53 protein-coding genes and 1 pseudogene (1 of these 54 running past the window's edge) are annotated in these 57,671 nt (G+C 63.7%); 31 read left to right on the forward strand and 23 right to left on the reverse strand.

The features are described 5' to 3' along the window. The 3 genes from QRN45_RS08115 to QRN45_RS08125 form a co-directional block, all read left to right on the forward strand. On the forward strand, positions 1-330 hold a 330-nt coding region (locus QRN45_RS08115; RefSeq protein WP_284762913.1), incomplete at its 5' end, for a transposase. A 100-nt stretch (positions 331-430) separates the two neighbouring features. After that, the gene (locus tag QRN45_RS08120) at positions 431-1,174 is read left to right on the forward strand and encodes a hypothetical protein (protein ID WP_241707717.1); all 744 of its coding nucleotides are present in this window, start codon (positions 431-433) and stop codon (positions 1,172-1,174) included. Continuing rightward, positions 1,171-2,034: a hypothetical protein gene (locus tag QRN45_RS08125; RefSeq protein ID WP_284762915.1), complete on the forward strand. Its 864-nt coding sequence runs from the start codon at positions 1,171-1,173 to the stop codon at positions 2,032-2,034. Before QRN45_RS08120 ends, QRN45_RS08125 begins: the two co-directional genes overlap by 4 nt. Positions 2,035-2,067: 33 nt before the next feature. On the opposite strand, the gene QRN45_RS08130 is transcribed toward QRN45_RS08125, so the two are convergent. After that, on the reverse strand, positions 2,068-2,727 hold the full coding sequence (locus QRN45_RS08130; protein WP_284762916.1) for a class F sortase: 660 nt from the start codon (positions 2,725-2,727) through the stop codon (positions 2,068-2,070). Positions 2,728-2,825: 98 nt separating this feature from the next. After that, positions 2,826-5,141, reverse strand: a complete 2,316-nt coding sequence (locus QRN45_RS08135; protein ID WP_284762917.1) for a hypothetical protein — start codon at positions 5,139-5,141, stop codon at positions 2,826-2,828. Positions 5,142-6,249: 1,108 nt separating this feature from the next. Between QRN45_RS08135 and QRN45_RS08140 the strand changes: the two genes are divergently transcribed. The 10 genes and pseudogenes from QRN45_RS08140 to QRN45_RS08185 all read left to right on the forward strand — a co-directional run bounded on the left by QRN45_RS08140 (position 6,250) and on the right by QRN45_RS08185 (position 17,138). Then, positions 6,250-7,179, forward strand: a complete 930-nt coding sequence (locus QRN45_RS08140; protein WP_284762919.1) for a tyrosine-type recombinase/integrase — start codon at positions 6,250-6,252, stop codon at positions 7,177-7,179. Between the two features lie 90 nt (positions 7,180-7,269). Beyond that, positions 7,270-8,739: a tyrosine-type recombinase/integrase gene (locus tag QRN45_RS08145; RefSeq protein WP_284762920.1), complete on the forward strand. Its 1,470-nt coding sequence runs from the start codon at positions 7,270-7,272 to the stop codon at positions 8,737-8,739. Beyond that, on the forward strand, positions 8,739-10,463 hold the full coding sequence (locus QRN45_RS08150) for a hypothetical protein (RefSeq protein ID WP_284762921.1): 1,725 nt from the start codon (positions 8,739-8,741) through the stop codon (positions 10,461-10,463). Before QRN45_RS08145 ends, QRN45_RS08150 begins: the two co-directional genes overlap by 1 nt. Beyond that, the gene (locus tag QRN45_RS08155) at positions 10,460-12,640 is read left to right on the forward strand and encodes a site-specific integrase (protein WP_284762923.1); all 2,181 of its coding nucleotides are present in this window, start codon (positions 10,460-10,462) and stop codon (positions 12,638-12,640) included. The genes QRN45_RS08150 and QRN45_RS08155 overlap by 4 nt, the downstream gene beginning before the upstream one ends. Before the next feature lies 1 nt (position 12,641). Then, a complete protein-coding gene (locus QRN45_RS08160) occupies positions 12,642-13,100 on the forward strand; it encodes a hypothetical protein (RefSeq protein WP_284762925.1) in 459 nt (152 codons plus the stop codon). Positions 13,101-13,252: 152 nt separating this feature from the next. Further along, a pseudogene (locus QRN45_RS21000) lies at positions 13,253-13,441 on the forward strand (tyrosine-type recombinase/integrase); the annotation flags it as partial. Positions 13,442-13,446: 5 nt separating this feature from the next. Continuing rightward, positions 13,447-13,779, forward strand: a complete 333-nt coding sequence (locus tag QRN45_RS08170; protein ID WP_284762929.1) for a helix-turn-helix domain-containing protein — start codon at positions 13,447-13,449, stop codon at positions 13,777-13,779. A gap of 73 nt (positions 13,780-13,852) precedes the next feature. Next, positions 13,853-15,274 carry a site-specific integrase gene (locus tag QRN45_RS08175; protein WP_284762932.1) on the forward strand — a complete coding sequence of 474 codons (1,422 nt, stop codon included), beginning with the start codon at positions 13,853-13,855 and terminating at the stop codon, positions 15,272-15,274. 121 nt (positions 15,275-15,395) lie between these two features. Beyond that, complete coding sequence (locus QRN45_RS08180; protein WP_284762933.1) at positions 15,396-16,379, forward strand: leucine-rich repeat domain-containing protein; 984 nt, start codon at positions 15,396-15,398, stop codon at positions 16,377-16,379. 306 nt (positions 16,380-16,685) lie between these two features. Then, positions 16,686-17,138 carry an META domain-containing protein gene (locus QRN45_RS08185; protein WP_284763131.1) on the forward strand — a complete coding sequence of 151 codons (453 nt, stop codon included), beginning with the start codon at positions 16,686-16,688 and terminating at the stop codon, positions 17,136-17,138. A gap of 66 nt (positions 17,139-17,204) precedes the next feature. Here QRN45_RS08185 and QRN45_RS08190 read toward each other — a convergent pair whose 3' ends face one another. Then, a complete protein-coding gene (locus QRN45_RS08190; protein WP_284762934.1) occupies positions 17,205-17,495 on the reverse strand; it encodes a dihydrofolate reductase family protein in 291 nt (96 codons plus the stop codon). A gap of 359 nt (positions 17,496-17,854) precedes the next feature. Between QRN45_RS08190 and QRN45_RS08195 the strand changes: the two genes are divergently transcribed. From QRN45_RS08195 to QRN45_RS08210, 4 genes are all read left to right on the forward strand, one after another. Continuing rightward, a complete protein-coding gene (locus QRN45_RS08195) occupies positions 17,855-18,721 on the forward strand; it encodes a PhzF family phenazine biosynthesis protein (protein ID WP_241710209.1) in 867 nt (288 codons plus the stop codon). A 74-nt stretch (positions 18,722-18,795) separates the two neighbouring features. Then, positions 18,796-19,245 carry a MarR family winged helix-turn-helix transcriptional regulator gene (locus tag QRN45_RS08200; RefSeq protein ID WP_241710210.1) on the forward strand — a complete coding sequence of 150 codons (450 nt, stop codon included), beginning with the start codon at positions 18,796-18,798 and terminating at the stop codon, positions 19,243-19,245. Positions 19,246-19,250: 5 nt separating this feature from the next. Next, positions 19,251-19,817 (forward strand): cysteine hydrolase family protein, encoded by a 567-nt coding sequence (locus tag QRN45_RS08205; protein WP_241710211.1) that lies wholly within the window; start codon positions 19,251-19,253, stop codon positions 19,815-19,817. Then, positions 19,814-21,292 (forward strand): MFS transporter, encoded by a 1,479-nt coding sequence (locus QRN45_RS08210; protein ID WP_241710212.1) that lies wholly within the window; start codon positions 19,814-19,816, stop codon positions 21,290-21,292. Before QRN45_RS08205 ends, QRN45_RS08210 begins: the two co-directional genes overlap by 4 nt. 170 nt (positions 21,293-21,462) lie before the next feature. Here the strand turns inward: QRN45_RS08210 and QRN45_RS08215 are convergent, their stop codons facing one another. Beyond that, entirely contained in the window at positions 21,463-22,095 is a 633-nt protein-coding gene (locus QRN45_RS08215) for a LysE family translocator (protein ID WP_241710213.1), read from the reverse strand. 119 nt (positions 22,096-22,214) lie between these two features. On the opposite strand from QRN45_RS08215, the gene QRN45_RS08220 reads away from it, so the two are divergent. Continuing rightward, positions 22,215-23,741: an LCP family protein gene (locus tag QRN45_RS08220; RefSeq protein ID WP_284762938.1), complete on the forward strand. Its 1,527-nt coding sequence runs from the start codon at positions 22,215-22,217 to the stop codon at positions 23,739-23,741. 61 nt (positions 23,742-23,802) lie between these two features. On the opposite strand, the gene QRN45_RS08225 is transcribed toward QRN45_RS08220, so the two are convergent. After that, positions 23,803-24,222, reverse strand: a complete 420-nt coding sequence (locus tag QRN45_RS08225) for a VOC family protein (protein ID WP_078108931.1) — start codon at positions 24,220-24,222, stop codon at positions 23,803-23,805. Between the two features lie 384 nt (positions 24,223-24,606). Here QRN45_RS08225 and QRN45_RS08230 point away from each other — a divergent pair, with 384 nt between their 5' ends. Both QRN45_RS08230 and QRN45_RS08235 read left to right on the forward strand, forming a co-directional pair. Continuing rightward, the gene (locus QRN45_RS08230) at positions 24,607-25,005 is read left to right on the forward strand and encodes a DUF3054 domain-containing protein (protein ID WP_241710215.1); all 399 of its coding nucleotides are present in this window, start codon (positions 24,607-24,609) and stop codon (positions 25,003-25,005) included. A 61-nt stretch (positions 25,006-25,066) separates the two neighbouring features. Next, positions 25,067-25,348 carry an Lrp/AsnC family transcriptional regulator gene (locus QRN45_RS08235; protein ID WP_078108932.1) on the forward strand — a complete coding sequence of 94 codons (282 nt, stop codon included), beginning with the start codon at positions 25,067-25,069 and terminating at the stop codon, positions 25,346-25,348. Positions 25,349-25,366: 18 nt separating this feature from the next. Here QRN45_RS08235 and trpD read toward each other — a convergent pair whose 3' ends face one another. After that, positions 25,367-26,425 (reverse strand): anthranilate phosphoribosyltransferase, encoded by a 1,059-nt coding sequence (gene trpD, locus QRN45_RS08240; RefSeq protein WP_241710216.1) that lies wholly within the window; start codon positions 26,423-26,425, stop codon positions 25,367-25,369. A gap of 148 nt (positions 26,426-26,573) precedes the next feature. On the opposite strand from trpD, the gene ctaE reads away from it, so the two are divergent. The 4 genes from ctaE to qcrB all read left to right on the forward strand — a co-directional run bounded on the left by ctaE (position 26,574) and on the right by qcrB (position 30,908). After that, the gene (gene ctaE, locus QRN45_RS08245; RefSeq protein WP_078108933.1) at positions 26,574-27,212 is read left to right on the forward strand and encodes an aa3-type cytochrome oxidase subunit III; all 639 of its coding nucleotides are present in this window, start codon (positions 26,574-26,576) and stop codon (positions 27,210-27,212) included. Positions 27,213-27,300: 88 nt separating this feature from the next. Further along, positions 27,301-28,089 (forward strand): cytochrome bc1 complex diheme cytochrome c subunit, encoded by a 789-nt coding sequence (qcrC, locus tag QRN45_RS08250; protein ID WP_078108934.1) that lies wholly within the window; start codon positions 27,301-27,303, stop codon positions 28,087-28,089. 97 nt (positions 28,090-28,186) lie between these two features. After that, the gene (gene qcrA, locus QRN45_RS08255) at positions 28,187-29,257 is read left to right on the forward strand and encodes a cytochrome bc1 complex Rieske iron-sulfur subunit (RefSeq protein ID WP_241710217.1); all 1,071 of its coding nucleotides are present in this window, start codon (positions 28,187-28,189) and stop codon (positions 29,255-29,257) included. Then, positions 29,235-30,908: a cytochrome bc1 complex cytochrome b subunit gene (qcrB, locus tag QRN45_RS08260; RefSeq protein WP_078108936.1), complete on the forward strand. Its 1,674-nt coding sequence runs from the start codon at positions 29,235-29,237 to the stop codon at positions 30,906-30,908. The genes qcrA and qcrB overlap by 23 nt, the downstream gene beginning before the upstream one ends. A gap of 93 nt (positions 30,909-31,001) precedes the next feature. Here qcrB and QRN45_RS08265 read toward each other — a convergent pair whose 3' ends face one another. Then, positions 31,002-31,793 (reverse strand): GntR family transcriptional regulator, encoded by a 792-nt coding sequence (locus tag QRN45_RS08265; protein WP_284762940.1) that lies wholly within the window; start codon positions 31,791-31,793, stop codon positions 31,002-31,004. A gap of 169 nt (positions 31,794-31,962) precedes the next feature. Between QRN45_RS08265 and QRN45_RS08270 the strand changes: the two genes are divergently transcribed. Further along, positions 31,963-32,256: an HPr family phosphocarrier protein gene (locus tag QRN45_RS08270; protein ID WP_241710218.1), complete on the forward strand. Its 294-nt coding sequence runs from the start codon at positions 31,963-31,965 to the stop codon at positions 32,254-32,256. Positions 32,257-32,362: 106 nt separating this feature from the next. On the opposite strand, the gene QRN45_RS08275 is transcribed toward QRN45_RS08270, so the two are convergent. The 5 genes from QRN45_RS08275 to QRN45_RS08295 all read right to left on the reverse strand — a co-directional run bounded on the left by QRN45_RS08275 (position 32,363) and on the right by QRN45_RS08295 (position 37,528). Beyond that, positions 32,363-32,764, reverse strand: coding sequence for a cytochrome c oxidase subunit 4 (locus tag QRN45_RS08275; RefSeq protein WP_078105136.1), 402 nt, complete (start codon positions 32,762-32,764; stop codon positions 32,363-32,365). Further along, positions 32,761-34,479 carry an aa3-type cytochrome oxidase subunit I gene (gene ctaD, locus QRN45_RS08280; protein WP_241710219.1) on the reverse strand — a complete coding sequence of 573 codons (1,719 nt, stop codon included), beginning with the start codon at positions 34,477-34,479 and terminating at the stop codon, positions 32,761-32,763. The genes QRN45_RS08275 and ctaD overlap by 4 nt, the downstream gene beginning before the upstream one ends. A 10-nt stretch (positions 34,480-34,489) precedes the next feature. Continuing rightward, complete coding sequence (gene ctaC, locus QRN45_RS08285; protein ID WP_078105134.1) at positions 34,490-35,362, reverse strand: aa3-type cytochrome oxidase subunit II; 873 nt, start codon at positions 35,360-35,362, stop codon at positions 34,490-34,492. A 181-nt stretch (positions 35,363-35,543) separates the two neighbouring features. Then, positions 35,544-35,930: a HesB/IscA family protein gene (locus QRN45_RS08290; protein WP_059390004.1), complete on the reverse strand. Its 387-nt coding sequence runs from the start codon at positions 35,928-35,930 to the stop codon at positions 35,544-35,546. A 170-nt stretch (positions 35,931-36,100) separates the two neighbouring features. Further along, positions 36,101-37,528, reverse strand: a complete 1,428-nt coding sequence (locus tag QRN45_RS08295; protein WP_241710220.1) for a dipeptidase — start codon at positions 37,526-37,528, stop codon at positions 36,101-36,103. A 121-nt stretch (positions 37,529-37,649) separates the two neighbouring features. Between QRN45_RS08295 and QRN45_RS08300 the strand changes: the two genes are divergently transcribed. Continuing rightward, positions 37,650-38,243 (forward strand): DUF3043 domain-containing protein, encoded by a 594-nt coding sequence (locus QRN45_RS08300; protein WP_078105139.1) that lies wholly within the window; start codon positions 37,650-37,652, stop codon positions 38,241-38,243. 97 nt (positions 38,244-38,340) lie between these two features. Here the strand turns inward: QRN45_RS08300 and QRN45_RS08305 are convergent, their stop codons facing one another. Beyond that, positions 38,341-39,408, reverse strand: coding sequence for a quinone-dependent dihydroorotate dehydrogenase (locus tag QRN45_RS08305; protein ID WP_241710221.1), 1,068 nt, complete (start codon positions 39,406-39,408; stop codon positions 38,341-38,343). 68 nt (positions 39,409-39,476) lie between these two features. On the opposite strand from QRN45_RS08305, the gene QRN45_RS08310 reads away from it, so the two are divergent. Genes QRN45_RS08310 through QRN45_RS08320 form a run of 3 tightly spaced genes read left to right on the forward strand, consistent with a single transcriptional unit; the run spans position 39,477 to position 43,285 of the window. Beyond that, positions 39,477-41,159 (forward strand): FAD-binding dehydrogenase, encoded by a 1,683-nt coding sequence (locus QRN45_RS08310; protein WP_241710222.1) that lies wholly within the window; start codon positions 39,477-39,479, stop codon positions 41,157-41,159. Between the two features lie 9 nt (positions 41,160-41,168). After that, positions 41,169-42,215: an alpha/beta hydrolase gene (locus QRN45_RS08315; protein WP_241710223.1), complete on the forward strand. Its 1,047-nt coding sequence runs from the start codon at positions 41,169-41,171 to the stop codon at positions 42,213-42,215. Beyond that, complete coding sequence (locus tag QRN45_RS08320; protein WP_241710224.1) at positions 42,212-43,285, forward strand: alpha/beta hydrolase; 1,074 nt, start codon at positions 42,212-42,214, stop codon at positions 43,283-43,285. Before QRN45_RS08315 ends, QRN45_RS08320 begins: the two co-directional genes overlap by 4 nt. Positions 43,286-43,320: 35 nt before the next feature. Here the strand turns inward: QRN45_RS08320 and QRN45_RS08325 are convergent, their stop codons facing one another. From QRN45_RS08325 to leuA, 3 genes are all read right to left on the reverse strand, one after another. Further along, entirely contained in the window at positions 43,321-44,139 is an 819-nt protein-coding gene (locus tag QRN45_RS08325; RefSeq protein ID WP_078105128.1) for an isoprenyl transferase, read from the reverse strand. 2 nt (positions 44,140-44,141) lie between these two features. Next, positions 44,142-44,897 (reverse strand): DNA repair protein RecO, encoded by a 756-nt coding sequence (gene recO, locus QRN45_RS08330; RefSeq protein ID WP_264636457.1) that lies wholly within the window; start codon positions 44,895-44,897, stop codon positions 44,142-44,144. Between the two features lie 83 nt (positions 44,898-44,980). Further along, on the reverse strand, positions 44,981-46,720 hold the full coding sequence (gene leuA / locus QRN45_RS08335; protein WP_078105126.1) for a 2-isopropylmalate synthase: 1,740 nt from the start codon (positions 46,718-46,720) through the stop codon (positions 44,981-44,983). Positions 46,721-46,971: 251 nt separating this feature from the next. Here leuA and QRN45_RS08340 point away from each other — a divergent pair, with 251 nt between their 5' ends. Continuing rightward, a complete protein-coding gene (locus QRN45_RS08340) occupies positions 46,972-48,924 on the forward strand; it encodes a M13 family metallopeptidase (RefSeq protein ID WP_241710225.1) in 1,953 nt (650 codons plus the stop codon). 97 nt (positions 48,925-49,021) lie between these two features. Here QRN45_RS08340 and QRN45_RS08345 read toward each other — a convergent pair whose 3' ends face one another. From QRN45_RS08345 to QRN45_RS08365, 5 genes are all read right to left on the reverse strand, one after another. Then, positions 49,022-50,599 carry an LCP family protein gene (locus QRN45_RS08345; RefSeq protein ID WP_241710226.1) on the reverse strand — a complete coding sequence of 526 codons (1,578 nt, stop codon included), beginning with the start codon at positions 50,597-50,599 and terminating at the stop codon, positions 49,022-49,024. A 74-nt stretch (positions 50,600-50,673) separates the two neighbouring features. Then, complete coding sequence (gene era, locus QRN45_RS08350; RefSeq protein ID WP_078105123.1) at positions 50,674-51,636, reverse strand: GTPase Era; 963 nt, start codon at positions 51,634-51,636, stop codon at positions 50,674-50,676. Continuing rightward, entirely contained in the window at positions 51,620-52,951 is a 1,332-nt protein-coding gene (locus QRN45_RS08355) for a hemolysin family protein (RefSeq protein ID WP_078105122.1), read from the reverse strand. Before QRN45_RS08355 ends, era begins: the two co-directional genes overlap by 17 nt. Then, positions 52,948-53,421: an rRNA maturation RNase YbeY gene (gene ybeY / locus QRN45_RS08360; protein WP_078105121.1), complete on the reverse strand. Its 474-nt coding sequence runs from the start codon at positions 53,419-53,421 to the stop codon at positions 52,948-52,950. Before ybeY ends, QRN45_RS08355 begins: the two co-directional genes overlap by 4 nt. After that, the gene (locus QRN45_RS08365; protein ID WP_241710227.1) at positions 53,418-54,506 is read right to left on the reverse strand and encodes a PhoH family protein; all 1,089 of its coding nucleotides are present in this window, start codon (positions 54,504-54,506) and stop codon (positions 53,418-53,420) included. Before QRN45_RS08365 ends, ybeY begins: the two co-directional genes overlap by 4 nt. A gap of 421 nt (positions 54,507-54,927) precedes the next feature. On the opposite strand from QRN45_RS08365, the gene QRN45_RS08370 reads away from it, so the two are divergent. Continuing rightward, positions 54,928-55,815: a GerMN domain-containing protein gene (locus QRN45_RS08370; RefSeq protein ID WP_241710228.1), complete on the forward strand. Its 888-nt coding sequence runs from the start codon at positions 54,928-54,930 to the stop codon at positions 55,813-55,815. A 13-nt stretch (positions 55,816-55,828) separates the two neighbouring features. Here the strand turns inward: QRN45_RS08370 and QRN45_RS08375 are convergent, their stop codons facing one another. Together QRN45_RS08375 and dnaJ are read right to left on the reverse strand one after the other, a co-directional pair. Beyond that, the gene (locus QRN45_RS08375; protein ID WP_078105118.1) at positions 55,829-56,605 is read right to left on the reverse strand and encodes a 16S rRNA (uracil(1498)-N(3))-methyltransferase; all 777 of its coding nucleotides are present in this window, start codon (positions 56,603-56,605) and stop codon (positions 55,829-55,831) included. Positions 56,606-56,607: 2 nt separating this feature from the next. Next, positions 56,608-57,671, reverse strand: partial view of a molecular chaperone DnaJ gene (gene dnaJ, locus QRN45_RS08380; RefSeq protein WP_284762944.1) — the 3' portion only. It continues 67 nt past the right edge of the window; 1,064 of the gene's 1,131 nt are visible here — the last part of the coding sequence; the start codon falls outside the window, past its right edge; its stop codon occupies positions 56,608-56,610.

Below are 57,671 nucleotides of genomic sequence, written 5' to 3' on the forward strand. Positions count from 1 at the left end.
GATGTCCATCTGATCCTGGACAACTACGCCACGCATAAACACCCGGACGTGAAAGTCTGGCTGGCGAAAAATCCCCGGTTCCAGCTGCATTTCACTCCGACCTCGTCCTCGTGGCTGAACCTCGTCGAGCGATGGTTCCGGGAATTGACGGACAAGGCCCTGCGCCGCGGAGCCTTCCATTCCGTCCCGGACCTGATCAACAAGATCGAAGAGTACCTCGCCGCTCACAACACCGAACCCAAACCACTGGTTTGGACCGCGACCGCAGACTCAATCCTCAAAAAAGTAGCCCGTGGCCGCGTCGCACTCGAAACCATCAAGCAAAACTGAGACAGACCACTAGTTCTAACAACAGCCCACTTTGTCCGCTCGCCTAGCGGCTGGACGGCAGGCAAAGTGGTCCTAAGTACTTTTGGGGAGGTGCGCAGGTATGCAACGGGAGCTGGATGTCGGGGTTGCGCGGGTCAAGGTGAACCGGCTGCGGCTCCGCTTGGCCGAGCTGGACCGCCAGGCGGGTGTTCTTGACCGACTGGTTGGCCAAGTGGTGAAGCTTGCTTTGGAGCTGTATGAGGCACAGGCGTGGAAGGCCTTTGGGCTGAGTACGTGGGCCGAGTTGGTGGAGGCTGAGCGGCTGGTCCTTCCACGTCTGGGAGGCAGCGCCCGGGTCAATGTCGCCATGGAGCTTGCGGCCGGAAATTTGTCGTTGCGTGCCATCGCCCCTGTCCTTGGCATATCCCACGGGACAGTAAAGACCCTGCTCGCGAAGGGAATCGCAGAAGGTGGAACGCTACCGCCTGTGACACTGTCGCTGGACGGCAAAAGACGCCCGAGTGCCCGCGTTGTACCAATCAATGTGATCGCAGGCGAACTGGTCCACGCTGATTCCAGCCCTGAATCCGACTCCGATTCCAACGCGGGAGTCTTCGATGTCGAGGGCTTCCTGGCGGATGTCGGCGCTTTGGGCGTGGATCACGGTCCTTCCGACGCGGCCGTGCTGGCTGAACTGCACCTGCGGGAGCTGATGGACTCCATCCGGAATATGGGGGCCTCGGAGCTTGTCGTGCAGCGGCTGCCCGAGGCGCATCCCGCACGACGACGCCGGCTGGCCGCCCAGTTCCACGCGGCCGCGGAACTAATGAGCGATGTTGCTAAGCAGTGGGGCGTTGCAGCGTGAGTCCCGGAGTCCGTAGCCGGTTTTCGACGCCAGCCGAACGGGACGCCCTTCTGAGGGACCTGGTAGAAAGATGGCAGCGAGAGGGCCGGGACGGCCCGTCGACCAGCGAGCTGTTCGGTTCGTTTCTTCCGGCGCTGTTGTCCGGTTTCCAGCACGAGTTCCCCTCGATTGCCCCCGAGGACGCCCTGTTCTACGCCACGGAAGTTCTTTGCGCCAGCGGGATCCCCGCGGACGTCCCGGCCTGTGCCTGGCTTCTTACGGTGGTCCGCAATGGGCTGCGAACCTGGACGGTCACCCAACGCCACTGGCTCTCGGAGCGGGATGTTCGGGACGGCGTGTGGGCGCATCTGAAGAAGAACCAGGATCTGGGGGAGGGGACGCCGCTGGTATCGGTGTTCGGACAGGAGCGCGAGTGGCCCCCGATTCCCCTGGCTATGACGCCCATGCCTGCCGGTTCGTCGCCTCTCTGGCAGGAACTGAGGGCGTTGCTTGTCCGTGCAGGCTGGGATCGCGACGTCGCCGAGCACGGTCTGCAGGTGATCGAACAACGGGCGTCCCAACACCTTCAGGAGATGTCCTTCGGCTCAGAGCCGGGGCCCGCGCTCTCCCGGTTGGAAACGAACAGGGTGTTGAGCTGCGTGCCCAGGGGCCACAAGAGGGCGCTCGTGGACTTCGTCTGCAGCGAACGCGGCTACCTCTGGGGCCGCCTCCACGGAATTTCCCCCGTCAACGCCCTTGCCCTGCCCGGGGTCCGCGAGGCATTGGAATCGCTTGTCTGGAACAAATCGAGGCCCAAGAACGCTCGGACGAGGAGCTACGCGTCCCGAAATGTGAATTCCTGTGAGGACATCCCTGCGTGACAGGGCCATCTCGTTCTTGGCTGGAGTGGTGGGTCATGGCCAGGGGACTGCGGTGACCACGGTGTTGTTGGCGAACTGGGCTTGCCCGTCCATTGGCACGAAGGGGCTGGCAAGATCACACGTGACGACCCTCAGTAGGTGTGGGCCCTCGGTGGCGAAGGCATCTGCGGGCAAGGACGTCTTGGCCAGCGATTCGAGCCCGACGATCTTGTACCGGCACGTTACGCCGGCCTTGTCGGATAGGTAGAGGGGCATGCCCTTGGTCACCTGTGCGAGGGAAGCCATCGGCGCCAACGACCCATCCCGGAAGTTGACGTGCCCGGCCAGCAGGGTCGAGCCCTTCGTGGCACACCCAGCGGCGGACCCTATGTAGCGGGCGGCTTTGGGAGCATCCGGGACCACGAGGTAGCCGGAATCGTCACGGCCTTCGTCTACGAGCCCTACTTCGAGGTCCACGCCCGGGATGGAGAGCGTGCCAGGACGAAGGCTGGGGATCGCAGCCGGGCCAATGTAGGTGTCCGGTTCGGCGGAAGTAAACGCGGACAGGACAGGTATCGGTTGAGCCGGCGGGGGAGCGGGCGGTGCTGTGAAAGCCAGGACGCCTGCGGTGGCTCCGGCCACGCCAAACGAAGCCACGGCGGTCAGTGCAACCCGGTTCCGGCGGGCGCGGGAATGGTTGCGGGTTTGAATCATCGGATTTTCCTTGTTTGTTAGGCGGGGCACCCGGTGATCAGCCTCGGTGGCCGGATCGGGGTGCCCCGCGTCAATTTGGTGGGGCCCGCCAAGGGGTGTTACCCGGCGTGTTCGTCCGGATACTCGGCAGGTGTTTTAGCTCCTCGGTTATCGAAGCGCCTGCGGTAGAACAGCCCAGCGCCTGCGAGGAGAGCCAGTGCGAGGGTGCTGGCACCTGCGATCAGCAGCGGCCCGTTCGGCCCGGCCTCCGGTGCAGACGTCGGCGCAAAGCCGGTGTTGATCATCAGGGCCGGCTTGTTCGGTGTAACGGTGACTGTTTCGGGGAAGGCGATGATGGTCTCGTTCTTTTCGCCGCAGTTGCCCTTGTGCAGCTGCGCTGTGAATGGTCCCTTGCCTTGGCCTTTGTCGATGGTCAGATTGAGCTCCTCGACGTACCCGTAGGTGCCTTTGTGGGCGATGGTGTGGCCCGGGTAGGTGATTTCACCCGTTGTAGTGACGTCCTGGTCCGTGGAGGTCCAGGTGGGGTTGGCGCAGACGGCCTGGGCGGATCCGTCGGTCGAATCGTCGAATTTGTACTGGTTCACTTTGGTGGTGACTTTGATGCCGGTGCCGGAAGGGATGGTGCCCGAGATCATTCCGATGTCGTGAGCCACGAGCGGCACGGTGCCGTTCTCGGAGGCTTTGGTGACAATCGAAGGTTTCTCGACCGGGACGGTTTCGTTGGGCAGCAGTTCCTTGCCGTCCCATGCCATGGTGGACTCGGTACCGTTGATCTTCTCGGAGAAGTAAAGGTTGGCTGTCTGGCCTTTGGCCCACTTCTCGGCGACGATCTTTTCCCATGGAACCTCGACGGCGGCGGTCCTGAATTCGCCGTTGCCGGTGACCTTGGTCGTCACGGTACCGATGACCTCGGCATCGGCCGGGGCGGCTTCGGTGCCGGCGGCAACCGGGGAGGCGGAGGTCAGGACCAGATCCGTTGTCACGGAGAGTTCTTTTCCGGGCTCGTTGCCGGTCACGGTGACGACGTCGTGGACCTTGCCGTTTTCAATGATCGATGCCTTGGTCGCGACCTCGGGCTGGTATTTCTGGATCGTCTCTTCGTTCGGGTCGTTGAAGCCTGCCGTCCAATCAGCACGGAAGTACTGCTGCAGTTCCGCGGGCTGGGCCGCCTTGGAGAAGCGGGCCACCGGGTAGTAATAGCCGGCCTTGTCCGCCGTTTTGTCAGCGGTCACCGTGATGTCGCCGGGTCCCGTCGCAGTGCCCGTCCCGGAGGCAACCTTCACCGCGGTGGAAGGGACTTGGGTGGCCGGGGTGAGTTTGACTTGGCTGTAGTACCAGTCGACGTCGAAGCGGGCCGGTACGCTCCCGCCGTTCACGAACGCCCAGTCATTGGTGTTTCCCGTGGACGTGTTCACGTGCAGGACGTCCACCAGGGGCTGGCCGCCCTCCACATATCGGCGAGCGGTCGAGCTCGCTACGGGCTGAAAATCGATGATCACTTTGGCATCGGCCGACGTTCCCGCGACGGGTCGTGCCCCGCCGGCAACGAGAAGGTTCTGGAACCCGGGCACCGAATAGGTTGTGGCTGACACCCCGGGTGCGTCGATCGTCAGTGTGACGGACACTATTCCGTTTCCGGTAGCCGCGAAGCTGAGTTGATCTCCGGTACGGAGGTTGACTGCATGGGAGTTCGTTCCTGACCACACGGCAGGGCCGTTCAGAACAGCGCGGGCCGAGAAGCCGCTCAGCTTGTTTCCGGCCGCGGAAACCAGTTCCGTTGAGGTGACTGTCCCGCCGCGACCGCTAGTGTCCACCGAGAGTTTCGGTTGGGCGGAATACGGACCGGAATTGGCCCGGGCGTCGGCCAGCATCGCGGCGGCCTGTGCGCGGACGGCCGGCATCTGCGGATCAGATGAGTCCCGGAGATTAGCGTAGGGAGCCCCGTTGCCGTTCCAAGGCGCGTTGAACTTCGGGTCGGCTTCTTGGTGAGCGAGATAAGCCAGCGCGGGGTGGTTGGCAGGGTCACCCTGGTATTTCTGGATCGCGTAGTTGAGTTGCGGGTTACCCAGGGACCCCACCGCCCCGGATCCGGCCGGGCCGGCCGGGATCCCGACGTCGAAGCAGAACGCCGTGGGACCTCCGGCGGCTCCGTTCAAGTTCAGGGATCCCAGCCACATCGACCAATCCCCAAACGCCCTGGCCGGCGGAGCCTTGACGGTGATGCCCGATTGGTGCATGCCCGGCAGGTCAGTTGCGGCGTGCGCGGCAGGCGCGGTCAAAACGCCACCGGTTCCGACGGCGGACAGAGTCAGTGCGCCGGCGGCTGCCAAGGCGCCGGTCTTGTAGATCGCCCGCCAGTTCCTTCCCCGTCCCGGCGGGTTGCCGGGGCCTCGTTCGAATCTTCTTTGGCTCATTTATATCCCCTTCTCTCCAACCGCGCCCATAGACGCGATGACCACGCTTCGGGTGGTCCTGTATGTAGAGAGCCGGACTAATCGCAGTCCGAGAGAAGGGTTTGGTTTGAGCTGTCGGTTTTTGAGGGAGACATTTTTCAGAGCCTTCAACTGTCAAAAATTTGACAGTTGAACCCCTGGATTTGCGCGGACTTCTTTCATATCGCCAAGGACATCAGGCTGGTGTTTCCGGTAGTCGGCACGGCGGCCCGGGAAGTCCATGTCCTTCGGGGAAGCCGTGGCCAAAGCGGCCTCATCGCGGTACCCCGGCGGTGTGAGCACTTGTGAGTTTTATGAGTTTGGTCCGGGGGAGTAGCCAGGGGATTCGGCCGATGAGGGCCACGGGTGTGAGTTTGGTGCGTTCGCACAAGTTCCGAGCCGTGCGCCGTGGTGGTGAACAACTTGCTAGAGACGGGTTGTGAGCTGTTGACCGAAGACGCTTGCATCGCCAGCGGAAAGCGCCGGTTCGATCAAGGATCGGGAATTCTTGTCCGTTCTCAATGCAGTTATCAGTCGCGACGTCGGAACTGACAGGTTGGATGAGACGACATCCGGCTCGATTCGTCTCATCCGGGTTGTTGGCTTCGTGTGTTTGGCCATGTCGCGGGCAGTTCGTTTCCTGCAGAAGTCCGGCGGCCGTCAGCGATCTCAACAACTCACGATCATCCACGCTGACAACTTAACTGAGAATCCGTTAACTGACAGTTGAATGCGAAAAGTGACATATCTGGAATGAGAACGGACAGTTCTTGGAACCGATTCCACTCCCGTTGTTTTAACGCCGATAATCTACATTATGTAAAGTAGAATCGTGATTATTGCATCTGATGCATGATCACCCTTCCTCGCCTATCTTTTCCTATCGCGGATCACCTGGATGCCGGAAATGCCCCCTGACCTGCGGTGATACCGTATTCCGCTGCCGAACTCAGAGCGCCTCGGGTGTTGACTTGTACCCGGCGCGACCTAAGGGCATTGCCTGCGACGGGCCATTGACCTGCGGATTTGCACCGGTTCTGCATTAATTGCATGATTCATTCATCCAATGCAATGTCAGAAGGGGTTTGTCATGGCAGTTGATGCAGCGGGTCGTGTGCTTGATTTCGGCCCTGTGAGGTTCCTGCATCCCGAGGACCAGGTGTTCACGCAGATGCTCACGGGCTGGCGTAACCAGCAGCTGAGCAGGAACCTGGCCTTCGGCACCATCGAGTCGAGGGAACGGCTGGTGACGCGTTTCCAGGAATCGACGAACGAGTATCCCTGGCACTGGACGCCGGCCCATGTCGACGAATTCTTCGGGGATCTTCGCAGTGTGAAGCACGCAGCCCAATCGACGATCCGCTCCTCTCAGGCCGCACTGAGGGCGTTCTGCGCATACGTGGCTTCCCCGGAGTACGGCTGGGACATTGTCTGCGAACAGCATTTCGGGTCCCATCCGGTCCAGGTCTGTTTCGACTGGAACACAGCCGTCCACGCCCAAGCCGGTGAGTCCTCCCCCAAGCCCCGCCCGTTCACGCAGCGGGAGCTCCAGGATTTCTTTGACCGGGCCGATGATGAGGTCGACCGGATCGCCTCGCTGGGCCGCAAGGGTTGGCTGCCGGCTTACCGTGACGCGGTCCGGTTCAAAGTGGCATACTGCTGGGGTCTGCGCCGCAATGAGGTCCGCCACCTGCAGACGGTGGACTTCGGCAGGAATCCTCACGCCCGTGAGTTCGGCAAATACGGCGTGCTTCAGGTCCGGTACGGAAAGGCCATGAAGGGGTCGCCCCCGAAGCGCCGCAGCGTCCTGACGGTATTCGACTGGTCGACGGAGATCGTGGCCGACTGGCTCGAACGCGGGCACCCCCATATGACGGACGGGCTGGACCTGTTCCCTTCCGAGCGCGGCACGCTGGTTTCCGAGACCGCGTTGAACCGCCGCTTCAACCGGTATTGCGAGGACCTGGGCCTCTCCCCCGGGCTGGACATCCACTCGCTGCGCCGTTTTATCCCCGCTTAGTTTCCGTGTTGCGATAAGTGCTGACAGGGCATGGGAACAAGGCGTTTGCGCTTTGCATGGAGTCGCGTGGTGTTTGTATGGTCTCCGGTTATGATCTTGAGTTTCTTCTCGTCCCAGGGTTGGGAGTCCTGGGAGGTCGATTGTCGGCCGCTGATCCCGGAGCGGATGCCGGTGCTGGTCGATGAGGACTTGCGGTTCGAGGGCTCGCCGGGCACGCCGCGGCCGACGGTCGCGGTGAACCGGTGGCTGCGTGAGCTTCCCGCCAGCGGGGCGCCGTCACCGAACACGTGGGCGGCGTACGCGCGGGCGATCAAGGAGTGGATGGAGTTCCTGGCCGAGCATGGCGTGGGGCTGTTCGACTCGCGGGATCGGTTGAAGCTGGGGCTGAGCCGGTACGCCGAGCATCGCGCGGCCGGCCCGCTCAAGCACCGGTTTGCCGCGACGACGTGGGGCCAGCACATGAGCATCCTGTCGCTGTTCTACCGGTGGGCGATGGAGGAAGGACACGCTGAGGCCGAGCCGTTCACCTACCGCACGGCACGGGCCTTGTTCCGCGGCACCGGCCGGGACGTTCGGGTGAACCTGGCGGTGCGGCGGACTCCGAAGCCGCACGTGACGATCAAGTACCTGGAGCCGGACTTCACCGGCCTGTTCCTCAACGGCTTGCGCGGTCTCGCCCCGGACGGTGCCCTGGATGCCGGCTACCGGGGTCGTGAACTGGCCCGCAACGCCGCCGTCGGCGGACTTGCGCTGGCCACCGGCCTGCGTGCACAGGAGTTCACCTACTTGCTGACCTACGAGATCCCGGCGCTTCCACCCCGGCCCGTGGCGATTCCGATCCCGTTCCCCGTTCCCGCGGGGATCACCAAGGGCCGCAAGTTCCGGACCACCTGGATCTCCTACGAGGCGTTGGCGGCCGTCCACCATTATCTCGAACTCGACCGCGTCGTGACCGTGGACGGCTCGGCCTGGCGCCCGCCGCGACGCTGGGGCGAGCCGCTGCTGGTGACCAACCCGGACGCGCGGGGAGGACAGATCAACGGTATCCGCCGCCGGTGGGACACGCTCACTCCGGACGAGCGGCGTCGGCTGGTCGCTCCGGGCGGGGGTTCCTGCCTGCTCGCGCTGCGCAACGGCGGCGGACCGTTCACCGCCTGGGCCACGGTGTTCGAGCGGACAGCCGACCGGATCCGCGCCCGGTTCGAGCCACGGTTCCCGCACATCCACCCGCATCGGCTGCGCCATTCCTTCTCGATGCGCACCTTGGAATATCTGGTGACCGGGCATTACCGGCAAGCCGCGAAGCTGGTGAAGGACACTGACGCCGACGCCGCGTTGGTGTTCTATTTGTCCAAAGCGGACCCGCTGCTTGTGCTACGGGATCTGCTCGGTCATTCCTCGGTGCTGACCACGGAAAAGTACCTCAAACGTTTGGACACGACGCGGATCTATCGCGACGCCTACGACAGCGCCGGCATTGCCGACGGTCTGCTCGCCGAGGCGGCCGCCGAGCAGGAGGCCGCGGCGGAGTTCGACGACGGTGAAAGCGGGTTGTGCTGATGCCGGCCACCGTGACCGGGGACCCGCTGGGCATCGAATGCGTGTTCAGCGACGGCTCCACCGCGCGGTTCGACCTGGACCGTTTGCCCTGCCCGCTGCTGGCCCGAGACCTCGCGGTGGGGCTGGTAGAGCTGATCCACCCGCACGGCTCGGTCGACGCGGCCGGTTCGCTGACCCACTACGCGCAGTCCATCCGTCATCTGGCCCGCACGCTGGCTGCCCGGGGGTTCACCGGTGGGGCGGCGGAGCTGAGCCGGGCGCAGATGGCCGAGTACTGGATGGCCGCGAGTGGCCCGAAAGAGGCGTGCACCCGCCGGATGCTTCACGGATTCCAACTCGCGGGCGGGCGCCTGGACGCGAAGCTGGCCGAGCTGGCGGCCGGGCGGGCCTACAACCCCCAGCGCAGCCGCCACCAGCTGCCGCCCTACCCGGAAGACCAATGGGGGCAGCTCACGCAGACCTGCCGCAGTGTCGTGGACGAGTCGTTCGCCCGGCACAAGCGCGCCCTGGCCGCGGCCCGGCGCGGCCAGCACCCGCGCGAGCACGGGTGGAGCGAGGAGAACCTGCGCTGGCTGCTGGCCCGGATCGGCCCGGTCGGCATCGCTTCCTTCGGGCAGCACCTGGGCTGCTCGGACAACGTGGTCCGCCAGCGCGGCGGGGTGCTGGAAGCGAGCATGGACCTGTTCCCGCGGTTGGATGTCGTGATCGCCTACCGGCTGCTGTTCGGCATCTACTCCGGCATCGTCCCTGACGGTATCGATGACCTGGTCACCGACGACATCGACTGGGCCGGTGACTCCACCATCCTGCTGTCCTACGTCAAGGGCCGCACCGCCGCCGAGAGCCTCAACCTGCCCCGGCGGGCGGTCCGGCTGCTGGAGCAGTGGCTGGCGCACTCAGCGCTCTTGCGCGGCCACGCCGCCCCGGAGCAGGGTCGGCATTTGTGGATACGGCTGAGGAAACCCGGCGGAACCGAGATCACGGCGGGAGTCGGAGCGGCCAGCCGGGTCGCGATCCAACGCTGGGTAGTCCGCCACGACCTGCTCGATGGCGACGGTGCGCCGATCAAGATCCATCGTTCGCGGATCCGCACCACGTTCCAGTCGCTGCGGGACAAGCGCAGCTGGGCCGGCCGCGGCCGGGCGACCATCGACCCCAACCACAGCCCGGAGGTGGAGGGGGATCACTACCTGACCGCCACCACGCCGTCCCAGCGTCGGGCCGCTGAGGCGATCGTGGAGGACGCCCAGCACGACCTGCTGCGCAAGGCGCACCCGCCTACGGTCGTGACCGGCGAGGACGCCGCCACCCTCGCCGGGGACTACCCCCAACTGGTCGCTGCGCTTCACCTGGACGAGACGGTGATCGCCGAACTCGTCGGCGGGCAACGCGACGTGTTCACCGCGGCCTGCGCCGATCAGCTCGCCGGCCTGCACGGACCGAAGGGCAAGCCGTGCCCTGCCCGGCCCTGGGTCTGCCTGCTCTGCCCGCTGGCGGTGTTCGCGCCCCGGCACGCGGTGAACCTGTTGCGGCTCAAGGCGTTCTTCTCCCGGCAATGGCAGCAGATGCCCGCTGCTCAGTTCATGGCCGTGTTCGGCCCTTACTCCCAGCGGATCGGCCAGGTGCTGGACGGCTTCGACCCCGTCGTCGTGGTTCGCGCGGCTGCCCAGGTCGGCGACACTGACGACGAACTTCCCCTGCGCCCGGAGGAGTCCACCCGATGACAACCGCACTCGCCTATGAGCGGCCCGGGTCAGTGTTCGCCGGCATGGACATCTGCCGTGAAGCCGGCTTGGCGCTGCCCGACGGGACGCGCCGGCCGGTGTTCGAGGACGAACGCTGGGATTTCACCGCTGTGATCGGCTTGCCGAACCAGATGTCCAAGGTCAGCCGCCGGTTCGATTTCACTACGATTGCCAACCCTCGCTGGCGGGTGGTCGCCAAGGAGCAGATCGTGGCGATGCTCGCCCCCAGACACGAGGCTGTAATGCCCTTGCCGCGCGCCTACCGGACCCCGCTGCACCTGTTGACTGCCTCCGGCCGGCTGGCCGAGCTGACCAGGTTCCTGAACTGGCTCACAGATCAGGGCCTCACCAGCCTCGACGAGGTGAGCGCCGACCGCTGCGAGGCATACCTGGCCCACCGACGCTACCTGCTCGACGACAACGGCCAGGTCGTGGGCGAACGCAGCCCCGCGACCCGACGGGCCGCCGCCCAGACCGTCGTCGACCTGGTCAACCACCGGGAACTGTTCAGCCTCGACCGGGTCCCCGAGGACCTGCGCCCCTGGGGCGGTGCCGCCCCCTCCACGGTCGCCGAGATGCCCTCCGGAGTTGGACAGAACAAGACCCCGCCCGTCGCCGACGCGTCCTTGCAGCCGATGCTGGCAGCAGCCAGCTATCTGGTGGGCACGCTTGGCCCGCACGCGATCGACCTGATCACACAGGTCAGAGACGCCGACCGGAAATGGTCGCACAGGCTTGGGGACCACGTCTTGACCTCCACGCTGCCCGTCGAGGAGATCACGCAACTGCTGGCGGACTACGAACGCCGCAGCGAACCGCTTCCGATGGCTGCCGAGCACACCATCCGGGACCGGGTGGCTGGCGGCTGGGCACCCGACGATCCGCTGACCCGGGTCTCCCTCGGGCTGCTGGCCCGCCAGGCCGGGTTCACCCAGTTCTGGCGGCAGTGGATTCCGCACCTGCGCGACCGGATCGAAGCGACCTTGGCCGTGGTCGGGGCGGAGAAACCCTTCGGCCGCAATGCTTCCGCCGTCGGCCGCGCTGATGGGGATGGAACCCTCCCCTGGACACTGCCGCTGGATCGATCGGAAGCTGTCGCCCTCGTCGGGATCGTCCGCACGGCCGCGATCGTCCTGCTGGCAGCGGTGTCCGGGATGCGGTCCTCCGAGTTGATGGAGCTGGAAGTGGGCTGCTGCCGCCCACCCGAGCACTACGGCCCCGGCCTGGTCCGCTACCGGCTGGCCGGCAAAGTCATCAAAGGCCAGCAGTTGGGCGGCCTCACCGACGAATGGGTCATCATCGAACCCGCCTACCGCGCCGTCCAGCTGCTCGAACGGCTGCATGAGACCCCCGAGAACAGAGCGCCGTTGCTGGGCCGGTTCGCCTTCGACGTCCGCTACAGATGGTTCCGCAACTGGGTCAACGGGCCAGCTGGCCAGCGCCTCGGCCTGGCTCCCATCCCCGAAGCCCCAGTCAGTCTCCGGGCTTTACGTCGCACGCTGGCGATCGAGTTGGCCTACCGTCCCGGGGGTCTGCTCGCGGCTAAACTGCACCTCAAGCACATCGCGACGGCAACAACGGAGGGGTATGCGTCCCGACCGGGCGGGGCGCAGGCCGAACTGCTGTCCGAGGTCAACAAGCACGAGGCCGAGCGAAACCTCGATCTGGTCTGGACCGAGTTCCGCAACTACCAGCAAGGCATCATGCCCGCAGGGCCAGCGGCTAGCGAGCTGACGGAGTTCTTCGCCCACATCGACGGCAAGCTCACCACCGGCGAGGCGGGCCCGCCGAAGACCCAGCGCAGCGACCGGGAAGTGCTCAACCTGCTCACCAAACGTGCCCAGACGCTGCATCTGGGCACGGCCAACTACTGCTGGTTCACCGACCCGTCCCGGGCGCTCTGCCTGAAACTCGCCGGCACCCCGCATGCCGACCGACCCCTGACGGGAATGTGTGACTCGGCGCGCTGCCCGCAAGCCACCCACCATCCCCGTCACCGGCCGGTCTGGGCCGAGCACGCCGCACAGACCAAGACCTTCCTCGGCAGCCTCGGCCCCACCCGCAAGACCGAACAAGCCCGACTGCAGGCCGACCTCCACCGAGCCCTGGGCGTCCTGGACGCCATCGGCACCGCCACCAACCAGACCAAGGAATGACATGCGGATCACCGCAGCTCAGCGCACCGCCAACGAGAACCGGATCCGCGCCGCCATCGACCGGCTCCTGCGCGGCGAAATCCCGCCCGACGGCCGCTGCGACGTCAAGACTCTCGCCGCCGAGTCGGGCGTCGACCGCACTGCCTTCTACGGCAGCCGGCCCTACGCCGATCTGCGCCTCGAGTTCGAACAGCGCCTGCGGACTCTCCAGCAGGCCGGCGAACAGCCTGACTTGCGCGACGCGCAGATCACCCGCCTCAAGAAAGAGATCACTGCGTTGAAGCACCGCCTAGCTGACTCAACCGCCACGATCAACCAACTCACCGAATTCCAGACCCAAGCTCTCGCGCGACTCGCCGCCCAACACGACGAGATCGTCCGCCTGCGGGCCGCGGCCACCTCCGACAGCCGGGTCAGCCGGCTGCCGCCACGAGCCGCCACCATCGGCTCATCCAACTAACAGGCAACACCCTTCCGAGAAAGTGATCTATGACACCTCAGCAACGTCCAAACGCAACACGCGCGACCAGCTCAGTCACAAGCTGCAGCACCGGAAGTCCCGGCTGCTCTATCGCCACACGAACCCAACCGCACACGGCGACTGCGGAGACAAGGCATTCCTACATCACCCACCTGGTCGAGTCCGGCATGGACGCTTTGTTCGTCCAGCACCAGGCCGGGCATGAACATGCCTCGACCACGGCCCTCTACACGTCCGTGTCGAGTGACTTCCGGGTCAAAACCCTGCGCCGCGCCCTGGACTCGACCGTCAGGGCCGCGCTGGGCGGAATGGAAGACTAATCCTTATGAAACGAGAGATCGACTACCGGTGGCGGCTTGCCGAACTCATGGCGGCCCGCGGCATGCACAACAGCACCGACCTGAGCCCCTTATTGAAGGAACGCGGGATCGAACTCTCGGCCTCACAGGTTTACCGGCTCGTCACCCAACGACCAGAACGCGTGTCCCTGATGATGGTCTCGGCCCTCTGCGACATCTTCGCCTGCGGCCCCGAAGACCTCATCACCGTCACGGCCGCGGATGCGAAAGTCCGCAAGATCGCCTCCAACGCCAACGTCGTGGACCTGAACAAGACCATCCGGCCCAAACGCGCCCGAGTGATCCGCGATGACGGCTGACATCACGCCGCGCCCTATCGTGCGGGGCCGCCCTCGCAGCGCAGGGACCTTCACGTGTGACCGGTGCTCAAGGATGGCCGGCAAACACCGCGCCAGCTGGCCCGAAGGCAGGATCTGCGGGACCTGCTTCACGATTGCCATGCGCACCCACGGCACCTGCCCCGGCTGCGGAACAGAGCGCATGCTCCCAGGCAGGTCTGCTGCCCACGGCGATCAGCCGGTGTGTGTCGATTGCGCGGGTATCACCCAGGACTACCACTGCTCCCGCTGCGGCACCGAAACCGAGCACTATCGCCAAGACACATGCGCCCGCTGCTCGCTGCGGGACGACCTCACGGTGCTGCTCCGCATTGAACAGAGAAGTGCGGAGGCCAAGACGGCGGCGGAGAAATTGCTCACTGCCCTCTGCGAAGCCGAACGCCCCGAAAGCATCCTGACCTGGCTTCGCGACGCCGGCGTCAGAGACCTCCTCGGACGGATTGCCACCGGCAAAGTTCCTCTCAACCACGAGGCGCTGGATGAAGAACCGAACAGCAAGCGGGTGGAACACCTACGCAGCCTGCTCACCCACCACAAACTGCTCCCGAACCGCGACCACTACCTCGCGCTCTTCGAACGGTGGCTGGCCAGCAAGCTCGAGGACATCGAGGACCCCGAGATCCGCCGGCCCGTCGAATCCTTCGCCCGCTGGCACCACCTACGTCGCATCCGCAGCCTCTCCGGGGACGGGAAACCCACCCGCGGTCCCGTGCACAGTGCCAAGCAGGAAATCACCGAAACCATCAAGTTCCTCACCTGGCTCAAAACCACCCACGGGCGGGCGGTTGCTTCCTGCGTCCAAGCCGACGTCGACGCCTGGCTTGCCGACGGCCCCACCACCAGGCACGCCATCCGAACATTCTTCGTCTGGGCTGTCAGGAACCGGACCTGCACCAACATCGCCATCGGACACCGGCAAGCCCGGACCGTCCCCCTCCTAAGCCAGGACCAGAGACTCTCCATGCTCAAGGCATGCCTCACAGACGACGTCGATACACTCGCCTATCGGGTCGCCGCCACGTTCCTGCTGCTTTACGCCCAGCCAGTCGTGAAGATTGCCGCGATGAAGAGCACCGACGTGATCATCACACCCGACGGATTGCGACTGTCACTCGGCGAAGGCGACCCCGCACCCGTCCCCGAGCCCTTCGCGTCACTACTCACACAACATCTGGCCTCACGTCCGAACATGCGAACCGGGAGCAGCACCGGCAGCGAGTGGTTGTTTCCTGGCTACCGTCCCGGGCAACACATCCACCCGAACACGCTCATGGAACGCCTCCGGGAAGTAGGCATCAACGTCCGGGGAGCCCGCAACGCCTCCCTCCGCGGACTGGTCGCCGAGGTTCCGGCCCCACTCGTCGCAGAAATGCTCGGATACAGCTACCAAGTCACCCAAAAGCACGCCACCGCGGCCGCGGATCCGTGGTCCCGCTACGCGCCGCGCGGACACTGATTCCTGCCACGCGCTGGGGCAGCTCTGGCACTATGGTGTCCGTGGGTCTTCAATCGCATGCAGGGCCTGGCAAGTCACTAAGGGTCATTAGAGTGTGAAATTACCGAAGGAGGGGAGCCGGGTGACTGAAAACGTCCTTGGCGGCGACTATCCGTTCTTTCGTGTCATCGAGTCCCCAATCACAGCCCACATGCTGCGACCGCTCGACCCGCGTTGTCATACAGTACAGTTCGGCAAGGCGCTAACGGAGAGCGACTATAGGCGGCTTTCCGAATGGATCGCGCAGTATCCCTCAGTCACCCTACGAGCGTACGCCTCCTACGATGGCTCCATCCGTGACCTGGATTTTCTTCGATTTTTTCCCGCGCTCCACAAGTTCTCCGCAGACACGCTCTACCACTCACTTGAGTCAATAGATGGTCTGGGCTACCTTCCCGAATCGGCCTCGATGATTGGACTCGGGCAGACGAAAAAGAAGCTGTCGCTCAAACCCTTGGGTCGCTTCACTAGCCTCCGCCGCCTCTATCTGGAGGGACAGACAAAAGACATCGAAACGATCTCCGAGCTAAGGAGCCTACGAAGCGTCACCCTCCGGTCCATTACGCTGGCAGATTTATCCATTTTGCAGCCTCTTAGGCAACTCCGGGCGCTCGACCTCAAACTGGGTGGCACTCGCGATTTGGCACTCCTACCCACCATCGGCAAACTCGACTATCTGGAGCTTTGGATGGTACGGGGCCTGCACGACCTCTCCCCCGTAGCTCAGCTGGAAGACCTCAGCTATCTCTTCCTTCAATCCCTGAAACAGGTCACGCAACTTCCCGATCTCTCGCGACTCACGCACCTAGAGACAGTCTGGCTTGAGACCATGAAGGGTCTCACCGATTTGTCGCCTCTGCTGACAGCCCGTTCGCTCCGACGGGTCGGGGTTGTCGATATGGCACATCTGCAGCCGGAGGACGTAGGAGTATTGGCTGGCCACCCAGGGCTTCAAGAACTCAGGGCGGGACTGGGGAGCAAGCGCAAGAACGACGCTGTTAGGAAGCTCGTCCCGTTACCGGATGGCGAACGTTGGGCAAAACCCGAAAGTCTCTCTGCCGACTAGTTCCGAAGGTCTTGAGCATCGACAGATACCCACCAGCGCTTAGCCGGAGCTGGGCAGAATAGTTCAGGATCGAATATGCACGGTTACCAGTAGAAGTGATTCGGTTGCGGAATTTGCAGATTAGGACCCGTTGTTGGTACCCCCGCTTCTCCCAAGCGCGCAGTCGCAACCAAGCTGCCAACGAAATCCAGTGACAAAGCCCTCCGGCCACGTATACGCTCCGATCAGCTTCAATCCTCAGGGGGTTCGATGAAGCATTCACGATTGTGGCAAATCAGTTTTTGGCTGCTATTTTCCGGCCTGCTAATGACTTCTTGTGCATCCGGTCCGGTGGGCAAATCAGGGACTGACGTCGCAACGCCAACCCCGAACGTTTCCACGCCTCCCCTGGCGACATGTAAGCCATTCCTGCCGTCCGCGCCATGTTCGCAATTCGTCAGCATTTTGGGGACATCCAACGGCGTCAACCTGACGTGGGTGGCGGCAGGCGGGTTGAGAGTGGAACTGTATTCCGTCAACGGGGTGCTTCAATTCGCGGCGAAAACCCCTTGCAATCCGATCAGTGGACCGGCGACGATCACAGGGAACACCCTCACACTCGGCAAACTCGCAGCTGGGGCAATGGGCTGCGCCGGCGAGTCTTCTGCGCAGGAGCAATGGGTCACGCAATTCCTGAGTCGCCCCATCGAAATGTCGTTCGTCCAAGACACTCTGACCTGGACGAGCGGAGGGGACACCCTCCGCTTCAAAAGCAAATAGCAGCCGCTCGTTTCAGCTTTAGCATTCCTCCAGGCGGGATACCCTGCGGGGGCGCCCCCCCGTCCATCACGGGCTCCTCCCCCACCAGGTTCCAAACCGCGCACGTTTGGCGGGATAGGTGAGCAAATCGAGCTGGTCCACCAGGTTGTTGGCGAGTAGCCATCGGACCAGAACACCGCTGCCCGGGACCAGCAGCTCGCCGTCGTGATCCGCTTTCAGCTCAGCGATCGCTGTGGCGAGGTCGCCGGCCAGGACCGTGGTGCCCGACCATTGCGGGTCGGTGAGGCTGGAAGACGCCACGTACTTGGGCCGGCTGTTCAACGCGGCCGCGATCTGGTTGGTGCTCGGATCGATCATCGCCCCCCCAATAAGGGGCAAAGATCTCGTACGTGCGCCGCCCGAAGAGGAACGCGGACGCAGCGCCATAAACCTGGCTGAGGTAGTCCCCCGTTTCTGAATCGAGAAGCAGGATCGCCCATCCCCCGCGGTCAAAGCCGCCTCTGCGATCTTCGTCGGCTCCCCCCGGGCCCTGCATCACGCCGTCCACCGTGACGTTTGTCGTCGTCGTCAACCTCATGTCGTTTCACTTCACCCCGTCGAACAACGGTCGCGGACCCCTTCCGGACCCACGCCACTTGCCCTCATTGTCCCGAGTGTCAACGCCCTTGTCCGGGTACCGCCGTCGAATGACGCCGACTCCGTGCGACGATAACCGGATGGAACAGACACCGGAAGTACTCCGCTATGCCGCCTTTACCGCCACGCCCGACGGCGGAAATCCGGCGGGAGTCGTCCTCGACGCAAGGAGCCTCGACGACGCCGGGATGCAGGCCATCGCTTCTGGCATCGGTTACGCGGAAACGGTCTTTGTCACCGAGGTCGCCGTTGACGGGGACACCCGCCGAAACCGTGTGCGGTACTTCTCCCCCATCGCCGAAGTACCGTTTTGCGGCCACGCGACCATCGCTTTGGCTGTCGCGCTGTCAGGACGCGACGGTGCGGGAACCTTTGTGTTCGATACGGCGGTTGGGCCAGTGGTGATCGGGACGGCGTTACGCGGTGCTGCTGTGACAGCAAGCTTCACGAGCGTGGAGCCGCGAATCGCCGAGTTCGCCGACGGCGTTCTGGACTCCCTCCTCGGATTGCTCGGCGTGGGCCAAGGCGAATTGCACCCGGGCTACCCTCCGATGGTCGCCTTTGCCGGAAACTGGCACCCCATTCTCGTCTTCGCCGAACGCAGCACCTTCGACTCCTTCGTTTTCGACCCGGATGCCATGCGCGCGCTGATGGATGCCAAGGGTTGGGCCGGCACCGTCACGACGCTCTGCGAGATCGGTCGCGGCGAGTTCGACTCGCGCAACCTGTTCCCAGTAGGAACCATCACTGAGGATCCCGCGACAGGTTCAGCCGCCGCGGCTTTCGGCGCATACCTCCGGCTGCTTTCGCTCGTGGAGACGCCAAGCCGGGTCATTGTCCATCAAGGCAGCCACGTCGGCCGCCCGAGCGTCCTTACCGTCGACATTCCGTCCCAGGGCGGGATCGTCGTCAGTGGCGAAGCCGTGGAGATTGCCGAGCCCTCATAAGCAATCCAGGCCCGGCCAAAAAAATAGTAAGGTTACCTTTTCAGTTTGCCTTACTATCTGGTAGCGTCGTTGTTATGAACCCCAGCCCGGATGCGGACGCGGCAGGAACGCTCGAAGCTGCCGCCGAGCTTCGTGTCCTCATTGGCCAGTTGACCCGACGGCTGCGTGAGCAGTCCCAAGTGGACAACCTGACGAATGCGCAAAAGGCCGTGCTGATCCACTTGGAGCGGGACGGCCGGGCCACGTTGTCCGCGCTGGCCCGAGCCGAGGGAATGCGTCCCCAATCCATGGGGGCTATCATCTCCGCCCTTTCCAGCCTGGGACTCGTTGAGAGCGGACCTGATCCGGCCGACGGCCGTCAGCGGATCCTGTCCCTGACAGCCGAGGCCCGTGAGAGCATCAGCGCCAGCCGGGCGGCCAAAGCCGATTGGCTTTACCGCACCATCCTGTCCAAACTCACGCCGGACGAGCGCGAACAACTGCCCGGCGCCGTTCACCTACTCAAACGCCTTTTGGAGCCGTGATACACATGACCATCACCACGTTGGACCCACAGACAGCCCTGATCGTTGTTGACCTTCAGCGGGGCATTGTTGCCTCCCCGAAAGCCCACCCGCTGGAGCCGATTGTGCAGAATTCCGCAGCCCTGGCTGATGCCTTCCGCAGCCACGGGCTGCCCGTGGTGCTGGTAAATGTCACCGGCGGCGCGCCGGGCCGGACAGATCAAGGCAGCACCGCGGGAAGGGAGTTCCCCGCCGATTTCGCCGAGCTCCTGCCTGAACTGAACCAGCAACCAAGCGATCACCTTGTGACGAAGAAGACATGGGGCGCCTTCACCAACACTGGCCTTGGCGCACTCCTGGAGGACCTCGGTGTCACCCACGTTGTGCTGACCGGTGTTGCCACAAGCATTGGCGTGGAATCCACCGCGCGGAGCGCCCACGAAGCCGGCCTGAATGTCACCTTGGCCCTGGACGCTATGACCGATATGAACATGAACGCCCACGAGAACTCCGTCACGACGATATTCCCCCGGCTGGGCGAGACCGGAACGACCCAAGAAATCCTGGACGTGCTCAAAGCCTCCCGGTCGTGACAGCGCGGGACCCCGCCCCAGCATCGAGTCCGTCCGCTGACGTGGCCAACAAGCCGCTGACTCAGCCGCGGAACCCGGCCGGTGCTCCGGCTTCCGAACAAGGGCAACGGCACTCGAACCCGCTGGGCTGGAGGTTCACGGCACCGCTGCTGCTTGGCTCCACCCTGAACCCGATCAACAGTTCGATGATCGCCACCGCGCTGGTCGGCATCGGGGCTGACTTTCGCTCAAGTCCGGGAGCCACTGCCGGGCTCATATCCGTCTTGTATCTGTGCAGCGCGGTGGCCCAACCGACCATGGGGAAACTCTCCGTCGTCTTTGGGCCCAGGCGGGTCTTCCTCTCCGGCGTCGCTATCCTTCTGGCGGCCGGAGTTGTCGGAGTGTTTGCCCCGAATCTCGGGGTGCTGCTCATTTCACGGGCGCTCATCGGCGTCGGGACCTCAGCGTGCTACCCGACGGCGATGGCGCTCGTCCGCCGGCGGGCCGACGAGTCCGGCATCGGCGTACCGGGCCGCGTGCTGGGCAACTTTTCGATCGCGGCCCAAGTGACCGCCGTCGTCGGCCTGCCCCTGGGCGGGGTACTGGCGGGCGCGTTCGGCTGGCGGGCACTGTTCGCGGTCAACATACCGCTGGCCCTCCTGGCATTCACGTTCACTTTGCTCGGAGTGGCCAAGGACGCGCCGGTCCGCAAACAGGGCTTGGGCAGCCTGCTCACCATGCTGGACCTGCCCGGGATAGCCCTCTTCGCCGGTGCAATCGTCTCGCTGCTGGTGTTCCTCTCGGCGCTCACGACGCCGGCCTGGTGGCTTGCCGCGCTGGCCGTGGTGCTGGCGGGAGCGCTGCTGGTGCGGGAACGCCAGGCACGCAGCCCGCTGATCGACGTCCGGATGCTGGGCGCGAACCGACCGTTGCAGCGTACGTACCTGCGTTCGATCCTGGCCGCGTTGGCTACATACACATCGATGTATGGCGCCAGCCAGTGGATGGAACAAAGCATGGGGCTGCACGCCGCGACCGTGGGGCTGATTCTGATCCCGCTGAGCCTGCTGAGCATCGTCGTAGCGCGGGTCGTCTCCGGCCGTGCCTGGGTCCGTTGGCCTTTGATCCTTGCCGGTGTCGCTCTGACGCTCTCCGCAGGAGTGATGCTGCTGGTGAACCACGGCTCCAGCGTTGCGTTGCTCATCGGAATGACCTTGCTGCTGGGCCTGACCAACGGCTTCAGCAGTTTCGCCAATCAGGCGGCGTTGTACCTGCAAACGACTGCCGCGGAGATCGCGGTGGCCTCGGGATTGCTGCGGACGTCGATGTACCTGGGCGCGATCGGGTCCTCCAGCGTCATCGGCATCGCCTTCGGACCGTCGGCCACCGACGCAGGTTTCCATATTTTGGCCTGGATCCTGGTCGCCATCGGGGCATCGATGGTGCTCCTGACAGCGTTTGACCGCAGCGTTCCGGCCGTCGCCGCCGAGCATTGACACCGACGGCGGGTGGTGACCCTCCCGCTCAACCTGGCGTTGACCGCCGTATTCCTCTCCGTGGTCTTTGCCCTTCAGGCGCACCGCGACAGCGGTGTCAGCTTGCTCCCCGGCCGCCTTGGCCGCGGCCAGACCGCAATGGATGATGCACAGGTGTGCGTTGTTCCCTTTCAGCTGTTCGCCGAAACCGCGGTCCCCAGGCCAAGGGCCGTAAGGATCGCGGCGGAGCTCCGTTCGAGTGCTTTCGTCACAGATGGCTTCTTCAACCAGAGAACGGCCTGGGTGGCCACCACAGACAGGATTCCCAGGTAAAGCATCGAAATAGCGAAGTCGATCACTCCGAGGAGCATCGTCAGTCCAAGGGACGCCTCCCCGGGAGGAAGGAACTGGGGCACCACGGCGAGGAAAAACAGGCCCACCTTGGGGTTCAGCATGCACGAAACAAGACCTGCGAAGAAGCTCGAGCGCAGCGTGGGGCCCGCCCAAGTGGGGTTCTCTTCCTGGTGGGCTGGTTGCCCGCGCCGGCTGTGGATAAAGGCGCTGACCCCCAGGTAAACCAAGTAGAGGCCGCCGATGATCTTCACCATCCTGTACGCCTCGGCCGACTGCTCCAGTAGGGCCGCCAGTCCAATGCCGACAAGCCCTGCCCAGAAGATGCTGCCCAACGAGGAACCGAGACCGGCCGAGAGGCCGGCTTTGACGTTCGACAGGCTGTACCTCAGGACGAGGAACGAGTCAGGGCCTGGAGTAAGGGCCAGGATCACGCACAACCCGGTGAACGCCGCTAGTGAACTCAGAGTCATGTTCCCATTGAATCATCGCGCGGCATTTGGACCGTGTACCGCGGGCCTCACGGAACCTTCCCAGAGCCCCCAGCTACAATAGGGCCGTCCGTATTTCCCCTGGAGAGGTAGTTCCCCTTTTGGTCACTCGCCACGATGCACCCAGCCCGGAGCCGGGCCAGTCGCCCCCTGTCGCCTACCCGGGCCAGGGAAAGCTGGCTGCCCGCAGCCGGCGGTTCAGCTTTCGTCGTTCGCCCCGCTGGTTCAAAATCACCAGCGCCGCAGTGGCTGTCCTGCTGATCGCAGTCATCGCGTTTGGAGGGTATTGGGTATGGCGCCTTCAGGCCAATATCTCATCGTCCGCACTCGGCGCCGGTGGCATCAGGACGGAAGGGCCGGTTGACGACAGCAAGGACCGCCTGCAAATCCTCGTTCTGGGTACCGATACCAGGAGCGGCAAGAACGGGCAGTTCGGCACCACAGACCAGTCCTCCGGCTACGGCCAATCGGACGTCATGATGCTGCTGGACATTTCCGCGGACAACAACCATGTCAACGTGATCAGCTTCCCCCGCGACTTGTTGGTCGACGTGCCGGCTTGCACTGACAGCAAGACCGGCAAGCAATACCCCGAACGGCAAAATGCGATGATCAACAGCGCGATGGCCGAAGCCGGCATCGGCTGCGCTGTTGACACCGTCAACAAGCTCACGGGTTTGGAGGTTGACCACTTCATGATGGCCGACTTCAATGCAGTGACCGAACTGTCCAAGGCCGTCGGCGGCGTCGACGTCTGTGTGAGTACCGCAGTCAACGACCCCGACTCCGGGCTGCATTTGCCTAAGGGCACTTCGCAGGTGGAAGGTGACCAGGCACTTGCGTTCCTGCGCACGCGCCACGCATTTTCCGACGGCGGGGACCTCGGACGGATCAAGGCGCAGCAATCGTTCCTCGGTTCCCTCGTGCGGAAGCTCAAGGCTGACGGAACGCTCGGCAACCCCCAGAAGATGCTGAGCATCGCCGACACAGTCACGAAGAACCTCACCGTCGATGACGGACTCGCCTCGGTTCCGGCCCTGTTGACCATCGCGGGCAGGCTCAAGAATATTGACCCGGCCAAGGTCAACTTCATCACGGTGCCCAACGTGCCGGCCGCGTCCGATCCCAACCGGCTCGACCTTGACCAACCGGCGGCGAGCAACTTCTTCGCTGCCCTGACGAAGAGCCCCGATCTCAGCCAGCCCGCACCAAGCGCAGCGGCGTCCCCGGCTCCATCCACTGCAACGTCGAAAGCCGGTTACGACAAGGCCCTTCAACCGATCACCGTCGCCAATGGAACAGGCGTGACCGGCAGGAGCCAGGAGATCGGATCGATTCTCTCCGCCGGAGGCTTCACGAAACTGGCCAAGATCCAAGCCGATGCCAGGCCACAGACAATGGTCTACTACGGTGCGGGCTTTGCCGATGTTGCTGCGGACGTCGCCGCGATGTTCGGGTTGCCCGCGACGAGCGTGCAGCAGGTAGCGAGTGTCCAGGGAGTGCAGCTCTACGCCGGGCAGGACTTCGCCACCGGGGACAAGCCGACACTTCCGGCCCCCAAGCCCAACGATGTGGTTGCCCAGACCGCTCAAGACCAGACCTGCCAGACAACCAACCCGGTCGGATAGCCGGAAGACAGAGCGCCCTCCGCCTCGCAATGCGTGGCGGAGGGCGCTTTCTGTTTTCTTGCTACTGAGGCTGCTCGCCCGAAACGTTGACCAGCCAGGCAATGCCGAACTTATCCGTCAACATCCCGAAGATGTCGCCCCACGGCGCCTTCTCCAGTGGAACGGTGATCGTGCCGCCGTCGGCCAGTCCGTTCCAATAGCCGCGAAGTTCTGCTTCGTCGTCACCGCTGAGCGACACCGAGATGTTGTTTCCCGGACTGTAATCCATGCTGTTGGGGGTGTCTGCGGCCATGAGCTGCAGTCCGTTATCTGTTTTGAGCGCGGAGTGCATGATCTTGTCGCCCTCGGCGGGGTCTTCGCTCGCGTGGAACTCGGCGAAGGTGCTTTGGGTCAGCTCGCCCCCGAAGACCGACTGGTAGAAGGCCATGGCCTCCTTGGCGTTGTCCCGAAAGCTGATGTACGGGTTGAGGTTCGTGGTCATTACATGGCTCCTCAGTGTTCAGGGCAGCACGATCAGCTACCTTTTCGTCATGCTAACAGCGCCGGCTGCGCCCATCCACAGCCCAAAATTACCGCGCCCGACGGCGGCTGACCCGGTTCCCGTACGCTCCTTGTCCCGGAGGCGCGGAGTTCTTCAACAACGGGCCGGAGATCGGGTACGCCAAGTAAAACGCCGATGCCCGGCCGAGGTCGCTGGCGCGCCGGACAACGTGGATCAACCTCATGGTGTACCTCCGGGAATTGCGGGTCGATTCACGTGCGGTTGCCACATCTTCCGCGGTACTCAATCTTGGTTCAAGAGCCTGCCGGCATGCGGAGGGCCTTCAGTTCGAGTTCGGCTTAGCTGCGCGATAAGGTCGTTTCCATGCCTGCTGCAAAATCGACCCTGGTCCGCACTGCCCTCATCGCCGGACTGGCCGACGCCATTCTCATTCTTGTTTTCGCGGCCATCGGCCGCGACGCGCACCAACGCGCCGACGTCCTGACAGGGGTCTTTTCCACGGCCTGGCCCTTCCTTGCCGGTGCGGCGATCGGCTGGCTCGCCGCGAGGGTCTGGCGGGCACCGTTCCAGACCTGGCCGGCCGGCGTCGCCGTGTGGATTGGAACCGTGGCCGGTGGCATGCTCCTGCGTGCGGCCACCGGGCAGACCGTGGTGATCGCCTTCATTATTGTCGCCCTCATCAGCTTGGGGATCCTGCTGCTCGGCTACCGCGCTGTGATCGCCCTGGTAGTGCGGGTCCGTCGGCGGAGCCGCCAGTCCTGAGCGCCCGCCGATGTACTAGGCTTGCTACGTCCATCGCCGCACTTCGGAAAGGCCGCCCCCAGTGATCACCGCTTTTGTCCTGATCAAGACCGACGCTTCACGTATCCCGGAGACGGCCGAAGAGATCTCCGCCATCCAGGGGATCAGCGAGGTCTACTCCGTCACCGGGGAATGGGACCTTATTGCCGTGGCGCGCGTGGCGAAGCATGAGGAATTGGCGGATGTCATCGCCGACAAGCTCTCCAAGGTCCCCGCGGTGGTTCACACCACCACGCACATCGCCTTCCGCGCCTACTCGCAGCACGATCTGGACGCCGCGTTCTCGCTGGGCTTCGAGCAGTAACCGCCGGCGCCCCGACGCCTACCTTTGGGTGAGTCCAACCCACGTGTCGAGGACCCGGGCAGCTGCTCCCGAGTCGACGGACTCCGCAGCACGCAGCCAGGCCGATTTCATTCGGTCCAGGAAAGGGCCGTCGGCAGCAGTCTCGTAAGCCACCAAGCCCGCGGCGGCGTTGAGCAAGACGGCATCCCGGACCGGACCCGCCTTCCCGCCAAGCACTTCGCGCACGACGGCGGCATTCGCCGCGGCGTTGCCGCCTCGAAGATCGGCCACGGTCGCCGGAGCAATCCCGAGATCTGACGGCGAGAACCGCTGTTCGGTGACCTGCCCGTTCCGGATTTCCCACACCGTGGACGGACCTGTGGTGGTGAGTTCATCGAGGCCGTCTTCCCCGCGGAAAACCAAACCCCGGCTCCCCCGGCGTGCCAAGACGCCGGCGATCAGCGGAGCCATGGTGGCGTTGGCAACGCCCACGGCTGAAGCCTGGACATGGGCAGGGTTGGTCATCGGACCCAGGAAATTGAAGGCGGTGGGAACACCAAGTTCAGCCCGTACAACACCGGTATGCCGGAAGGACGGGTGGAATACCTGGGCGAAGCAAAAAGTGATCCCTGCCTCTTCGGCGTTGCGGGCGACGCGCTCGATCGGCAAGTCAAGCCTCACGCCCAAGGCTTCCAGGACATCGGCGGAGCCCGACGACGACGACGCGGCGCGGTTCCCGTGCTTTACGACCCGCGCTCCAGCGCCGGCCGCCACAAGGGCAGCCATCGTCGAGATGTTGACCGTGTTGAGTCGATCGCCGCCCGTGCCCACAATGTCCAGCTTTTCGCCCGGGATGCTCACGGCTTTGGCGTTGGACAGCATCGCCTCGACCAGTCCGGTGACTTCCTCCACGGTTTCGCCCTTGGCGCGCAGGGCAACCAAGAAACCGGCGATCTGGGACGGGGTTGCTTCCCCGGACATGATCGTGTTCATGGCCCATGCCGTGTTCTCGACCGTGAGGTCATGCCCGTTGATCAAGGCAGAGATGAGTCCGGGCCATGAGTTGCTTGCCTGCTGTGCAGATGCCTGTGAAGTCACCACTTGATGCTAGCGATCCACCGTGCTCCGTGACCAATGCGAAGGAGGTCGGGAACTTTTCCGCGCGAATTCGCGTGTTTGTAGAAAAAGTCTCCCCAAATGGCGGTTCGCATTGGGAAGTCCGGACTTTTACAGACATAATGTCCTTGTGACATCTGCGACCCATGCCCCCAGTACCCCGGCGCACCCGACGCTGAATCGCCCCAATTTGGTTTCCGTTGGAACCGTTGTGTGGCTTTCCAGTGAGTTGATGTTCTTCGCCGGTCTCTTCGCCATGTACTTCACGCTGCGTTCCACGTCAGGCGCGTTGTGGGCGGACGAAACCGGCAAGCTCAACTTCCCGTTTGCGCTTGTAAACACGATCGTCCTTGTGTCAAGTTCCTTCACTTGCCAGATGGGCGTCTTCGCCGCCGAGCGACTTGAACCGCGCCGTCGAGGCGGTGTGCTGCAGTTCACCCGCTGGGGCATGAACGAATGGTTCCTCCTGACGTTCATCATGGGCGCCATCTTCGTTGCCGGCCAGAGCACGGAATACGCCATGCTTGTGTCCGAGCACGTTACGCTCTCCGCCAACGCCTACGGTTCCGCTTTCTACATGACTACCGGCTTCCACGGCCTGCACGTCATCGGCGGCCTCATCGCCTTCCTGTTCATCATTGGCCGCGCATACGCCGCCAAGAAGTTCGGACACTTTGAAGCGACCTCGGCAATCGTCACCTCGTACTATTGGCACTTCGTGGATGTTGTGTGGATCGGCCTCTTCCTGGTCATCTACGTCCTGAAGTAGCCCGGCACCGACTCTTGTTCCACAAGAGGATGAATTTTAAAGAAGCGGCTCACGGAGCCGACGCAGGATCGAATAAAGGAACCACCACGTGAAGGCACTCTCGCAGAAGCGACGTCATCCACTGGCAGCAATTGCGCTGCTGTTGTTGGGACTCCTCGTCACTGGTGGGCTTTACGCCGTTGCCACAACGGTCAACCAGGCGAAGGCAGACACCACTACCTTCAGCGCCAGCGACGCCCAGGAGGGCGGCAAGCTCTTCGCCGCAAACTGCGCCACCTGCCACGGCATGGGCGCAAGCGGAACGAAGGACGCTCCGTCGCTGGTCGGCGTGGGTGCTGCTGCAGTTGACTTCCAGGTTGGCACCGGCCGTATGCCCATGCAGATGAACGGACCCCAGGCCCAAGAAAAGCCAAGGCAGTTCAACGACCAGCAGACTCAGCAGCTCGCGGCTTACGTCGCCTCGCTGGGTGCTGGTCCGGCAATTCCCGACGCATCGCTGCTCGACGAAAAGGGTGACGCCGCGAAGGGTGGCGAGCTCTTCCGCGTCAACTGCGCGATGTGCCACAACGCTGCCGCAGCCGGCGGTGCCTTGACCCGTGGAAAGTTCGCTCCGGCGTTGGCCGGGGTTTCGGGACAGCACATCTACGAAGCCATGGCCACTGGTCCGCAGAACATGCCCGTCTTCAACGACGCCAACATCTCTCCTGAGGGCAAGCGCGACATCATCACCTTCCTGAAGACGATCGAAGCCAACGGGTCGCCGGGCGGAAACGACCTCGGATCCCTGGGTCCGGTTTCCGAAGGTCTCTTCGTCTGGGTCGCAGGCCTCGGCGTCATCATCGCCTTCACCATCTGGCTGACGTCCCGCACGTCATAACCCGGACGCACTAAGAACTTCTGCTGTCCCCACAGCAGTTTGAATTGAACATTAACCCGGTTAAGGCCGGGACAACGAGAGAAGGATGAGGCGAATTATGGGCAACCATAGTGACGGCAGTCCGAACCACTCGGGCACCGTAGCTACGGCTGGTCAGAATGATGTGGAGAAGTTCCAGGATCCTGGGCTCCCTCCGCACCGTTTGCGCCTGGCTGACACGGATCCGAGAGCCGCCAAGCGAGCCGAACGACAGGTAGCCATACTCTTCGGCATATCTGTCATCGGCACGGTGATCTTCCTGGTGTCGTACTTTGCCATCGATCTGCACACCGATGGATCGATCGCAACGATCCGCAACCAAAACCTGTTGCTTGGCCTTGGCACCGCATTTGCGATGCTCGGCATCGGCACCGGTATCGTGCACTGGGCCAAGGCCCTCATGCCGGACCACGAGGTATCGGAAGAGCGCCACGCCATCCGTACCGAGGAAGACCGGCAGGCAGCCGTGCGGATCGTCGAGGACATCGTCGAGGAAACCGGCATCAAGCGTCGCCCGCTGATCCGCAACACCCTTTTGGGTGCTGTGGCCCTGGCTCCCCTCCCGGCCCTGGCCGTATTCGGTGACCTTGGACCCCGTCCGGACGACAAGCTCGCACACACCATGTGGGCACCCCAGGACGGCAAGCTCAAGCGCCTCACCCGCGACCCCGATGGAACTCCGATCAAAGCGTCCGACGTGACCATCGGTTCTGCGTTCCACGTGATCCCGGAAGGCCTCAACGAACTCCAGGAAGGCAAGCTCAACGCGAAGGCCAAAGCCGTCGTTTTGCTGATGCGCCTGAACCCGGAGGACTTGACGATTTCCAAGGGCCGCGAAACCTGGAGCTACAACGGAATCGTTGCCTACTCCAAGATCTGCACCCACGTCGGTTGCCCCGTTGCCCTTTATGAGCAGCAAACGCACCACCTGCTGTGCCCGTGCCACCAGTCAACCTTCGACCTCACCAAGGAATGCAAGGTTATCTTCGGCCCCGCCAGCCGTCCGCTCCCCCAGCTGCCCATCGCGGTGGACGCTGAGGGCTACCTCGTAGCCACGAGCGATTTCAAAGAACCTGTAGGACCGAGTTACTGGGAGCGTGACGAGCATGAGCGCCTCATCAACAGCTGAAGTCCCCTTCGTACCTAAAACCAAGGTTGGCCGGATCACGGACTTCGTTGACGAGCGTGTCGGCGGATCCGGAATCCTGCGTGAATTCGGCCGGAAGGTCTTCCCCGACCACTGGTCCTTCATGTTCGGTGAGGTGGCGCTGTATTCCTTCGTCATCCTCCTGATGTCGGGTACGTTCCTGACGTTCTTCTTCGACCCGTCGATGGCTGAGACCCACTATTCGGGTTCTTACACCCCGCTGACAAATGTCGAAATGTCCGTCGCGTACAACTCGTCGCTGAACATCTCGTTCGACGTCCGCGGTGGCTTGTTCTTCCGCCAGGTCCACCACTGGGCGGCCCTGCTGTTCGTGGCGTCCCTTGGTGTGCACATGCTGCGTGTCTTCTTCACGGGCGCTTTCCGCAAGCCCCGTGAAATGAACTGGGTGGTGGGCGGCGTCCTGCTCATCCTCGCCATGGCTGAAGGCTTCACGGGATACTCGCTCCCCGATGACCTGCTGTCCGGTAACGGCCTGCGAATCATCGACGGTGTCATCAAGTCGATCCCGGTGATCGGCACGTATATATCGTTCTTCCTCTTCGGGGGTGAATTCCCCGGTACGGCGATCATCGGCCGCCTGTACGTGCTGCATATCCTGCTGGTGCCGGCGATGATTCTCCTGATGATCGTCATCCACCTCTTCATGGTGGTTGTGCACAAGCACACGCAGTACCCTGGCCCGGGCCGCAACGACGGCAACGTCGTCGGCTACCCCCTGGGACCGGTTTATGCGGCCAAGGCAGGTGGCTTCTTCTTCATCGTGTTCGGTGTCGTCGCCCTCATGGCTGCGATGTTCACCATCAACCCGATCTGGAACTACGGGCCGTACGACCCCTCCCCCGTGTCTGCCGGTACCCAGCCTGACTGGTACATCGGCTTCGTCGACGGTGCCCTGCGACTCATGCCCGGCGTGGTCAACGACTTCCACTTCGAATACATCATCTTCGGCCATGTGCTGACGCTGAATGTGCTGTTGCCCGCATTGGTTCCGGCAGGCATCATTTTCACGGTGCTTTTCACGTACCCGTGGATTGAGCGCTGGATCACCAAGGACAACCGTGAGCACCACGTCCTGGACCGTCCTCGCAACGCGCCTACCCGCACCGCGATTGGTGTTGCAGGCTTTACCTGGTACTGCGTCATGTGGGCAGCGGCCGGCTCCGACCTCATCGCAACGCACTTCCACGTCGCACTGAACGATGTCACGTACTGGTTGCGCACGCTGTTCTTCATTGGCCCGATCATTGCGTTCATGGTGACAAAGCGCGTGGCCCTCGCACTGCAGCGCAAGGACCGTGAAATTGCCTTGCACGGCCGCGAAACGGGCCGCATCGTGCGCCTGCCGCACGGTGAGTTCATCGAGGTGCACGCCCCGCTGGACGACTACAAGCAATACAAGCTTGTGGGCTTCGAGTCGCCGTCCCCGTTGGCGGCCCAGCCGAACGAGCACGGCGTCGTCACTCCGAAGGAGAAGCGCCGCGCGGCACTGTCCAAGTGGTTCTTCGAAGACCGTGTTGCCCCGGCAACGCCGGCCGAGCTCGAAGCAGCGCACGGACACGGCCACCATGAGGCCATCGAATCCAGCGAAGAGCACAAGAGCCTTAGCCACTAGCTCCCGCAGATAGCAACGAGTGAGGGCCCCGTCCGCATGGACGGGGCCCTCACTCGTTGTGCTGCATCCGGGCGGTGTGCCCCTGGCTTCGAGCTAGTGGGTGCGGTAGCCCGTCGATTGGCTTCTCGTGGACCGGACGCCCGGCCGCTGCAACGGAACCCACAACTTGTAGCGGTCAGCACGGTAGTACGAGACGGAGTAGTCCACCATGGCACGGGCCACGAATGCGTGGCGCTGGATCTTGAGCAGCGGAGTACCGACATCCACGTTCAGTAGCCGCGCTGTGGATGGCGAAGCTGCGGTTGCTTCGATCATGTCCTCTCCCCACTCCATCACCAGTCCGTACTTTTCACTCAGTACGTTGTACAGGGACGTGGGAGGCGCCTCGTCCAAAAGACCTGGCACGCGGTGGGCAGGGATGAAGTTCTCGTCCACGCTCATGGGTTCGTTGTCCGCGAGGAGGAGCCTCCGGAAACGGACCAGCGGCGTGCCTTCCTCCAACTGGAGTTCCCTCGCCAGGAAGGCGCTGGCAGCGATTTGCTCAAAGCTCAGGACCTTGGCAGCCGGAACCATGCCACGGCGCTGCATTTCCTCGCTGTACGAGGTGAGCTTCACTTGCAGGTCCAGCTTGGGTTTGCGGACGAAAGTTCCCAGTCCAACCACCCGTTCGATGACTTCCTCGCCGACGAGGGCATCAAGGGCCTGCCGTACCGTCATCCTCGCGAGTCCGAAGCGTTCAGAGAGGTCCCGTTCCGACGGCAACGCCGCGCCGGGCTTGCAGGACTCCGAGATGTAGCTACGCAGGATCTCGCGCAGTTGAACGTAGATAGGAGTGCCGCTCTTGCGGTCGATCTCCCCCGCGATACGTGCTGCTTCAGCAGGCACGGCGGACCCCGGCAAAGAAATCACTCATGAAACAAGCGTAGGCCAATCCACTCGCAGGTCTAGACCAGCCGTCCGCAACACACGGTGCGGCGGCGCTAGGCTTGGGCGCTAGGCTTGTAGGGATCAAAATCGCAGTCGGCATCTGGCCGTACGAGTCAAAGGAGCCGGTTTGCCCGAGCACAAAGCCATCATCGCCGCAAAAATCGGCCTCCATGCACGGGCTGCCGCTCTGTTCGTGCGGGCCGTGACGGCCACTGGCCTGCCGGTGACGATCCGCAAGCCCGGCCAGCAAGCGGTGGATGCCCGCTCTTTGCTCGAAGTCATGACCGAAGATTTCGGATATGGCTGCGAAGTGGTCCTGGCGGTCGAGCGAGAAGCGCTGCAAGCCGGTCGCACGCTGGATGAGGTCAACGATGCCTTGGTGGCCCTTTCGGCCGTGCTGGAGGCCCTGGAGGGCTCCTGAAGGGCAATTCCCGTGATGGCATAGCTCTCAAACGGCATTCGGATACGACAAAAGACGGCGGGCCCCACCAAGTGGTGGGGCCCGCCGTCTTTGTTCACGTGTTTTTCTAGTGCGCGTGGTCTCCACGGCTGTATTCGAACACCCAACCGACCAGGGCTACGACAGCCAGGCCGGCGGCGACGAACGTGATCCAGAAGCCTACGGCCAAGCCAAGGAACCCGCCTGCACAAGACAAGCCGAGCACCAGCGGCCACCAGCTCCAGGGGCTGAAGTGTCCCTGCTCGCCGGCGCCTTCGTGGATCTCCGCGTCCGGACGGTCCTCCGGACGCATGCCGACCCGCTTACCCGTGAAACCGAGGTATGCGCCGATCATGCCTGCCAGGCCACCGACCAGGAGGATGCCGAGGGTGCCGACCCACTCATCCCAGTTGTTCAGGAAACCGTAAACCAGCGCGACCGGTACGAAGAAGAAGCTCCCCGCACCAAAAATCCAAGATTCGATTTTCATTTCGCGTCCTTCTGGTCAGCGTTGCCGAGCACCCTTGCTGCCGGCTCAGGGCTCATGGAAGTGTGGTGCTGCGCGAGTTCCGGGTGGTGGAGGTCCAAGGCAGGACGTTCGGAACGAATGCGGGGCAGCGACGTGAAGTTGTGCCGCGGCGGCGGGCAGGACGTAGCCCACTCGAGCGAGGCGCCAAAGCCCCAGGGATCGTCGACCTCGACCTTTTTGTTGCTGCGCCACGTGATGTAGACGTTCCAGAAGAACGGCAGGAGCGAGGCGCCGAGCACGAAGGACGAAATCGTGGAGAACTGGTTCATCCAGGTGAAACCGTCCTGCGGAAGGTAGTCGGCGTAACGCCGGGGCATACCCTCTACGCCGAGCCAGTGCTGGATCAGGAAGGTGCCGTGGAAGCCCAGGAACAGGAGCCAGAAGTGGATCTTGCCGAGGCGCTCGTTGAGCATCTTGCCGGTCCACTTGGGCCACCAGAAGTAGAAGCCTGCGAACATTGCGAACACCACGGTGCCGAAGACCACGTAGTGGAAGTGCGCCACGACGAAGTAGGAGTCCGAGACGTGGAAGTCCAACGGCGGGGACGCCAGGATGATGCCGGTCAGGCCGCCGAAGAGGAAGGTGACCAGGAAGCCGATGCTCCAGAGCATGGGTGTCTCGAAGGTAATCGAGCCCTGCCACAGGGTGCCGATCCAGTTGAAGAACTTCACGCCGGTGGGTACCGCGATCAGCATCGTCATGAAGGAGAAGAACGGCAGCAGCACCGATCCGGTGACATACATGTGGTGCGCCCACACGGTCACCGACAAAGCGGCGATCGCGATGGTTGCGTAGACAAGGCCCTTGTAGCCGAAGATCGGCTTGCGGCTGAAGACCGGGAAGATCTCCGAGACAATGCCAAAGAACGGCAACGCGATGATGTACACCTCGGGGTGGCCGAAGAACCAGAACAGGTGCTGCCACAAGACAGCGCCGCCGTTCTCCGGATCGAAGATGTGGGCGCCGAAGCGCCGGTCAGCGCCGAGGGCGAAGAGTGCGGCCGCGAGCGGCGGGAACGCCATGAGAACCAGGATGGCCGTCACCAGGGTGTTCCAGGTGAAGATCGGCATGCGCCACATCGTCATGCCGGGAGCGCGCATGCAGATGATGGTGGTGATGAAGTTGACCGCACCCAGGATGGTTCCGAAACCGGACAACGCCAGGCCGAAGACCCAAAGGTCACCGCCGACGCCCGGGGTGAACGTGGTGTCTGACAGCGGCGCATAGGCGAACCAGCCAAAGGAGGCGGCACCTTGCGGAGTGATGAAGCCGGACACGGCGATGGTGGAGCCGAAAAGGAAGAACCAGAAGGCCAGCGCGTTCAGTCGCGGGAAGGCGACATCGGGGGCGCCGATCTGGAGCGGCATGACGACGTTCGCGAAGCCGGCGAAGAGCGGCGTCGCAAACATCAGCAGCATCACGGTGCCGTGCATGGTGAAGAGCTGGTTGTACTGCTCCTTGGTCTGCAGGATCTGCATGCCGGGCTCGAAGAGCTCCGCACGCATCAGCAGCGCCATGACGCCGCCGAGGCAGAAGAACACGAAGGACGCGATCAGGTACATGTACCCGATGGTCTTGTGGTCCGTGGAGGTGATCCAGTTGACGACGATGCGTCCCTTGGATTTCGGTACTACGGGAGCCTCTAGGACCCCGGCTGATTGAGTATAAGTAGCCACGTCGCGTCCCTTAATTCTTTGCGTTCAGGTTCGGGTTGCGGTCGTACTTCGAATCGAGAAGACCGGTGTTGCCGCTCTGGCGAAGCTGATCCATGTGTGCCTGGAACTCGGCTTCGGAAACGACCTTCACGCGGAACAACATCTCAGAATGGTATTCACCGCAAAGTTCGGCGCACTTGCCGTCATAGGTGCCCTCCTTGGTGGGGGTCAACCTGATGTAGTTGGTCTTGCCGGGAATCACGTCGCGCTTCTGCAGGAAGGCCGGAACCCAGAAAGAGTGGATGACGTCGCGGGAATTCAGCTCGAGGTCAACCGACTTGTTGACCGGCAGATACAGCGTCGGCAACTGGTTCAAGTCGATGGCGTTGCCCGTGAGGTGCGCCTGGACGCCCGCTTCGTGAACGTCATCGGTGATGACAGAGCCCTTGACGTAGTTGAAGTCCCAAGCCCATTGCTTGCCCACGACGTCGATGGTGACGTCGGCCGGCTTGGAGCGATCGTCAATCGCCTGCTGGTCCTGGTTGGTGAAGTAGAAGAACACCAACACCATGAACAGCGGAATGGTCAAATAAAAGACCTCCAGAGGGAGGTTGTAGCTAAGCTGCTTCGGGAAACCCGTGGTGCCCTTGCGGCGCCTGTAGGCGATGATGCACCAAACCAGCAGACCCCAAGTGATAATGCCGACTACGAGGGCGGCGATCCATGAGTTGACCCAGAGGTCCATGATCCGATCGGTGTTGCTGGTTGTACCACGTTCCGTGGGCAACCAGCCTTTTTCTACCTCTGGTGAACATCCGGTCAAAACCAACGCGCCGGCTAGTGCCAAGCCAGTGATCGAGGTGATCTTTATGCGTCGGCTGCCGGTTCGGTTCTGCGAACTCACAGACGGCCCTTCCTCTTGTTGCTGCAGCCCGGCAGGCGGAAGGCCCACCGGGCACACTAAAGTTTTACTACCCGATGTAGAGCTTACCGCTACCAAGCGGTTTTCGCCGACATGCTGGCCCAGTGCGTCGGGACGGGTTTAACCCGTTCCTGAACTGGGCCAACAGTCTGCGAATGCCCGGTTAGTGGAACGAATCGCCGCAGGCGCAAGACCCGCCGGCGTTGGGGTTGTCGATCGTGAAGCCCTGCTTGGAGATCGTGTCCTCGAAGTCGATGCTCGCACCGCTCAGGTACGGCACGCTCATCTTGTCGACAACCACTTCGACGCCGTCGTAGTCGCGGACGGCATCGCCGTCGAGCAGGCGCTCGTCGAAGTAAAGCTGGTAGATCAGGCCCGAGCAGCCGCCCGGCTGAACAGCGACGCGAAGCCGCAGGTCCGTGCGGCCCTCCTGTTCGAGAAGGCTCCGGACTTTACCTGCTGCGACATCGGTCAACTTGACCTCGTGCTCAGGAAGCTCGCCGCCTGCGAGCTGCGCTCCGGTGCTGTTTTCGTTGGTTGCAGTGCTCATTGGCCTACCTTCTTATGACGCTCTTGGCGGCTGCGCCTACGCGCTGCCTGCCCTTACCCAAATACGTGCGGGCTATAGCTACATGCTACGTCGAGCCGGCGCATAGCTATAACTTCTAACGTAACCGGCCGGACCCTTGGCTTGTTCCCCGGCCTGATGCGCGCGTGGGCTCAGAGGCCTTCCGAGTTCAGGCGGGCCAGCATCAGGGCCTCGGCCAGCACTGCGTTGCGGAAATCCCCGATGTGGAGAGATTCGTTGGCGCTGTGGGCCCGTGAATCCGGGTCCTCGACACCAGTCACCAGGATCTGGACATCAGGATAGGTTTCGGTCAGGTCCGCGATGAAGGGGATTGATCCGCCGATCCCCATTTCGACGGCGGGCACACCCCAGGCTTCACCGAGTGCCCACATCGCGATCCGGGCGGCAGCTGATCCTGTATCGGTGGAGAAGGCGTTGCCCCGCTCCCCCGGCACGAACGTGACCTTCGCTCCGAAAGGCGCGTTCGCCGCGAGGTGTTTTCCGACGGCGTCCATGGCGGCATCGGGATCTTGCCCGGGAGCCAAGCGCAGGCTGAACTTCGCCCTCGCAGCGGGGAGCAACGTGTTGGATGCGACGTCGACGGCGGGTGCGTCGATGCCGATGATAGACAAGGCGGGTTTGGTCCAGAGCCTCGACGCAATACTGCCGCTGCCGGCGAGCCGCACGCCGTCGAGCACTGAGGCGTCGGCACGGTACTGGTCCTCGTCCACGTCCTCCACGACGTCATCCCTGGCTACCAAGCCCTCGATCGCGACGTTGCCGTCGTCGTCGTGCAGCGTGGCGATAAGGCGGGACAGGAGGGTCGGCGCATCCAGTACGGGACCGCCGAACATGCCGGAGTGCACGGCGTGTTCGAGCACCCGTACTTCGAAGGTACCGTCCACCAGGCCGCGGAGACTGGTTGTCAGTGCCGGTACGCCGACTTTCCAGTTGCTGGAATCGGCTACGACGATGACGCTCGCTTCGAGGAGGTCGCGGTGCGTTTCGAGGAAAGTGCGGAAGGTGGGTGAACCGGCTTCTTCTTCGCCCTCGAAGAACAAGGTGACTCCAAGGCCGAAGTCGTCTCCCAACACCTGGGTTGCCGCGGCGTAGGAAGCAAGGTGGGCCATGATGCCGGCTTTGTCGTCTGCGGCGCCACGGCCATAAAGGCGGCCCTCGCGTTCCTCGGCCACGAACGGCTCGGTGTCCCACAAGGTCACGTCGCCCGGCGGTTGCACATCATGGTGCGCGTACAGCAGGATGGTGGGCTTGCCCGGCGCGGCGAGGCGGCGCGCAACAATCGCAGGGCCCCCAGCGGTCCCGTCGGCCTTGTCGCAGCGCAGGATCTGTACGTCCTGGAAGCCCGACTCGCGGACCAGCGAGGCAACAGCCTCGGCGCTTCGCTCGAGTTCGGCCGGGTCGAAGCTGGGCCATGCGATCCCCGGAATAGCGACCAGGGCTTTCAAACGAGCCATGGTCTCGCCGAAGGAAGCATCGATCGAGGACTTGAGCGCATCAACATTGATCGTGCCGGAGCCGCCGGAAAGGGTCTGCGGGATCTCCGCATTCATTGAAGTCATGGCGAAAACACTACCGCCGCGAGTGGTGCTGGGGAACCGGGCCGGGCGGCGTGGCGGCCCCATTCGCCGGGCGGCGCGCCACGGCGACTTTCGCGCGGTTCCTGCGGGGTATTCTGTAGTGGTGTTTGGACGTAAAAAGGATGAGCCGAGCGCTCAAGACTCAATAGACCAGCTTGCCGCCGATCCCGCCGTGAGAGGCGCTGGCAAGGGCGCTCCCACGCCCAAGCGCAAGGAACAGGAAGCAGCCCGCAAGCGTCCCCTCGTACCGACGGACCGCAAGGCCTCGAAAGAAGCCGAGCGTATCGCCGTGCAGGACCAGCGCCAGAAAATGCGCCAGGCCCTCGACACGGGGGACGAGAAGTACCTGCCGCTGCGGGACAAAGGACCCCAGAAGCGTTTCGCGCGCGATTATGTCGATGCCCGTTTCAGCCTCGGTGAGTACTTGATGTTCGGTGCCCTGCTTTTCGTCGTGATCTCCTTCGTCATTCCTTCGGGAAGCGACGCCCTCAGCTACATCCTGATCGGCTTCTGGGTCATGTTCCTCGCTGTCTTCGCGGATGTGTTCGTCCTTTCCCGCAAGTTGCGCAAGGGCTTGACGCAGAAGTTCGGCGACATCGAGCGTGGCACCGTCTGGTACGGCAGCATGCGTTCCCTGCAGTTCCGTCGCTTGCGCCTGCCCAAGCCGCAGGTGCAGCGGGGCCAGTACCCCGCGTAAAGCCATCCGTCGCCACGGACCCGAGTCCATGAACCAGAAAGACCCTGGAACAACTGTTCCAGGGTCTTTCTGGTTTGTCCGCGCCTGGCGGCGACGCTTAACTGCGACGTTTGGCCAAGGCCCTGTTGATCCCGGCGGCCCAGAACGGACCTTCGTAGAGGAACGCCGTGTAACCCTGCACGAGGGTTGCGCCGGCGTCGAGCCGTTCCTGGACGTCGGCCGCGGACTGCACTCCGCCGACCGCGATGAGCACGAGGCCCTCCCCCACCGCGGCCTTCAGGCGGCGCAACACCTCGAGCGAACGCCCCTTGAGCGGGGCGCCCGAGAGTCCGCCGGCGCCGCACGCCTCGACTTTGACCGGATCGGACACCAGGCCTTCCCGGCCGATGGTGGTGTTTGTGGCGATGATCCCGTCGAGCTTGAGGTCCAAGGCGAGGCGGGCGACGTCGTCGATGTCTTCGTCACTCAGATCCGGTGCGATCTTGACGAGCAACGGCACATGGCGCCCCGCGGATTCGTCTGCCGCATCTCCGACGGCGCGCAGGAGCGGACGAAGCGTTTCGACGTTCTGGAGCAGGCGCAATCCCGGCGTATTGGGTGAACTGACATTGACTACCAAGTAGTCGGCGGCGGGTGCCAGGCTGCGGGCGCTGACCAAATAGTCCTCAACGGCGTCGTCGAGCTCTACAACCTTGGTCTTGCCGATGTTGACTCCGATCACGGGACGGACCCCTGAATGGGTCCGCTGCAATGCCGCCCGCGCGGCCTTGAGCCGCGGGGCCACGGCTGCCGCGCCGTCGTTGTTGAAGCCCATGCGGTTGATCACGGCTTTGTCCTCGATCAAGCGGAAGAGCCGTGGCTTCTCATTGCCGGGCTGTGCCTGGCCCGTGATAGTACCTACTTCCACGTGGCCGAAGCCCAGCTCGGCGAGGGCCTCGATGCCATGGCCCTCTTTGTCGAAGCCGGCCGCAAGGCCAAAGGGTGAGGGGAAGGTCAGCCCCAAAGCCTCGGTGCGCAAGGAGGGGTGGGGAGCCGTCATTTTGGCGAGGACGCGTCCTGCTCCTGAACGGTGTGCGAAGCGGATCGCCTGGAAGCCGATCTTGTGGGCCTTTTCGGCGTCCATCCAGGAGAAGGCCAACTTGAAGAATGTGGGGTAAACGCGCATGGTCCTAGTTTTCCGGTTTAGGGGTCCCGCACCAAACCAGGGCGGTTACCGGACGGTAGCATGTACGAATGCCGAGCAATCCACGTGATGGAGTTCACTCCGAGGCTATCATCAGAGCCGATGTCATCGTTATCGGTGCGGGATTGTCGGGGCTGGTCGCCGCGGCCCACGCCTACGCCGCCGGCAAACGCGTTGCGGTCTTGGACCAGGAGCCGCCGGCCTCCGTGGGCGGCCAGGCACATTGGTCTTTCGGCGGCCTGTTCCTGGTCAATTCTCCCGAGCAGCGGAGGCTGGGTGTCAAGGACAGTGCCGAACTCGCCTTGAGGGATTGGCTGGCGTCGGCTGCCTTTGACCGGCCGGAGGAGTCGTGGGCCCGGTTGTGGGCGGAGGCCTATGTGGATTTCGCCGCCGGCGAGAAGCGCCGGTGGCTGCGCTCCCTTGGCGTGCGGATCTTTCCGCTCGTGCAGTGGGCCGAACGGGGCGGTTATGGTCCCCAAGGCCACGGCAACACGGTCCCGCGGTTCCACGTCACGTGGGGCACCGGACCCGGCGTCGTGCAGCCCTTCCTGGCAAAAGTGAACGAAGGCGAGGCCCGCGGAAGGGTGTCCTTCCACTTCCGGCATCGCGCCACGGAAATAACGACGACGGCGGACCGCGCCACAGGGGTCAGCGGCGAGATTCTTGAGCCGTCCGGAGCCGGACGCGGCGAAGCATCGCCAAGGACCGTCGTCGGGCGGTTTGAGGCGACCGCCGGCGCGATCATCGTGACCACCGGCGGGATCGGCGGGAACCATGCCATGGTGCGCAGGCAATGGCCGGACGGGAGCACCCCGGAACACATGCTCAGCGGTGTACCCGCGTCGGTCGACGGCGAGTTCCTCGCTGCCGCTGCAGCCGCCGGCGGGCGGCTCATCAATGGAGACCGCATGTGGCACTACCCCGAAGGCATCCACAACCACTCCCCCGTGTGGCCTTCGCACGGCATCCGCATCCTGCCCGGTCCGTCGGCGCTGTGGATTGACGCGACGGGCAGGCAGTTGCCCGCCCCGCTGTTTCCGGGCTTCGATTCGCTGGGAGCCCTCCGGCATATCCTGGCGGGCGGGCACGGACATTCGTGGTTCGTGTGCAACCGCACCATCGCGCTGAAGGAGTTCGCCCTGTCCGGCTCGGAACAGAACCCGGACCTGACTGGCAAGGACATCAGGCTCCTTGTTTCCAGGCTCAAACCCGGCAGCGACTCTCCATTGCGCCTCTTCCTGGACCGTGGCGTGGATTTCCTGCAAGCTCCAACGGCCGCCGAGCTCGCCGCGAAAATGAACGCGCTGACAGGTTCAGCGCTCATAGATCCCGCCCGGCTCGATTCCCTCATCCACGATCGGGATTTGCAAGTGGCGAGTGGGCTGGGCAAGGATCCACAACTTGCCGCGATCCGGGCGGCCCGGCGTTTCGCCACCGACAAGATCATGCGTGTTGCCCCTCCGCACCGGCTCAGCGACCCGAAACACGGTCCCCTCCTGGCCGTCCGGCTCTCCGTTTTGACGCGCAAGAGCCTCGGCGGACTTCAAACGGACCTTCGCTCGCGCGTGCTCGACGATTCCGGCGTTCCGGTCCCCGGCTTGTACGCGGCTGGTGAGGCTGCCGGTTTCGGTGGAGGAGGAATCCATGGCTACCGGGCGTTGGAAGGAACGTTCCTCGGCGGGTGCCTGTTCTCCGGTCGCGCAGCCGGGCGCGATGCCGCGGCGAGTGTCTAAGCTGTTCCCATGGAGTGGCAGACCGACATCCTCGGTGCGGACTTCGAAAGTTGCGCATTCGAGGCGGCTGGACCTGACGGAGTGGTCCGGCGCGCAACGCTGGTCCGCCATGTTCCGCGCCAAGGTGCCGGCAACCCCTGTGATTCTCCCCCTCCGGCCGACCGCTCGGTCCTGTTCCTGCACGGGTGGAGCGACTACTTTTTCAACGTCGCCCTCGCGGAGTTCTGGACGGCACAAGGCTTCCGTTTCTACGCGTTGGACATGCACAACCATGGCCGCAGCCTGCAAGCGGACAGTCCTGGCGGTTACGTAGAGCACCTGAACGACTACGACGCCGAAATCAGCAAGGCCATCGACATGATCCGTTCCGCCGGTCAGCATGGCCAGGAGCCCGGTTCTTTGACGCTCATGGGACATTCCACCGGGGGTCTCGTCGCCGCTCTGTGGGCCAGCAGCCACCCTGGCTCTGTTCAGTACCTCGTACTCAACAGCCCGTGGCTTGAAATGCATGGAAGTTCCGTGGTCCGCCGCGCCGCGCAGACCATGGTGAAGCCGCTCGCGCGATTCCGACCCACGACGATCCTGCGCCTGCCCGAACGCGGCTTCTATTTCCGAAGCATCAGCAGCTCGGCCGAAGGCGAATGGCTCCTGGACGAAAAGTACCGTCCGCCCTTGGCCTTCCCCATGCGGGCCGGTTGGCTCAGTGCGGTCCTCAGCGGCCACACGAGGGTGGCCCGCGGGCTGAGGATAGACATCCCGATCCTGGTCCTGATTTCCGGAGCCAGCGCCAACGGCATGGTCTGGCAGGAGTCCATGCGGCACTCGGACGCCGTGCTGGACGTCAACACCATGGCCGTCCGGGCGATGACCCTGGGCCGTACGGTCACCCTGGAGCGGGTGGATGGCGGCCTCCACGACGTCTTCTTGTCGGCCGGTCCGGTACGCGCGGATGCCTATGACAGGCTTGCCCGCTGGATTCACGGGTACATCACCAGCGGGCCGCGGACGGAACCTCCGGCAGGCCGCGAACTGGGACAATCGGGGGAAACGCCATGACCACGGAACTGGGGTTGCCAGTCTGGCAACAGGACTTTCTGGGGGGCGGGTTCGAGGCCTTGGAACTCGAACTCCCGCCGGACGAAGAGGGACCCGCCTGCGCCACCCTCGTCCGGCACGTCCGTCCCGTGGCGGCACCGTCGGTGCCGCACGGGCTCCTGGATGCCTTGACGGCATTCACCCGACGCCGACGCCGGAGCGTCGTTCCTGTCAGCCAGGGGCCGCCGAGGGTGGTGCTGTACCTCCACGGCTGGGCCGACTACTTCATGCAGACCGAACTGGCTGAGTTCCTGGGCGCCTCGGGCTTCCATTTCTATGCCCTTGACTTGCGGAAGTTCGGACGAAGCCTGCGGCCGGGCCAGACCCCCGGCTACACGACTGACCTTTCTGTCTATGACGAAGACCTTGATGCCGCCCTCCGCGCGATCCGGCAGGATGTTGCCGAGCTGACGGGCAGCGTGGAGGAACCTACAATCCACCTCCTGGCCCATTCGCTGGGCGGCCTGATCGCGGCGCTGTGGGCGGACCGGAATCCCGGCCGCATTGCCACGCTGACATTGAATTCGCCGTGGTTGGAGCTCCAAGGCAGCAGCCTGATCCGCAGCATCGCGATGCACGTCGTGGAGCCGTTTGCCCGTACCGACCCCAAGCGTCCCTTCCGGTTCCCGGAGATGCCCGCCTACTGGGAAAGCGTGAGCAACCTGGCCCACGGCGAATGGACCCTTGACCCGGAATGGCGGCCGCGCGCTTCCTTCCCGATCCGCGCAGGGTGGACCAAGGCAGTCCTCGCGGGCCACGCCGCCGTCGAACGCAAACTCAATATCGACGCTCCGGTGCTCGTGCTGCTTTCCGGCCGGACCCGGATCCAGGCTGAGTGGACCGCGGAGCTTATGCGCGTCGACGCCGTGATCGACGTCGAGCAGACGGCCCGCCGGGCGCTGGGCCTCGGGCGCCGGACTGCGGTGTTCCGCTATCCGGGTGCGCTCCACGATGTGTTCCTGTCACGGCGCACCGTCCGGCAGCAGGCCTACAGAGACGTTGCCATCTGGTTGGCTTCGTACCCGGACTGAGCGGTTGGCACGCTTGTGCCAATTCCTTGCCGCAGTCAGCGGGGTGCGGCAGCGTCTACGGCGCCTCCGTAGCGGCGGTCGCGTTTGGCGTAAATCTCGACGGCGTCCCACAACGTCCTGCGGTCGACGTCGGGCCACAACGTGTCCATGAAGACGAACTCCGCGTAGGCCGATTGCCACAAGAGGAAGTTCGAGAGCCGTTGCTCGCCGGAGCTCCGTAGAAACAGATCGACGTCCGGAAGGTCCGGTTCGTCGAGGTACTTCTGGATGGTCTTCTCGGTGACGGAACCCGGCTTCAGGCGGCCATCGGCAACATCCTGGGCAATCGCGGCCACGGCATCGGCGATCTCGGCCCGGCCGCCGTAGTTAACACACATGGTCAAAGTGCAGGTGTCGTTGCCGCGCGTGAACTGCTCGGCATCCTCCAGCTCTTTGATGACGGAACCCCACAGCCTGGGCCGCCGCCCCGCCCAGCGAATCCGCACCCCCCATTCATCGAGCTGGTTGCGTTGCCGACGTAGCACGTCCTTGTTAAATCCCATGAGAAAGCGCACTTCTTCAGGAGAGCGACGCCAGTTTTCGGTGGAGAAAGCATAGACGCTGACATATTTGATGCCCAGTTCGATCGCCCCGGCCATCACGTCCAGCAGGGCCGGCTCCCCTGCCTTGTGGCCCTCGATGCGCGGCAGCCCACGTTGGTTCGCCCAGCGGCCGTTGCCGTCCATGACGATGGCGACGTGTTGCGGTATCAGTTCTGCGGGGATGGCCGGCGGCCTGGCGCCGGAAGGATGGTGGTAGGGGGCCTTCACCGGCGCGGTCCGCGTCGTTGCCGTCTTCTTTTTTCCCAGTGCCACTTTCAGCTTCGCTCCACATGTTTGAGGGACTTCAATGCTCGTTCAAGATGCCATTGCAGGTAGCTCGCCACCAATCCGGCGGCCTCGCGGCGGTGCAAGGATTCGGAGCTATCCGCGGTAGCCCAGTCCCCCGTGAGCAGCGCGCCCAGCAAGACGACGGTCTCGCGAGCGGGTGCCGGCGAACCGGGCGGGCGGCAGTCGTTGCAGATCATTCCGCCCAAAGGAGCGGAGAAAGCCGTGTGCGGACCGCTCGCCCCGCAGCGGGCGCAATCCGTGAAACTGGGTGCCCAGCCTCCGGTTGCCAAAGCGCGGAGCAGGTAGGAATCAAGAATGAGTTCCGGCGGGTGGTCGGAACGGCTCAACGCAGCTAGTGCCCCGACAAGCAGGTTGTATTGGGCCGTTCCGGAATCGGCGTCGGCGTCGGTCAGTTTCTCCGCCGTTTCCGTCATGGCGGCTGCAACGGTATACCGGGAGTAATCGGCGGCGATCGAGCTCCCATAGGCTCCCTTGGCGACCGCCTGGGTGACAATATCCAAGGTGCGGCCGGACACGAGTTGCAGGTCAGCGACCATGAACGGCTCCAGCCGGGCGCCGAACCGGCTGCTGGTGCGCCGTACGCCCTTGGCAACCGCCCTGACTTGTCCATGGTGCTTTGTGAGCAAGGTGATGATGCGGTCCGCTTCGCCCAGCTTGTGGGTGCGCAGCACGACGGCATCGTCCCGATAGGAGCGCGCTGCAAACGACGAAGGATTGGCCACAGTTAATCTTCGCACCACACCGGGCCTTCTCAGGTCCGGTGAAGCCGTGCGGCGCCGTGTTGACGGCGCCGCACGGCACATGGCTATGCCCGGACGGCCCTGATGGCACGGTTGACGGCAGAGATGACCGCCTTGAGCGCTGCGGTGCTCGTGTTGGGATCGATGCCCACACCCCAGAGAACCCGCTCGCCAACGGCGCATTCCACATACGCCGCGGCGGTGGCGCTGCCACCTTCGGACAGCGCATGTTCCGAGTAGTCCAGGACGCGGACGTCCACGCCGTCTTGGCGCAAGATGTCCAGCATGGCCGCGATCGGTCCGTTGCCGGCGCCGGTGCGCTGAACTACAGTGCCGTCAATGCGCAGGGCTGCGTGCAGGGTGAGCTCGCCGGACTCATCGGTTTCGGTGCGGATGGAACCCAGCGAATAGCGTCCCCACTGGCCGTCGGCCGTGCTGGCGGGCAAGTACTCGTCCTGGAACATCGCCCACAACTGGGCTCCGCTGACTTCGCCGCCCACGGTGTCGGTGCGGTGCTGGATGACGCCGGAGAACTCGATTTGGGCCCGGCGCGGCAGGTCCAGGCTGTGCTCGTTCTTGAGCAGGTACGCCACGCCGCCCTTGCCGGACTGGGAGTTGACGCGGATGACTGCCTCGTAGCTGCGGCCCAGGTCCTTGGGATCGATCGGCAAGTACGGAACCTGCCACGTGAAGTCGTCCACGGCCTTGCCGGCAGCGGCAGCGTCCTTTTCGAGGGCTTCGAAGCCCTTCTTGATGGCGTCCTGGTGCGAGCCGGAGAACGCCGTGAACACCAGATCGCCGCCATACGGGGAACGCTCGGGAACCGGCAGCTGGTTGCAGTACTCCACGGTCCGTCGGACTTCATCGATGTCGGAGAAGTCGATCATCGGGTCGACGCCCTGGACAAACATGTTCAGGCCGAGGGTGACCAGGTCCACGTTGCCGGTCCGCTCGCCGTTGCCGAACAAGCAGCCTTCGATGCGGTCGGCGCCGGCCAGATAGCCCAACTCTGCAGCGGCAACGCCCGTCCCGCGATCGTTGTGCGGGTGGAGGGAGATGATGATGCCGTCACGGGGATGCAGGTTACGGTGCATCCATTCGATGGAGTCCGCGTAGACATTCGGGGTGGCCATTTCCACGGTAGCGGGCAGGTTGATGATGACCTGCTTGTCCGCGGATGCTTCGAAAACGTCGGCAATCGCGTTGCAAACGCGCGCTGCGTACTCAAGTTCGGTTCCGGTGAAAGACTCCGGCGAATACTCGTACGTGATGTGGGTATCCGTGAGTGTTTCCTCGTACTTCTTGCACAAGCGGGCACCTTGGAGGGCGATGTCCAGGATGCCGTCCTCGTCCTGGTTGAACACGACGCGGCGCTGCAGAACCGAGGTTGAGTTGTACAGGTGGACGATTGCCTGCTTGGCGCCCACGAGGGATTCGTAGGTGCGCTCGATGAGGTGTTCACGTGCCTGGGTCAGGACCTGGATGGAGACGTCATCCGGAATGTGACCGCCTTCGATGAGCTGCCGCACGAAGTCGAAGTCGGTCTGCGAAGCGGACGGGAAGCCGACTTCGATTTCCTTGTACCCCATCTTGACCAGCAGCTGGAACATCTTCAGCTTGCGGGCAGGGCTCATGGGGTCGATCAGGGCCTGGTTGCCGTCACGGAGGTCCACAGCGCACCAGCGCGGAGCCTTGGTGATGACCTTGTCCGGCCAGGTGCGGTCCGGGAGCTCGACATTGATCTGGTCCTGGAAAGGCAGGTACCGGTGAATGGGCATTCCGGAGGGCTTTTGTGCGTTGCGCATGACTTGGGGCCTTTTCTCTTAATCTTTGATGGAAGATTGGCCGGGCACAGCTAACTCCGCAGCGAGGGTTGGCCTAGCGAATGATCGCCTTCGAGGCCCCGCCGCGGCAGCTAAGGAGAAGCATTCCTGCACGCACCATTTCACACTAACACGGGTGCGTATGATGACAATGCAATACCAGATGCAACGTCCACTATGCAGACGCGGGAACGGTTGTGAGCCGGTTCCGCTCGTCTTCCGAAGGAGTTCTTGTGCCACAGTCGGGGATCACACTGTCCAACATCGATGAAAGCGTCAGGCCGCAGGACGACCTTTACCAGCACGTCAATGGTGCGTGGCTGAAGTCGACGGTGATCCCTGACGACCGCCCGCTTGAGGGAACGTTCACGGCCCTGCGGGACGGCGCCGAACTGGCAGTCAAAGCGATCATCGAGGAAGCTGCCGCCAAGGGCGAGGACGCCAGCGGCATCGAACGCAAGGTAGGCGAGCTCTACAACAGCTTCATGGACGAGGAAGCCATCGAAGCAAGGGGCATGGAGCCTGTCCGGGACAGGCTCGCGGAGGTTTTTGCGACTACTTCGCCCGCCGGCGTGGTGTCCCTGACCGGGCGGCTGTTCCGCTCGGATGTCTCCGGCCTCTTCTCGATCTACCCGGCTCCCGACGCCGGGAACCCGGACCGGGTCCTGTTGTACATCGGCCAGGGCGGCCTGGGGCTTCCCGATGAGTCCTACTACCGGGACGAGAAGTTCGCAGGCATTGTCAGCGCCTATGCGAAATATGTCGCCAAGCTCTTCGGGCTGGCAGGAATTCCCGACGCCGACGGTGCTGCCGCGCGCGTTGTCGCCCTCGAAAAAGCACTCGCCTCGCACCATTGGGACAACGTCACCTTGCGGGATCCGCAGAAGACGTACAACCTCAAGACCGTGGAAGAGGGCCGGGAGCTTTTCCCGTACCTCGACGCATGGTTCGATTCGGCCCGGATCGAAGGCGACAAATTCGCCGAGCTGGTGGTGAGCACGCCTGATTTCTTCACCGGCGCGTCTGCCCTCGTCGAGTCCGAGCCGCTTGCCACATGGCAGGAGTGGCTGGCCCTTCGTGTGCTCAATGCCGCCGCCCCCTACCTCTCCTCGGGGTTCGTGGACGCGAACTTCGATTTCTACGGCACCACCCTGAGCGGCACTCCGCAGAACAAGGACCGCTGGAAGCGCGGCGTCGCCGTCGTCGAGGCCGCCTTGGGCGAGGCCGTCGGCCAAATCTATGTGGAGCGCCACTTCCCTGAGGGTTACAAAGCCAGGATGCAGACTCTGGTTGCCAAACTCATCGAGGCCTACCGCGAGAGCATCACGGCGCTCGATTGGATGGGCGAGGACACCAAAGCGGAAGCGTTGAAAAAGCTCGCGGCCTTCCGGCCCAAGATTGGTTTCCCGGACAAGTGGATCGACTATTCCGCCGTCGACATTCACCCTGGCGATCTTCTGGGGAACGTCGAGCGGGCGCACAACGCCGACGTCGACCGGCACCTCGATGAGGTCGGCAAGCCGGTCGATCTCGACAAGTGGCTCATGACCCCGCAGACGGTCAACGCGTACTACCACCCGATGTTGAACGAGATTGTCTTCCCAGCTGCGATCCTGCAGCCGCCCTTTTTCACGGCGGAGGCCGACGACGCGGTCAACTATGGAGGCATCGGCGCCATCATCGGCCATGAAATCGGCCACGGCTTCGACGACCAGGGCTCCCAGTTCGACGGGAGCGGGGCGCTGCGGAATTGGTGGAGCGAGGAGGACCGCAAGGCCTTCGAAGGGCTCGCGGCGAAACTCGTGGCCCAATTCGACGCCCTTGCCCCCTATGCCGCGCCCGAGCACAAGGTCAACGGGAAACTCACGCTCGGCGAAAACATCGGCGACCTGGGTGGCCTGACCATCGCCTACAAGGCCTACCTCCTGAGCCTCGACGGTTCGGAGCCGCCGGTTCTTGAAGGACTGAGCGGTGGCCAGCGCTTCTTCATGTCCTGGGCGGCCGGCTGGCGCCAGGTCATCCGTCCTGAGGAAGCCATCCGGCGCGTCGCGACTGACCCGCACTCCCCCAACGAGTTCCGAACCAATGCCATCGCGAAGAACCTCGACTCGTTCCACGACGCGTTCGCAGTGGAACCCGGGGATGGAATGTGGCTGTCGCCCGAGGACCGGGTCAGTATCTGGTAGCCATCTGGTAGGCGGCGACGCTAAACGGAAGGGAGCGGTCTCCACGCGACGTGTGGAGACCGCTCCCTTCGCTGCGTCCCGGGTCTTTCCCGTGTTGCTATCTCGCGATGAGTGCCGGGTTGACCGCCTGGCATTTCACGTCGCCTGCAGTCTGCTTCACGACGTTGGATGGTACGGAGGCCACTCCGTACTTGGTCCCGGAATCGAAGTCACTGCCGATATAGACCTGGACACCGACCACACCCGTCGATGGTTCGATTTGCGAAGCCGGGATGCCGAGGAGGCTCGCGACGTCCGGAGCGACGTCGGCATAACCGGCCCCGTAATAGACAACGGTCTTCGGTACGGCGGCCGCAAGGAAGTGCGCGGCTTTCGTGAATCCGCCACCGGCCAAAGCTGCGGCGATCTCCTGGCCGCGGGATGCGACGCCTGTTCCGTCGGCAACGGTCACTGGCTGAAGGGCCTTGTCATAGGCGGGAACGGCGGGAACAGGCGGCGCCGGTGCCGCGCTGCTGGACTGCGCGCCCGATGCCGCAGGCGTGGGACCCGCCGATGGAGCGGCGGTAGCCCCCGGGGTGGTCAGGTCCAGGTTCGCACGCATGGCGGCGAAGAGTTGGGAAGCCTGCGGTTGGACCAATTCGAGCCTGTTGGGATCGACGGCGGCGGGCTGGGTGGGAACCGAAACGAACGCGACCTTGGACAGGTCGACGTCTTTGAGGCGGCTGCCGATGGTCAGGAGCGACTGGACCGACGCCAGGCCTTCATCCACGGTCAGGTTCTTTGTCACGGCATCCGCGATGGACAGCAGGCTCTGCGGATTGCCCAGCGTTCCGTCGGACTTGATCTTGCGGGTCAGGGAGGAGAGGAAGCCCTGTTGCGCCTGGATGCGGCCGAGGTCGCTTCCGTCGCCAAAACCGTGGCGGGTCCGGAGGAAGGCCAAGGCCTGTTCCCCCTGGACGCTCGATGTTCCCTTGGGGAGCCGGAGGCCTGAATCGGGGTCGTATACGGCATCGCTCACGCACACGTTGACTCCGCCGACGGCGTTGGACAGCTCCTTGACGGCGTTGAAGTCGGCCATCATGAAGTGGTCGACCTGCAGTCCCATGAGCTTGTTCACGGTGTCTACGGCGCAACCGATCCCGGCTTCCGCCATGGCCGAGTTGATCATGACGTTGGAGTGCGGTTGATATACGGTGCCGGTTTTGGGATCGGTGCATGACGGGACATCCACCAGGAGGTCTCGCGGAATGCTGGTGAGGCTGACCCTCTTGTTGTCCGCCGAAATGTCGAGCAGCATCATGACGTCCGACTGGCCATAGCCCGTGGAATCCTGCGTGGATCCGTATTGCGAATTCTTCCCATCCCTGGTGTCGGAACCGAGGATGAGGATCTGCAGGCGGTCCGTGGCGTCGTTTGCTGCGGCCTCGGTCCTCGGTGCGCCTGCCGACAACGGTGCCGTGCTGATGTTCGACTGCAAGCGGATAACCCAGTAAGCGGCGAAAGCGATACCGCCGAGCAACAACACTGAGACCGTGGCGGCAGTGACCTTGAGCCAGATCGGGAGGCCCTTGGGAGCATTCATGTGGCGGGGGGTGCCGGGAGCTTCCCCGTGGCGTGCAGCGCCGCGGGCACCACCGGTGCCGGGCTCCTGTACGCGTGCATCGCGACGTCGCACGACTTGCTCAACCTTTCCTCGGAAAATGGGATTCGGACCATTTTACGGGCCCAATCTGGGAAATTCCCCAGCGGCTAGAATCCCAGCTTCACGAGTTGCTTCGGGTCGCGCTGCCAGTCCTTGGCCACTTTCACGTGCAGGTCGAGGTAGATCTTGGTTCCCAGGAGGGCCTCAATTCCCTTGCGGGCGTTCGTTCCGACCTCGCGCAGCCGGCTTCCGGCCTTGCCAATGATGATGGCCTTCTGGGACGGGCGCTCAACGTACAGGTTCACCCGCACGTCGAGGAGCGGGTTGTCCTCCGAGCGTCCTTCGCGGGGCAGGATTTCCTCCACCACCACAGCCAAGGAGTGCGGAAGTTCGTCGCGGACGCCCTCCAGAGCTGCCTCCCGGATAAGCTCGGCCACCATGACAGCCTCCGGTTCATCGGTGAGTTCACCGTCCGGGTAGAGCGGCGGGGAAGGCGGCATGTGGCCGATGAGGACGTCGGCCACAGTGCTGACCTGGAAGCCGTCGGTCGCCGAAACCGGGACGATATCGGCCCAGCCTTGTTCGCCGAGGACTTCGCGGCCCAGGGCGGCGACCGCCAAGAGCTGCTCGGTCAGCGCCTGGCGGTCCACCAGGTCGGTCTTGGTGACCAAGGCGATGATGGGCTTGCGTCCGACGGCGGCGAGCTGGGCTGCGATGTACTTGTCACCCGGCCCGATCTTTTCGTTGGCCGGCAAGCAAAAACCGATGGCGTCCACTTCGGAGAGGGTGTCCGCGACGAGATCGTTGAGCCTCTTGCCAAGGAGGGTGCGCGGGCGGTGCAGGCCCGGAGTGTCCACCAGGATGAGTTGGGCGTCCTCCCGATGGACAATGCCGCGGATCGTGTGCCTCGTGGTCTGCGGCTTCGCCGAGGTGATGGCCACCTTCTGGCCTACCAAAGCGTTGGTGAGGGTGGACTTCCCGGCATTGGGACGGCCGACAAGAACCGAGAATCCTGCGTGGAAGCCGCCGAAGTCCTGATCGGCGTCGAACTTCTTATTGTGCTTGCTCACGTGGAACTCCCTGTTGCGTTGTATCGGCCTCGTCGAGAAGGTCTTCAAGGTCAGTGTCTTCTTTTGGAATGGCTGCCGCAATGATATGGCTGACCCGGTTTCGCCGGCCTTCCAGCCTATCGGCTTTCAAGGAGATCCCATCCACCTCCACCGCACTGCCTACGATCGGCACTTTGCCCAGGGTCTTGGCCAGGAGGCCGCCCACCGTGTCCACTTCGTCGTCGTCGAGGTCTATGTCGAAAAGCTCGCCGAGGTCGTCGATGCTCATCCGGGAACTGACGCGGTACGTGCCGTCACCAAGGTCAGTGACCTCGGCATCGTTGGAGTCGTACTCGTCGACGATCTCCCCCACGATCTCCTCAATGAGGTCCTCGAGCGTCACCAGTCCTGCCGTGCCGCCGTATTCGTCAATGACGACCGCGACGTGCGTGGACTCTTGCTGAAGCTCGCTCAGGAGGTCGCTGACAGGCTTCGATTCGGGAACGAAGCGTGCTTCGCGCGCTATGGCGTCAACGTCCTGGCGCACTGACGGCTGGTCGGGGCGGTGCAATGCGGCCGCGACGTCCTTCAAATAGAGGATGCCCCGGATCTGGTCGGCGTTTTCGCCGATGACGGGGATCCTTGAGTACCCCGAGCGCAGGAACAAGGCCATGGCCTGTTCCAGGCTGGACCCGGACTCGATGCTCACAATGTCGGTTCGAGGGACCATTACCGAGCGGACCAGTGTGTCTCCGAAGTCGAAGACCGACTGGATGAGTTCGGCCTCGCTGTCCTCGATCATGTCGGATTCCGTGGCCCTGTCGACCAGTTCGCGGAATTCTTCCTCGCTGAAGAAAGCTTCATCGCCGCTGGGTGCACCGGGTGCGACCGTACTGCCGATCGCCACGAGCCAGCCGGGAATGGGACCAAGGATCCAACACAGGAACCTGATGAGCGGAGCCGAGTAGCGAACCACGCCTCCCGAGTGCGCGCGTCCAAGTTGGCGCGGCGAGACACCCACCAAAACGAATCCTATGACGGCCATGATGCCTGTCGCCGCCAAACCGGCAAGCCAGACGTTCTCGAGGAGGCTGTGCATGACGACGGCGACGGCCACCGCAGCCGCCATCTCGAACCAGACCCGCCAGAACCGCAGCGCGCGGATGTGCGCGACGGGCTGGGCGAGGATGCTGCGGAGCGAATTCCCCCGGCTCTTGACGACGGCTTGCTCTGCGTCATGCCGCGGCAGGAAAGTGAAGGCAGCTTCAGCCGCGGTCAGCAGGGCGACGAAACTGAGGAACACCAACGCCATCCCGACCAGGATGAGTGATGTCACTGCATGGTCTCCATGGGGGCATCCTTGCCAAGGAACGCGGACAGCAGCTCACGCTGCAGGCCGAACATCTCTTCTTTTTCCTCCGGCTCGGCGTGGTCGAAACCGAGCAGGTGAAGGATTCCGTGCGTGCAGAGCAGGAGCATTTCATCCTGCGTTGAATGACCGGCGTTGCGCGCTTGGACCTCGGCCACTTGCGGGCAGATGGCGATGTCGCCCAGCATGCCCTGCGGGGCCGGCTTGCCCGGTGTTCCCGGCGTCAGCTCGTCCATCGGAACAGACAGGACATCGGTGGCGCCGGGTTCGTCCATGAGCTCGATGTGGAGTTTTTCCATGGCGGGTTCGTCCACCAAAAGGATGGAGAGTTCGGCCTGGGGGTGAATGTAGAGCCGCTCGAAGATGAAGCGTGAAAGCGTCACCAATTGTGCCTCGTCCACCTGGACGCCGGACTCGTTGTTGACCTCGATGCTCATCGGTGTTCTCCCCGTTTGTCGTGGATGGGCGTGTGCTGGGCACGCACCCGGTGCTTTTCATCCCAGATGCTGTAGGCGGACACGATGTCGGCAACGAGCCGGTGCCTGACGACGTCGGACGCGTCGAGCATCGTAAAGTTCACGCCATCGATCCCGTTGAGGATTTCCTGGACGATGCGCAGCCCGGACGTGGCGCCGAAAGGCAGGTCCACCTGGGTGATATCGCCCGTCACGACCATCTTCGAGCCGAAGCCCAGGCGGGTCAGGAACATCTTCATCTGCTCTGCGGTGGTGTTCTGGGCTTCATCGAGGATGATGAACGCGTCGTTGAGCGTGCGGCCGCGCATGTAGGCAAGCGGTGCCACCTCAATGGTCCCGGCCGCCATGAGCCGCGGGATCGATTCCGGGTCCATCATGTCGTGCAGGGCATCGTACAAAGGACGGAGGTACGGGTCGATCTTGTCGCTCAGCGTTCCCGGCAGGAAGCCGAGGCGTTCCCCTGCCTCGACGGCAGGCCTGGTGAGGATGATCCGGCTGACTTCCTTGAGCTGCAAAGCCTGAACGGCTTTTGCCATCGCCAGGTACGTCTTGCCGGTGCCCGCCGGGCCGATCCCGAAGATCACGGTGTTGTCGTCGATGGCGTCGACATAGTTCTTCTGGTTCAGCGTTTTGGGGCGGATGGTGCGTCCGCGGCTCGAAAGAATGTTGTGGGTCAGGATTTCCACGGGGTTCTGCAGGGACTGGCTGCGCAACAAGGAAACGAGCTGTTGGAGGACGTCCGGTGTGATGACCGTCCCCTTGCCGACCAGGCCGCGGACTTCTTCCAGGAGGCGCATGATCCGGGGAACATCGCTTGACGGGCCGCTGAAGGAGAGCTCGTTGCCGCGCACATGAAAGTCGACACCGGGGAACTGGGCTTCGATGTAGCGCAACGCCTCGTCATGGCTGCCAAGGGTCTGAACCATCTGATCCGAGTTGTCGAAGATGACAACTTCCGTCCGGGCGCCCGGGACAGAGTGCGGGAACTCGGCCGGACCTGTGTCAACGCTGCCGGCCTTGGGCCGCCCGTTCAATGATTCTGTCATAGTGCTGGCCTTGCGGCCTGTGCTCCTCCGGCTTGGTGATGTCCATCGATTTTCTCCGATGTCCGTGTGCTGGATGGGCGCAGGATCGCGGGCCTCGGATTGCTTTCAATCCTACGCCAGCCAGTCTCCCGGATGGTTCCGGGCCGTGCCCGTCGGGGCTGCAGGGCGGCGGATCCGTGCGCTTTGGTATCAACTCGGCATCGACCTCGTATCAATCGGATTGCAGTTCGCCGCCGGAGTATCGAAACGCCAACCGGCGCCCGCGGGACTATGACAAGCTGATTCATGGGCAAAAATGCCCCTGTGCCCGAAACCGGGCGCACGACTCCCCCGCACCACAGCGGCAGAACACGAGCAGGAATCCACCATCACCAGGCCAGCCGTCACTCCACACGGCACTCGCATCCGGAAACGTTCCGCCATGCTTGTGACCGCCTTGACGGCTGCCATGTTCCTGTCGGGTTGCATCGCAGATCGCACGGGACAGGGTTCCACGACGCCGATCCCCACTCCGACAGTCGCCCTGCAGGCGGCCCCCGACAGCAATGCTCCGCTCGAAACGACGCAGGCCTCGAACAAGATCCCTGTGTATTGGATCGGCCGCAGCGACACTGACACCTTCCTGTACCGCGAATTCCGTGACAACCCGGGCAACGAGAACCCCATCACCACAGCCCTGCGGATCATGATGTCCCAGAAGCCGTTGGATCACGACTACTTCACGCCGTGGCAGAATCCGAGCAGCCTGGCGACCACGATTTCCGGTAAGAACGTTGTCACGGTGGATGTTTCCCGTGACGCGTTCAATTCCAATCTCGACGGCGGGATGGCGCAGCGGGCGATCCAGCAACTCGTCTATACCGCCACTGCCGCGGCAGCGAGCTCAGGCCTCATTGATGCCGGACAGCAGATCAAAGTGGCCATCCTGGTGGACGGGCACACAGACTATATGGCGTTCGGGCAGGTCAAGCTGGGCGACCCCATGGTCCGCGACGCCACCGTGGTGGCACCCGTGTGGATCATCGACCCGCAGGAGGACCTGACCTTGCCTGCCGGTCCGGTCAAGTTCAATGGTCGGAGCACGGACCCCTCGAAGAAACTGCACTGGCAAATCCTTCGGGAGAACTCAAACGGCGACAAATCGTCCTACTTGGCCGGGCAGACCACCGCTTCGACCGTACCGGGACAGGGTGGCGTCTTCAGCCTCACCGTGGGGCTCGGAGCCGGCCGCTATGAATTGCGGGTCTCCTTGGTCGGTCCCAACGACGCCGACGTCGCGACGGATACCCGCTCCTTCAACGTCCGCTGATCGAGGGGTCTTCCTACCAGCGCCCTAGAATGTCGCTGGCCAGTACGACGGCGGCAGGACCCGCCGTCGACGAGCGAAGCACGTGGTGGCCCAAGAGCGCGGTGACGGCGCCGACGTCGCTAAGCTTGGTCACTTCGCGCGGTGAAATGCCGCCCTCCGGGCCGACGATGAGCAGGACTTCCCGCCCCGCGTCGGTGTCCTCGCCGGAAATCCCGCCGCGCCAATTCTCCAGGACGTCGCGCAAGGGACGTTTCGCGTCCTCGTGAAGGATGATCGCCAGGTCAGCCGCGGCTACCGCCGCAGCCAGCCCGGAGCCGTCGACGGCGGCACGCACCTCGGGAATCCACGCGCGCCGCGCTTGCTTGGCGGCCGCGGTGGCGACGGATTGCCACTTCGCGTGGGCTTTGGCGGCCCGGTCGCCCTTCCAGCGGACGATGGAACGCTCGGCCTGCCAGGGCACGACGGCGTCAATACCGAGTTCCGTCGCCGTCTCGACGGCAAGCTCGTCACGGTCGCCCTTCGCCAGCGCCTGGACCAGCACAAGCCGCACGGCCGGGCGGCCTTCCTCCTGGACGGCGGAGGCAAGGACGGTCAAGGTACCCTGCCCGGATCCGGCCACGGTGCCCGTGAGCCGCTTACCCGCACCGTCGGCGATGTCGACCGCTTCGCCGATTTCCAGGCGCTTGACCGTGACAGCGTGCCTGGCTTCGGCGCCGTCGAGCACGAAAGTGTCACCGGTGCCGAGTCCGTCCAAGGTTCCGGCAGCGGTGAAGAATACGGGGTTGCTCACCGCTACAGGTTACCGAGCTTGTCCCGCAGCTTCGCGAACATACCGCCGCTGGCCACGAGCTTGCCCTCGGTGAACTGCTCTCCGCGCAATTTGGCCAGTTGGCGGAGCAGGTCTTCCTGGGCGGCGTCTAGCTTGCCGGGCGTCTCCACATGCAGGTGCACCTTGAGGTCTCCCCTGCCGTAGCCGCGCAGGTGGGTGACGCCCAGCCCGCGAAGGGTGATGACTTCGCCGGACTGGGTGCCGGACTTGACGTCGATCTCCTGGGGGCCGTCGAAGGTCTCAAGCTGCAGTTCCGTGCCCAATGCCGCGGCGGTCATGGGAACACTGAGCGTTGCATGAAGGTCGTCGCCTTCACGAAGGTAGGTGGAATCGCCGTTTACCCGGATCTCCACGTAGAGGTCGCCGGGAGGCCCGCCCGCAGGACCTGCTTCGCCTTGCGACGACAGCTGGATGCGGGTTCCGGTGGCGACGCCGCCCGGCACCTTGACGGTCAGCGAACGGCGGCTGCGGATGCGGCCCTGGCCGTTGCATTCATTGCAAGGATCCTTGATGATCGAGCCGAAACCTTCGCACGATCCACACGGTGCCGCGGTCATGACCTGGCCGAGGATCGAGCGCACGGCCCGCTGGACCTGGCCCGAGCCGCCGCAGATGTCGCAGCGCTCCGGGTGGGTGCCCGCGCGGCAGCATGAGCCCTCGCACGTGGGGCAGATGACAGCAGTGTCCACCTCAAGCTTCTTGTTGACGCCGAAGACAGCCTCGCGCAAGTCGATGCGCACACTGATGAGGGCGTCCTGCCCGCGACGCATACGTGATGCGGGCCCCTGCATGCCGCCACCTCCTCCGCCGAAGAAGGTGTCGAAGATGTCCTGGAACGCGAATCCCTGGCCTGCGTAGCCGCCGCCGAAACCGTTGTCCGTCCCGTTCTCGTTGCCTGTGGCGTCGTAGACGCGGCGCTTCTGGGGGTCGGAGAGGACCTCGTAAGCGTGGGTCACGGCTTTGAATTCCTCCGCAGCGCCGGCCCCGGGGTTCACATCGGGGTGGAGCTTACGTGCAAGCTTGCGGT

Origin of the sequence: Arthrobacter sp. efr-133-R2A-63 (genome assembly GCF_030209795.1) — a bacterium.
GTDB classification, from domain to species: Bacteria; Actinomycetota; Actinomycetes; order Actinomycetales; family Micrococcaceae; genus Arthrobacter; species Arthrobacter bambusae_A.

Excerpts from the sequence above, each read along its gene's own strand:
- QRN45_RS08120 (WP_241707717.1), top strand. The coding sequence starts at position 431 with ATGCAACGGGAGCTGGATGTCGGGGTTGCGCGGGTCAAGGTGAACCGG.
- QRN45_RS08130 (WP_284762916.1), bottom strand. The coding sequence starts at position 2,727 with ATGATTCAAACCCGCAACCATTCCCGCGCCCGCCGGAACCGGGTTGCA.
- QRN45_RS08135 (WP_284762917.1), bottom strand. The coding sequence starts at position 5,141 with ATGAGCCAAAGAAGATTCGAACGAGGCCCCGGCAACCCGCCGGGACGG.
- QRN45_RS08140 (WP_284762919.1), top strand. The coding sequence starts at position 6,250 with ATGGCAGTTGATGCAGCGGGTCGTGTGCTTGATTTCGGCCCTGTGAGG.
- QRN45_RS08145 (WP_284762920.1), top strand. The coding sequence starts at position 7,270 with ATGATCTTGAGTTTCTTCTCGTCCCAGGGTTGGGAGTCCTGGGAGGTC.
- QRN45_RS08150 (WP_284762921.1), top strand. The coding sequence starts at position 8,739 with ATGCCGGCCACCGTGACCGGGGACCCGCTGGGCATCGAATGCGTGTTC.
- QRN45_RS08155 (WP_284762923.1), top strand. The coding sequence starts at position 10,460 with ATGACAACCGCACTCGCCTATGAGCGGCCCGGGTCAGTGTTCGCCGGC.
- QRN45_RS08160 (WP_284762925.1), top strand. The coding sequence starts at position 12,642 with ATGCGGATCACCGCAGCTCAGCGCACCGCCAACGAGAACCGGATCCGC.
- QRN45_RS08170 (WP_284762929.1), top strand. The coding sequence starts at position 13,447 with ATGAAACGAGAGATCGACTACCGGTGGCGGCTTGCCGAACTCATGGCG.
- QRN45_RS08175 (WP_284762932.1), top strand. The coding sequence starts at position 13,853 with ATGGCCGGCAAACACCGCGCCAGCTGGCCCGAAGGCAGGATCTGCGGG.
- QRN45_RS08185 (WP_284763131.1), top strand. The coding sequence starts at position 16,686 with ATGACTTCTTGTGCATCCGGTCCGGTGGGCAAATCAGGGACTGACGTC.
- QRN45_RS08190 (WP_284762934.1), bottom strand. The coding sequence starts at position 17,495 with ATGATCGATCCGAGCACCAACCAGATCGCGGCCGCGTTGAACAGCCGG.
- QRN45_RS08195 (WP_241710209.1), top strand. The coding sequence starts at position 17,855 with ATGGAACAGACACCGGAAGTACTCCGCTATGCCGCCTTTACCGCCACG.
- QRN45_RS08200 (WP_241710210.1), top strand. The coding sequence starts at position 18,796 with ATGAACCCCAGCCCGGATGCGGACGCGGCAGGAACGCTCGAAGCTGCC.
- QRN45_RS08205 (WP_241710211.1), top strand. The coding sequence starts at position 19,251 with ATGACCATCACCACGTTGGACCCACAGACAGCCCTGATCGTTGTTGAC.
- QRN45_RS08215 (WP_241710213.1), bottom strand. The coding sequence starts at position 22,095 with ATGACTCTGAGTTCACTAGCGGCGTTCACCGGGTTGTGCGTGATCCTG.
- QRN45_RS08225 (WP_078108931.1), bottom strand. The coding sequence starts at position 24,222 with ATGACCACGAACCTCAACCCGTACATCAGCTTTCGGGACAACGCCAAG.
- QRN45_RS08230 (WP_241710215.1), top strand. The coding sequence starts at position 24,607 with ATGCCTGCTGCAAAATCGACCCTGGTCCGCACTGCCCTCATCGCCGGA.
- qcrA (WP_241710217.1), top strand. The coding sequence starts at position 28,187 with ATGGGCAACCATAGTGACGGCAGTCCGAACCACTCGGGCACCGTAGCT.
- qcrB (WP_078108936.1), top strand. The coding sequence starts at position 29,235 with ATGAGCGCCTCATCAACAGCTGAAGTCCCCTTCGTACCTAAAACCAAG.
- QRN45_RS08275 (WP_078105136.1), bottom strand. The coding sequence starts at position 32,764 with ATGAAAATCGAATCTTGGATTTTTGGTGCGGGGAGCTTCTTCTTCGTA.
- QRN45_RS08290 (WP_059390004.1), bottom strand. The coding sequence starts at position 35,930 with ATGAGCACTGCAACCAACGAAAACAGCACCGGAGCGCAGCTCGCAGGC.
- QRN45_RS08295 (WP_241710220.1), bottom strand. The coding sequence starts at position 37,528 with ATGACTTCAATGAATGCGGAGATCCCGCAGACCCTTTCCGGCGGCTCC.
- QRN45_RS08305 (WP_241710221.1), bottom strand. The coding sequence starts at position 39,408 with ATGCGCGTTTACCCCACATTCTTCAAGTTGGCCTTCTCCTGGATGGAC.
- QRN45_RS08310 (WP_241710222.1), top strand. The coding sequence starts at position 39,477 with ATGCCGAGCAATCCACGTGATGGAGTTCACTCCGAGGCTATCATCAGA.
- QRN45_RS08315 (WP_241710223.1), top strand. The coding sequence starts at position 41,169 with ATGGAGTGGCAGACCGACATCCTCGGTGCGGACTTCGAAAGTTGCGCA.
- QRN45_RS08320 (WP_241710224.1), top strand. The coding sequence starts at position 42,212 with ATGACCACGGAACTGGGGTTGCCAGTCTGGCAACAGGACTTTCTGGGG.
- leuA (WP_078105126.1), bottom strand. The coding sequence starts at position 46,720 with ATGCGCAACGCACAAAAGCCCTCCGGAATGCCCATTCACCGGTACCTG.
- ybeY (WP_078105121.1), bottom strand. The coding sequence starts at position 53,421 with ATGAGCATCGAGGTCAACAACGAGTCCGGCGTCCAGGTGGACGAGGCA.
- QRN45_RS08365 (WP_241710227.1), bottom strand. The coding sequence starts at position 54,506 with ATGACAGAATCATTGAACGGGCGGCCCAAGGCCGGCAGCGTTGACACA.
- QRN45_RS08370 (WP_241710228.1), top strand. The coding sequence starts at position 54,928 with ATGCTTGTGACCGCCTTGACGGCTGCCATGTTCCTGTCGGGTTGCATC.